Genomic DNA, 55,696 nt, shown 5'->3' with positions numbered 1-55,696 from the left:
CGACATCGCCAAGGACGGCACGCTCCAGGGCCCCAACCTGGAGCTCCTGCGCAACGTCTGCGCGGCGACGGACCGCCCGGTCGTCGCCTCCGGCGGGGTCAGCAGCCTGGACGACCTGCGCGCCATCTCCGAACTCGTGCCGCTCGGCGTCGAGGGCGCGATCGTCGGCAAGGCGCTGTACGCGAAGGCGTTCACGCTGGAGGAAGCGCTGGAGGCCGTGTCCCGATGAGTGGCGTACGACGAGTGCAGAGCGGCAGCCCCTGGGAGGAGGCCTTCGGCTTCGCGCGGGCCGTCGAGGCGGGCGACCGGGTGGTGGTCGGCGGCACCACGTCCTTCAAGGGCGACATCCTGTACGGCGAGGGCGACCCCTACGAGCAGACGCGGGTCGCCATCGCCAACGCGCTGGCGGCGATCGCCGAGTTCGGGCTCGGCCCCGAGTCCGTGACCGCCGTGCGGCTCCTCATCACGCACGCGCGCGACGTCGACGCGGTGGGACGCGCGCACAAGGAGGTCTTCGACTCCGTGCGCCCGGTGATGACCATGGTCGTCGTCTCCGGCTTCGTCGACTCGCGCATCCTGGTCGAAGTGGAACTGGAAGCCTACCGAGGAGCCTCCGCATGACGCTCGCGGTACGTGTGATCCCCTGCCTCGACGTGGACAACGGCCGCGTCGTCAAGGGCGTCAACTTCCAGAACCTGCGCGACGCGGGCGACCCCGTCGAGATGGCCAAGGTGTACGACGCGGAGGGCGCCGACGAGCTGACCTTCCTGGACATCACGGCGTCGTCCGGCAACCGCGAGACGACGTACGACGTGGTCCGCCGCACCGCCGAGCAGGTCTTCATCCCGCTCACGGTGGGCGGCGGCGTGCGCACCGCCGAGGACGTGGACAAGCTCCTTCGCGCGGGCGCGGACAAGGTCGGCGTCAACACGGCGGCGATCGCCCGCCCCGACCTGATCCGCGAGATCGCGGAGCGGTTCGGGCGGCAGGTGCTCGTCCTGTCGGTCGACGCGCGCAGGACCGCGTCGGGCGGTTTCGAGGTCACCACGCACGGCGGCCGCAAGTCCGCGGGCATCGACGCCGTCGAGTGGGCGCACCGGGCGGCCGAGCTGGGCGCGGGCGAGATCCTGCTCAACTCGATGGACGCCGACGGCACGAAGGACGGCTACGACATCGAGATGATCTCGGCGGTCCGCAAGCACGTCACCGTGCCGGTGATCGCCTCCGGCGGCGCGGGCCGCCTGGAGCACTTCCCGCCGGCCATCGAGGCGGGGGCGGACGCGGTGCTCGCGGCTTCGGTCTTCCACTTCGGGGATCTGCGGATCGGTGAGGTCAAGGGGATGTTGCGGGGGGCGGGGCACCCGGTCCGGTAGCTCCGGCCGATAAGAAAGAAAAGTTGCGCAACATTCGTTGTGCAACTTTTCTTTCGCATCTACGGTGGGGTCATGGGCAGACAGCAGAAGCGCCGCGTGACCGACGTCGGCACCTTGAAGGCCTTCGGGCACCCCCTGCGGCTGAAGCTCTACGGGGCGCTGAAGGTCGCCGGTGCCGCCACCGCCTCACAGCTCGCTGACGACGTCGACGAGGCCGTTTCCCTCGTCAGCTACCACCTGCGCAAACTCGCCGAGCACGGCCTGATCGAAGAGGCACCGCAGGCGCAGCGGGGCGACGGGCGCGAACGGTGGTGGACCCCCGCCCAGGAAACGCTCTCCTTCAGCAGCGACGACTTCGAGGACACTCCGGAGAAGGCGGCCGCGCTCGCCGCCACGACACGCGCCCTCCACGAGCAGCACACCCGTCTCTTCGGCGCCTGGCTCGACCACCGCGCGGCCTGGAGTCCCGAGTGGCGCTCCGCCGCCGACAGCTCCGACTTCCTCGGCCGCTACACCCCCGCCGAGCTCACCGCACTCACCGAGGAGCTGCACGCCGTGATCCGCACGCACGAGCAGCGGGCCAGGGCCGCCGAGGAGGCCGGGGACACGGACGGCCGTGAGAACGTGCTGCTGGACTTGAAGGCCTTCCCCTTCCGGTCGCTGTGACCGGCATAGCCGCGGCGCCCGTCACCGCACGCCCCGCCCACCGCGACGCCAACGTCCTGCGCTGGCTCGGTGCCTACACCACGTCGATGGTCGGGGACAGCCTCTACTTCCTCGCGCTGTCCTGGGCCGCCACCCGCAGCGGAAGCCCCGCGCAGGCGGGCCTCGTGCTCGCCGTCGGGGCCGTCCCGCGCGCCGCGCTCATGCTGGGCGGGGGAGTCGTCGCCGACCGCTTCGGGCCGCGCCGCGTCGTCATCGGCAGCGACGCCGTGCGGTGCGCGGTGATCCTCGCGGTGACGGTGCTGCTCCTGGTGTCCACACCGGGGATCTGGCTCCTGGCGGCCCTCGCCCTCGTCTTCGGCGCGGTCGACGCGCTCTTCCTGCCGAGCGTGGGCGCCCTGCCACCGCGCCTCACCTCGCCGGACCAGCTGGGCCGCGTGCAGGGCATGCGGGGGCTCGCGCAGCGCGTCGCCACGGTGGCCGGGGCGCCGCTGGGCGGCCTCGCGGTGGCGGCCGGCGGGCCGGTGGCGGGGTTCGGTGCGGCGGGCGCGCTGTTCGCCGTGTCGCTCGTGCTGCTCCTCGCGGTACGCGTCCGTGACCTCGCCCCGGACGAGGCGGCGGGGCGGGCGGAGCCGGCCGGGCGGCAACTCCTCGGCGGCCTGCGGTACATCCGCGGGCACCGCGTCCTCGCCCCGCTGGTCGTCACCGCCGCGGTCACGGAGCTGGGCTTCGCCGGGCCCGCCAACATCGGGCTCGTCCTGCTCGCCGAGGAGCGCGGCTGGGGCGCCTCGGGCCAGGGCTGGATCCTCGCCGGCTTCGGCGTCGGCGCCGGGTGCGCCGCGCTCCTCATCGCCGTCCGCGGCCGCGTCCCGCACGCCGGGCTCGTCCTGTCCTGGGCGGTGATCGGCGGCTCGGTCGCCCTCGGCGCGATCGCCTACGTCCCCTCCGTCGTGACCGCGACGGCGGCCGGGCTCTGCGTGGGCCTGCTCACCGGCCTCGGCGGCGCCGTCATCGCCACCCTGGCCCAGACGGTGACGGACCCCGCCTATCTGGGCCGCGTCACGTCCGTGGTCACGTTCTTCACCGTGGGCGTCGCCCCGCTCGGCTACCCCGTCGCGGGCGCGGCGATCGGCGCCTGGGGCGCCGGGCCCGTCTTCGCCGCGAGCGCGGCGCTCAGCGCGGCCGGAGGCGTCGTCGGCCTCTGCGCACGCTCCCTGCGCCGCGCCGAACTCCCGCGCTGAGCAAGCCGGTTCAGGTGGCCGAGCCCGTTCAGAGGCCCAGCTGCTTCGTCTCGTGCAGCGTGGCGATCGCCTCCTTGTCGCCGTCGAGAGAGACGTCGGCGACCTCCTGCCTGCCGAACGCGAACAGCAGCAGCTCGGCCGGCTCACCGGTCACCGTCACCACCGGAGTGCCCCGGTGCGCCACCGCCGTCCGGCCGTCCGGGCGACGCAGGACCAGGCCCACCGGTGACTTGCGGCCCACCAGCCGGGCCGTGCGTTCAAGACGGGACCACAGGGCGTCCGAGAAGACCGGGTCGAGCTCGCGCGGCGTCCAGTCGGGCTGCGCGCGGCGCACGTCCTCGGTGTGGATGTAGAACTCGACGGCGTTCGACGCCTCGTCCACCTGCTTCAGGGCGAAGGGCGAGAAACGCGGCGGCCCCGTCCGGATGAGCTGGATCAGCTCCTCGTACGGCTTCGCGGCGAACTCGGCCTGCACCCGCTCCAGGCGCCCCGCGAGCTGCTTGATCAGCAGCCCGCCCGCCGCGTCGGCGCGCCGCTCGCGCACCACCACGTGGGCCGCGAGGTCACGGGTCTTCCAGCCCTCGCACAGAGTGGCCGCCTCGGGCCCCTCCGCCTCCAACAGGTCGGCGAGAAGAAGTCGTTCACGCTTCGCATGGGTCGACATACCAGCCAGCCTACGACCGGCCGCGCGGTCCGCACAGTGGACGGCGCGGGGCGCGGCCCGCGCGGGGCGGCACAATGGGCCCATGACCAGCGTGCCCCCGCCCAGCAGCAACCTCGACCCGGAGATCGCCGCGCGCCTCAGGCGCAGTGCCGACGGGCTCGTCCCCGCCATCGCCCAGCAGTACGACACCGGTGAGGTGCTGATGCTCGGCTGGATGGACGACGAGGCGCTGCACCGCACCCTCACCACCGGGCGCTGCACCTACTGGTCGCGCAGCCGTCAGGAGTACTGGGTCAAGGGCGACACGTCCGGCCACTTCCAGTACGTCAAGGAGGTCGCCCTCGACTGCGACGCGGACACCGTCCTCGTCCAGGTCGACCAGGTCGGCGCGGCCTGCCACACCGGCACCCGCACCTGCTTCGACACCGACGTGCTGCCCGTGCTTCCCGTGCCCGGCGCGCCCGCGTCCGGTCAGTAGGGTCCTGCCATGGACCTCGAGACCTTCCGCAAGCTCGCGACCGACCGCCGCGTCATCCCCGTCAGCCGCAAGCTCCTCGCGGACGGCGACACCCCCGTCGGCCTCTACCGCAAGCTCGCCGCCGAACGCCCCGGCACGTTCCTCCTGGAGTCGGCGGAGAACGGCCGGTCGTGGTCCCGGTACTCCTTCGTCGGCGTCCGCAGCGCCGCCGCCCTCACCGTCCGCGACGGCGAGGCCCACTGGCTCGGCACCCCGCCCGTCGGCGTGCCCACCTCCGGCGACCCGCTCGCCGCGCTGCGCGCCACCATCGGCATACTGCACACCCCGCGCGACGTGGTCAGCGCCGACGGCCTGCCGCCCTTCACCGGCGGCATGGTCGGCTATCTCGGCTACGACATCGTGCGCCGCCTGGAGAAGATCGGCTCCGGCGACCGCGACGACCTGCGCCTGCCCGAGCTGACCATGCTCCTCACCAGCGACCTCGCCGTCCTCGACCACTGGGACGGCTCGGTCCTGCTGATCGCCAACGCGATCAACCACAACGACCTGGAGACAGGGGTCGACGAGGCCTACGCCGACGCGGTCGCCCGCCTCGACGCCATGGAGGCCGACCTCTCCCGGCCCGTCTCCCAGCCCCCGGCCGCCCTGCCGCCCTCCGAGCTCCCCGCGTACACCGCCCTGTGGGGCGGCGAGCAGTACCAGGAAGCCGTCGAGGACATCAAGGAGCGCATCCGGGCCGGCGAGGCCTTCCAGGTCGTGCCCTCGCAGCGCTTCGAGACCCCCTGCACCGCGACGGCGCTGGACGTCTACCGCGTGCTGCGCGCCACCAACCCGTCGCCGTACATGTACCTCTTCCGGTTCCCCCACGGGGACGGGGAGGCGTTCGACGTCGTCGGCTCCTCGCCCGAGGCCCTCGTCAAGGTCGAGGACGGGCGCGCCATGGTCCACCCCATCGCGGGCACCCGGCACCGCGGCGCCACCCCGCGGGAGGACCAGGCCCTCGCCGACGAACTGCTCGCCGACCCCAAGGAGCGCGCCGAGCACCTGATGCTCGTCGACCTCGGCCGCAACGACCTCGGCAGGGTCTGCGAGCCGGGCTCCGTCGAGGTCGTCGACTTCATGTCCATCGAGAAGTACTCCCACGTCATGCACATCGTGTCGACGGTCACCGGACAGGTCGCCCAGGGCCGCACCGCCTTCGACGTCCTCACCGCCTGCTTCCCCGCGGGCACCCTCTCCGGCGCCCCCAAGCCGCGCGCCATGCAGATCATCGACGAGCTCGAACCCTCCCGGCGCGGCCTGTACGGCGGCTGCGTCGGCTACCTCGACTTCGCGGGCGACTCCGACACCGCCATCGCCATCCGCACCGCCCTCCTCCGCGACGGCACGGCATACGTACAGGCCGGAGCCGGAGTCGTCGCCGACTCCGACCCCGTCGCCGAGGACACCGAGTGCCGGAACAAGGCCGCCGCCGTGCTGCGCGCCATCCACACGGCGAACCGGCTGCACGACCGTTCGAGCCGTGAGGGATAGTGGACGGGTGACTTCTGCCGTACCTCCGCCCCGTACCGAGGCCGCGTCCGAGAGCCGCGCCCAGCGCAGCAGCCGGCGCAGCATCGCCGCCGCGCTGCTGCTCGGCGCCGTCGGCGCGGCCCTCGCCCTGCTCGCCTCCCGCCAGGACTGGGCCCACGGCACCGCGTCGGTGGCCGGCGGCGAGCTGCCGCTGACCGCCAAGGGCAGCGACGTCACCGGCGTGCCCGCGGCCCTCGCCATAGTGGGCCTCGCCGCGCTCGTCGCGGTCTTCGCGGTCCGCCGCGCCGGGCGCCTCCTCGTCTCCCTGCTGCTCACGCTGAGCGGCGGGGGCATCGTCGCCGCCGCCCTGCTCGGCGCCGACGACAGCGACGCGCTCGACGAGAAGGCCGCCACGGCCTCCGGCGACGCCGCCGCCACCATCGGCGACCTGAGCCACACCGGCTGGCCGTACGCCGCGGCCGCCGCGGGCGTCCTGATCCTGCTCGCCGGGCTCCTCGCTCTCACGTACGGCCGTTCCTGGCCCGCGATGTCGGGACGGTACGAACGCGACGGCGCGCCGAGCCCCCGCAAGGCGCGCCGCGCCCCGGACCCGGAGCGGCCCGAGGAGCTGTGGAAGGCCCTCGACCGCGGCGAGGATCCGACGCACGGAACATGACCCCCGCGCTCACCGCATACGCGCGAGTACGGGACAATGCCAGCGAGCGTCCGCAGCACGGCGGGCTCCCCAGCGACCGCCGCACACAGCAACAAGGAGCACTTTCATGGCGCACAGCCACGGACACACCCCGGCTGCCTGGACCGGTGTCATCATCGCCTTCGTCGGTTTCTGCGTCGCGGGCGCCTTCATGGTGATGGCCAACGTGCCCGGCTTCTGGGCCGGTATGGCCATCGTCGTCCTCGGTGGCCTCGTGGGCGGCGTCATGCGCCTCATGGGCATGGGCCAGGAGAAGCGTCCGCACCGTCAGGCCGCGGGCGCCAAGAGCTGACCTCGCCGTACGGGACATACGAGCTGTACGAGCCGTACGAGCTGTGCGACAAGAGGCGGTCCGGCAGGTGCCGGGGCCGCCTCTTCCGCATAATGCACGGGTGACCGCCGAACCGGAGAGCGCCGCCCCCGCCGTCCTGACCCGCTTGCTCGTGCCGGCCGGTGTGCTCGCCTCGGTCGCCGGTGCCTTCGCGTACGTCGGCGCCGTCGACCCGAACGAACCCGGCCACTACCCCGCCTGCCCGCTGCTGCGCCTCACCGGCATCTACTGCCCGGGCTGCGGCGGCCTGCGCAGCGCGCACGCCTTCGTCCACGGCGATCTCGCGGCGGCCCTCGGCGCCAACGCGCTCGCCGTCGCCGGATACGCCGTCTTCGCCGTGGTGTGGACCGCGTGGGTGATCAGGATCCTGCGCGGGCGGCCGGTGCGGATCGAGTGGGGGCCGCTCCAGCTGTGGGGCGTGGGCGTCCTGGTCGCGCTCTTCACCGTCGTGCGCAATCTGCCGTTCGGGTCCTGGCTGCATCCCTGAACGTGCAGGCCGGACGGGTGGTGAATGTCCAGGTCGTGGGACGGCTGTCAACCGGATGCGAGGCCTTCGCCCTCCTGCGGATACCATCGCAGTGACCAGCTTGAACGTCAGCTCAACCGTCAGGGAAGGGGGCCGCTCGCGTGAGTGTGCTCGACGAGATCATCGACGGAGTCCGTGCCGACCTCGCGGAGCGGCAGGCACGCGTCAGCCTCGACGAGCTCAAGGAGCGTGCGGCCAAGGCTCCCGCGGCCAAGGACGGCGCGGCGGCCCTGCGCGGCGACGGCGTCAAGGTCATCTGCGAGGTGAAGCGCTCCAGCCCCTCCAAGGGCGCGCTCGCCGCGATCGCCGACCCGGCGGGCCTCGCCGCCGACTACGAGGCGGGCGGCGCGGCCGTCATCTCCGTGCTCACCGAGGAGCGCCGCTTCGGCGGCTCGCTCGCCGACCTGGAGGCCGTCCGCGCCAAGGTCGACATCCCGGTGCTCCGCAAGGACTTCATCGTCACCTCGTACCAGCTGTGGGAGGCCCGGGCGTACGGCGCCGACCTCGCGCTCCTGATCGTGGCCGCCCTGGAGCAGCCCGCCCTGGAGTCCCTGATCGAGCGTGCCGAATCGATCGGCCTCACGCCGATCGTCGAGGTGCACGACGAGGACGAGGCGGAGCGCGCCGTCGACGCGGGCGCCCGCGTCATCGGGGTCAACAACCGCGACCTCAAGACCCTCAAGGTCGACCGCTCCACCTTCGAGCGGGTCGCCCCCGAGCTGCCGGACGGCGTCGTCAAGATCGCCGAGTCCGGTGTGCGCGGACCGCACGACCTGATCGCCTTCGCCAACGCGGGCGCCGACGCGGTGCTGGTCGGCGAGTCCCTGGTGACCGGCCGCGACCCCAAGGGCGCCGTCTCCGACCTGGTCGCCGCGGGCACGCACCCGGCGCTCCGGCACGGACGGAGCTGACCCTCCCCATGTCGATCTCCGCCCGCCTCGCACCCGGCTGCCGCCCCCGCGGCTGCCGGGCGCCCGCGCGGCGCGTGCGGGGCAGGCGGGTGCGGTACCACATCGGCTCGGAGCCGGGCCAGATCCCCGGCATGCGATGGCGACGGCGCCCTGTGCGCCGACCGAGCTGAGGGCGCCCCTTCAGGGGCGCGGGGAACTGCGCGACCAGCCCACGCCGGGCGATGGTCGCGACGGAACCTGTTCCAGCTACGGCGACTGGGCGATCTCATGCCACACGCCAACGTCAGCCATTGCGAGGTTTCCGCATGTCCAGCGAGTACTTCATCCCCGACCCGGAGGGTCACGTCCCCAGCGCCGAAGGGTACTTCGGCGCCTTCGGCGGAAAGTTCATCCCGGAGGCCCTCGTCGCCGCCGTGGACGAGGTCGCCGTCGAGTACGACAAGGCGAAGAGCGACCCGGAGTTCGCCCGCGAGCTCGACGACCTGCTCGTCCACTACACGGGCAGGCCCAGCAGCCTCACGGAGGTGCCCCGCTTCGCGGAACACGCCGGCGGCGCCCGCGTCTTCCTCAAGCGCGAGGACCTGAACCACACCGGCTCGCACAAGATCAACAATGTGCTCGGGCAGGCCCTGCTCACCAAGCGCATGGGCAAGACGCGCGTCATCGCCGAGACCGGCGCGGGACAGCACGGCGTCGCCACGGCCACCGCCTGCGCGCTCTTCGGCCTCGAATGCACCATCTACATGGGCGAGATCGACACCGAGCGCCAGGCCCTGAACGTGGCCCGCATGCGGATGCTCGGCGCCGAGGTCGTCGCCGTGAAGTCCGGCAGCCGCACCCTGAAGGACGCCATCAACGAGGCGTTCCGCGACTGGGTGGCGAACGTGGACAGGACCCACTACCTCTTCGGGACCGTCGCGGGACCGCACCCCTTCCCCGCCATGGTCCGCGACTTCCACCGCGTCATCGGCGTCGAGGCCCGCCGCCAGCTCCTGGAGCGCGCCGGGCGGCTGCCCGACGCCGCCGTCGCCTGCGTCGGCGGCGGCTCCAACGCCATCGGCCTCTTCCACGCCTTCATCCCGGACACGGACGTGCGCCTCATCGGTTGCGAGCCCGCGGGACACGGCGTCGAGACCGGCGAGCACGCAGCCACCCTGACCGCGGGCGAGCCGGGCATCCTGCACGGCTCGCGCTCCTACGTCCTCCAGGACGAGGAGGGCCAGATCACCGAGCCCTACTCGATCTCGGCGGGCCTCGACTACCCCGGCATCGGCCCCGAGCACGCCTACCTCAAGGACAGCGGCCGCGGCGAGTACCGCGCGGTCACCGACGACGCGGCCATGCAGGCCCTGCGGCTGCTCTCCAGGACCGAGGGCATCATCCCGGCCATCGAGAGCGCCCACGCGCTCGCCGGGGCGCTCGAAGTCGGCAAGGAGCTCGGCGGGGACGGGCTGATCGTCGTCAACCTCTCGGGGCGCGGCGACAAGGACATGGACACGGCCGCGCGTTACTTCGGCCTGTACGACACGGACGCCACCGTCGAGGCCGACGAGCCCGGCACCGGCGCGGAGATCGAGGGGGACGCCAAGTGAGCGGCAACGTAAGACTGCTGGACGAGACCCTCGCGGCCGCGAAGGCCGAGGGCCGCTCCGCCCTCATCGCCTACCTGCCCGCGGGCTTCCCCACCGTCGACGGCGGCATCGCGGCCGTCAAGGCCGTCTTCGAGGGCGGCGCGGACGTCGTCGAGGTCGGCCTGCCGCACTCCGACCCGGTGCTCGACGGCCCGGTCATCCAGACCGCCGACGACATCGCGCTGCGCGGCGGCCTCAAGATCCGCGACGTCCTGCGCACCGTCCGCGAGGCCCACGAGGCGACCGGCAAGCCGGTGCTCGTCATGACGTACTGGAACCCGATCGACCGCTACGGCGTGGAGCGCTTCACCGCCGAGCTCGCCGAGGCGGGCGGCGCCGGCTGCATCCTGCCCGACCTGCCCGTCCAGGAGTCGGCGCTGTGGCGGGAGCACGCCGCCAAGCACGACCTGGCGACGGTCTTCGTCGTCGCGCCGAGCAGCAAGGACGAGCGGCTCGCCACAATCACCGCGGCGGGCTCCGGCTTCGTCTACGCGGCCTCCCTGATGGGCGTCACCGGCACCCGCGAGTCCGTCGGCGAGCAGGCGCAGGACCTGGTGCGGCGCACCAAGGCCACCACCGGCCTGCCGGTCTGCGTCGGCCTCGGCGTCTCCAACGCCCGGCAGGCCGCCGAGGTCGCGGGCTTCGCCGACGGAGTGATCGTCGGCTCCGCCTTCGTGCAGCGGCTCCTCGACGCGCCCGACGAGGCCGCGGGCCTGGCCGCCGTGCGCGCCCTCGCCGGTGAGCTCGCCGACGGGGTCCGCGGCACGGCGTAACTCGTACGGGTGGACCTGGACCGGGGAGGCGCGCTCGCGCCTCCCCGGTTCGTTTGGCGGGGTGTGAGCGAGAAGAACCGTGAGGAAAAGCGATCGGCCCGCGAGCGGATGGCGGCAGAGCGAGAGCGGCAGAAGGCCCGCGACAAGCGGCGCAGAGCGCTGATCGTGAGCGCCGCGGTGGTCGGTGTCCTCGGCCTCGCCGCCGTGGTGGGCCTGCTCGCCGCCCAGGCGGGCGACGACAAGAGCGACGCGGCGGGCCCGGTGGTCGCGCCCAAGGGGGCGGGCGACAAGGACGGCCCGATGATCCCCGTCGGCAAGGACAGCGCCAAGTCGACCCTCACCATCTGGGAGGACTTCCGCTGCCCGGCCTGCAAGCAGTTCGAGGACGGCTTCCGCTCGACGATCCACGAGCTCGCCGAGAAGGGACAGCTCAAGGCCGAGTACCACCTGGCCACCCTCATCGACGGGAACATGGGCGGCAGCGGCTCCCGCCGCTCGGCGAACGCCGCGGCGTGCGCCCAGGACGCCGGCAAGTTCACGCCGTACCACGACGTGCTCTTCAAGAACCAGCCCCCGGAGCCCGACGACGCGTTCGGCAAGAACAGCCGACTGATCGAGCTCGCCGGCGAGGTCGACGGACTGGTCACCGACTCCTTCAAGAAGTGCGTCGAGGACGGCACGCACGACAGCTGGGTCGACAAGTCCAACAAGGCCTTCCAGGACGCGAAGCTGCGCGGCACGCCCACCGTGCGGCTCAACGGCAAGGACATCGTCGGGGACCCGCAGAAGCCCCTGACGCCCCGGAAGCTGAAGCAGCTCGTGGCGGAGGCGAACCGCTCGTGACGGCCGGGGGCGGCGGCGCTCCTGTTATGCACCCGTAGCCGGACCGGTTGCCGCCCCCGACGCCCGGCACGGTAGCGTCGGTCGTGTCATGGACCTTGCCTTCATTCCCAGTCCGTCGCGCGGTGTGGTCGAACTAGGACCCATCCCGTTGCGCGGCTACGCGTTCTGCATCATCATCGGCGTCTTCGTAGCCGTCTGGCTCGGCAACAAGCGGTGGATCGCTCGCGGGGGCCGGTCAGGCACCGTGGCCGACATCGCCGTGTGGGCCGTGCCGTTCGGCCTCGTCGGCGGGCGTCTGTACCACGTGATCACGGACTACCAGCTGTACTTCAGCGACGGCCGTGACTGGGTGGACGCCTTCAAGATCTGGGAGGGCGGACTCGGCATCTGGGGCGCGATCGCGCTCGGTGCCGTCGGCGCCTGGATCGGCTGCCGCCGCCGGGGCATTCCGCTGCCGGCCTGGGCCGACGCGCTGGCCCCCGGCATCGCCCTCGCGCAGGCCATCGGCCGCTGGGGCAACTGGTTCAACCAGGAGCTGTACGGCAAGTCCACGGACGTGCCCTGGGCGCTGAAGATCACCTCCGCCGAGGACGGCCGGGTCCCCGGCACCTACCACCCCACCTTCCTGTACGAGTCGCTGTGGTGCATCGGCGTCGCCGTCCTGGTCATCTGGGCCGACCGCCGCTTCAAGCTCGGCCACGGCCGGGCCTTCGCGCTGTACGTCGCCTCGTACTGCGCCGGGCGCGGCTGGATCGAGTACATGCGGGTCGACGACGCGCACCACGTGCTCGGCCTCCGGCTGAACGTGTGGACCGCCATCGTGGTCTTCCTCCTGGCGGTCGCCTACCTCGTGGTGTCGGCGAAGACCCGCCCCGGACGCGAGGAGGTCGTCGAGCCGGGCGCCGCCGACGAGGTCGAGGGTGCCGGTGCCGGTGACGCCGCGAAGCTCACCAAGGGTGCGGACACCAAGGACTCCAAGGACGGCTCCAAGGACTCCGCGGACACCAAGGACGCCAAGGCTGCCGAGGACACCGACGGGGCGAAGTCCTCGGCCGAGCCGAAGAGCTGACACTCCTCCTGCGCGTGGGCGGTCACGTCCGGTGGGCCAGCGCCAGGACGCGCCGCGCGCCCTCCACCACCGCCTTGTCCACGAAGCGGCCGTCCGGCAGCGCGAGGGCGCCCTCGTCCGTGGCGGCCGCCTTGGTGATCTCCTCCGCCCGCTCGATCTCCTCCCGGGTGGGAAGGTAGGCCCGCTCGATGACCGGGAGCTGGCGGGGGTGGATCGCCGCGCGGCCGAGGAAGCCGAGGGCGCGGCCCCGGGCGCAGGAGGCGGCGAGCCCTTCCAGGTCACGGATGTCCGGGTGGACCGACTGGGCGGGCGGGGCCAGACCCGCCGCCCGCGCCGCCACCACCACCCGGGAGCGCGCCCAGTCGAGGCCCGTCTCCTCGCGCACCCCGAGGTCCGCGCGCAGGTCGGCCTCGCCGAGGGAGATGCCGCGCAGGGCCGGGTGTGCGGTGGCGATGGAGTAGGCGTGCTCCAGGCCGAGCGCCGACTCGACGAGCGCATGCAGGGCGAGCGCGCCGCCGTCGGCGGGCACCGCCCGCTCGGCGACGCGGATGACCTCGGCGCGCGACGTGACCTTGGGCAGGCGCAGGCCCGCCAGGCCGGGCAGCGGGGCGAGGGCGCGGAGGTCGGCCTCGGCGAGCGGGCCGTCCAGGGCGTTCACGCGGACGTGGACGGGGACGGGGGAGGGCCGGGGCTCGGCGAGCAGTTCGGCCGTCGCCGCTCTCGCGTACTCCTTGCGGTCGGGGGCGACCGCGTCCTCCAGGTCGACGATCACCGCGTCGGCGCCCGCGTGAAGGGCCTTGGCGACCACCTCGGGCCGGTCCCCGGGAACGTACAGCCAGGTCAGTGGCGAGTGGACGGTCACAGCGCGCCCTCCTTGCGCAGGGTGGTGATCTCGCGTTCGGTCAGGCCGAGTTCGGTGAGGACCGCGTCCGTGTCGGCGCCGTGCGGGCGGCCCGCCCAGTGGATCGCGCCGGGGGTCGCGGAGAGCCGGAAGAGGATGTTCTGCATGCGCAGCGGGCCGAGCTCCGGGTCGTCGACCGTGGTGAGCGTGGAGAGGGCCGCGTACTGGGGGTCGGTCATGACGTCGCGTACGTCCTGGACGGGGGCGACCGCGGCCTGCGCCTTCTCGAACGCCTCGATCACCTCGGCGCGGGTGTGCCGGGCGATCCAGCCGCCGACCGCCTCGTCGAGGACATCGGCGTGGCGTGCCCGGTCCGCGCCGGTGGCGAACCACGGCTCCGCGATCAGGTCGGGGCGGCCGACCAGGCGCATCAGGCGCTCCGCGACCGACTGGGCGGAGGTGGAGACGGCGACCCAGCCGCCGTCCGCCGTGCGGTAGGTGTTGCGCGGCGCGTTGTTGGTGGAGCGGTTGCCGGTGCGGGGCTGTACGTGGCCCAGCTGGTCGTACCAGAGCGGCTGGGGGCCGAGGACCGTGAGGATCGGTTCGATGATCGCCATGTCGACGACCTGGCCCTCGCCCGTGCGGTCGCGGGCCGCGAGCGCCGTCAGTACCGCGTACGCCGTCGCCAGGCCCGCGATGGAGTCGGCGAGGCCGAACGGCGGCAGGGTCGGCGGTCCGTCCGGCTCCCCGGTCATCGCGGCGAAGCCGCTCATCGCCTCGGCGAGGGTGCCGAAGCCGGGGCGGCGGGAGTACGGTCCGAACTGGCCGAAGCCGGTGACGCGGGTCAGGACCAGGCGGGGATTGGCGGCGTGCAGCTCCGGCCAGCCCAGGTCCCACTTCTCCAGGGTGCCGGGGCGGAAGTTCTCGACGATCACGTCGGCGGTGGCGGCGAGGCGCAGCAGGGTCTCGCGCCCGCCCGGCGTCGACAGGTCGAGGGTCATCGTGCGCTTGTTGCGGCCGAGCAGCTTCCACCACAGGCCGACCCCGTCCTTCGAGGGGCCGTGGCCGCGGGACGGGTCGGGGCGCGAGGGGTGCTCGACCTTGATGACCTCGGCGCCGAAGTCGCCGAGCATCGTGGCGGCGAGGGGGCCCGCGAAGAGGGTGGCGAGGTCGAGGACGCGCAGGCCGGTGAGGGGAGCGGTCATGACGCGGCGCCCGCCTGTCCGGCGGCGCTGTCGATCTCCTTGCGGTACGGCATGGATGTCGAAGCTCCCGGGCGCTGCACGGCGAGCGCCGCCGCGGACGACGCCCAACGCAGCGCGTCCGGCACGGAGTTGCCCTCGGCGAGCGCCACGGTGAGGGCGCCCGCGAAGGTGTCGCCCGCGCCGGTGGTGTCGACCGCCGTGACCTGTTGGGCGGGGACCGTGACCGGTTCGGTGCCGCGGGCCGCGTACAGGCTGCCGCGCGAGCCGAGGGTGATGACGACCTCGGGCACCTGGGAGAGCAGGGACTTTGCGGCGGCCGGCGGGTCGTCGGCGATGCCGGTGAGGGCGGCGGCCTCGTGTTCGTTGGGCAGCAACAGGTCGGTGGCGGCGAGGAGTTCGGGAGGCAGGGGCTGGGCGGGGGCGGGGGTGAGGACGGTGCGGACCCCGTGGCGCCGGGCGGCCCGCGCGCCGGCGAGCACCCCTTCCAGGGGTACCTCCAGCTGGAGCAGCAGGGCGTCGGCGGAGGCGATCAGGCTCTCGTCGCCGGGGCCGAGCGCGGTGACGGTGCCGTTGGCGCCGGGGATCACGACGATGGCGTTGCCGCCCTCGTCGTCGACGACGATGTGCGCGGTGCCGGTGGGCGTCTCGACGGTGCGCAGGAGGTCCGTGTCGACGCCGGAGTGCTCCAGGCAGGAGCGGATCGCGCTGCCGTGGGCGTCGGTGCCGACCGCGCCGATCAGGGAGACGGTGGCGCCCGCGCGGGCCGCCGCGACGGCCTGGTTGGCGCCCTTGCCGCCGGGCGCGGTGCGGAACTCGCGGCCGGTCACGGTCTCGCCGCGCCGCGGCGCCTCGGCGACGTACGCGACGAGGTCCATGTTGGCGCTGCCGAGGACGACGATGTGGGGCGTGGGACTCATGGGCGGGGTGCCTCCCGGGCGGTGAGTGCGGTGGTGAGGTCTGCGAGGGTGTCGAAGCCGGTGCCGTCGAAGTCGCCCACGGAGGTGGCGAGCCGGTTCTTGAGGGGCGCCGTCCAGCGGTCGGGCAGCGCGTCGGGGTGGCCGGCGAGCAGGCCCGCGACCGATCCGGCGGTGGCACCGTTGGAGTCGGTGTCCCAGCCGCCGGAGACGGCGCGGGTGATGGAGCCGGTGAAGTCGCCGTCGGCATGGGTGAGGGCGGCGGCGAGGAGGGCGGCGTTGGGGATGACGTGGACCCAGTGGTGGGTGGCGTACCGCGCGTGGAGGTGGTCGACGACCTCGTCGAAGTCCCGTGTGCTGTGCGCCAGTTGAATCGCGGCCCGGACCGCGGCGGCCAGCCGCGAAGCTTCCGGCACGGCGGACAGGCCGGCCCGCAGACAGGTGTGGACGTCGGCGGTGCCGCCCGCCGCCGCGGCGATGGTGGCCGCAGCGAACTCGGCGCCGTGCACGCCGTTCGCCGTATGGGTCAGGGCCGCGTCCCTGCGGGCCTGTTCGGCGGCCGCGTCGGGGTCCCCGGGGTTGGTCCAGCCGTGCACGTCGGCGCGGATCAGGGCGCCGATCCACTCGCGGAACGGGTTGCGGTGGGTGGCGGTGTGCGGGGGTTCGATGCCCTGGAGGAGGTTGCGGTAGGCGACGCGCTCGGCGGTGAAGGTGCGGCCCGCGGGGAGCTCGTCGAGCCAGAGCCGTGCCACGTCCTCGGTGGTGAAGTCCTTGCCGTGGCGCTGGAGGAGGAGCAGGTTCAGGAGGGGGTAGTTGAGGTCGTCGTCCTCGGGCATGCCGTCGATGTTCTCGGCGAGGGAGGTCGGCGCGGAACGCTTGTTCCAGGGGTACGTGGCCCTGAGTCCGGGCGGGACGCCTCGTTCGGTGAACCAGGTGTGCAGGGGCCAGTTGCCCGCTGCCCGGGCGAGGCTCCGGATGCCGTCCAGGGGGAGCTTCTCCACCGGTTTGCCGAGGAGGCAGCCCGCGGCGCGGCCCAGCCAGGCGGCGTGGAGGCGGTGGCGCAGCTCCGGCGGGGCAGGCGCCTCGGTGCATGCCACCCGGCACCGGGGGCGCGACGGGAGCGGCGCCGACGTGCCGGTCAGTTCGTCCAGGAGCTGTTCCGCCAGGGCGCGCAGGTGGGGCGGGGCCGGGGAGGGGGACGCGCCCGCGCGGGGCGGGGCCAGGTGGCCGCCCGACGCGAGCCAGCGGTCGCGTACCGCCGTAACGTCGCGGCCCTCCTCTTCCGCCTGGCGGAGCTCGTGGCCGATCAGGTCCTCCGGCTGGACCCACGTCAGGCGGATCACCGGTCGGCCGTCAGGGCCGCGAACGCGGACTCGTGGGCGCGGCGGCGCCGGACGTCCCGGGCGAAGACCTCCTCGGCCACCGCCGTGAGCGCCGCCGCAGGGGCGTGCAGGTCGAGGCGGCTGGCCTCGGCGACCCGCTTGGCCCAGTCGGCGGGGACCGCCTCCTCGCCGCGCAGCGCGCCCACGATCGCGCCGCTCATCGTCGCGATGGAGTCGCAGTCGCGGCCGTAGTTGACCGAACCGAGCACGGTGCGGCGGTAGTCGGCCTCGCCGACCAGGAGCATGCCGAGGGCGACGGGGAGCTCCTCGACGGAGTGCAGGCGGGAGGGGCGGCGGGCGCCGAGGGAGGGGGTGCGGTAGTCGGGGCCGACCGTGTCGAAGGGGGCGACGGCGGCCCGGATCGGGGCCAGGGCCGACTCGAAGTCCCGGTGGCGCGCGGCGACTTCGGCCACCGCCTCGATCGCCGCGCGCGTCCCGTCCTTCGCCAGGGACAGACACGCTCCGACGACGGAGTCCGCCGTGGCGCCGGGTGCGCAGGCCGCCGCCACGGCCGCCGCGAAGACCCCCGCCGCCTCCCTGCCGTACGAGGACTGGTGGGCGCCCGCGATGTCGAGGGCCTCGGCGTACGCGGCCCGCGGGTCGGCCGCGTTGACCAGGCCGACCGGCGCCATGTACATCGCCGCGCCGCAGTTCACGATGTTCCCGGCGCCGGCCTCGCGCGGGTCGACGTGGCCGTAGTGGAGGCGGGTGACGAGCCACTTCTCGGCGAGGAAGATCCGGTGCAGGGGGAGGGCTTCGGCCTCCAGCTCGGGGATCCAGCGCGGGGTGGTCATCAGGTCGGGGACCAGGTGGTCGGCGACGGCGTACGCGTCGAGGTGGTCGCGGACCGTCGCGTAGACGCGGACGAGCGCGTGGGTCATGAGGGTGTCGTCGGTGACGTGCCCGTCGCCCTTGTGGTACGGCGCGACGGGGCGGGCCGTGCGCCAGTCGTCGCCGTGCCAGGGGCCGACGATGCCGGATACGCGACCCCCGTGCCGCTCGGTGATCTGTTCGGGCGCGTACCCCTCGACGGGCCCGCCGAGCGCGTCGCCGACCGCGGCTCCGACGAGGCTCCCCGCGATGCGGTCGGACAGGGACAGCTCGGTTCGTGGCGTCTCAGGGCGTGGCGTCATGGTCGTCATGTCGGAATTGTCCACCTGGAGTGGCCAGTTCCGTGTCTGCCAGGTGACCGGCGAGTTCCACCAGGTCGGTGCCCGCGAGGCGGGGCAGCGCGCAGCCCGAGAGGGTGCGGCAGGTGTCCCGCCAGGCCGCGGGGATCGCGGCCGCCGTGCCGAGGACGCCGGTCAGCGCCCCGGCGAGCGCCGGTGCCGAGTCCGCGACGCGCGACAGGCACGCCGCGGCGGGCACCGCCTCCGCGATGCGGCCGCGGGCGGCGGTGGCCAGGGCGAGGGCGACGGGCACGGTCTCGGCCGCGGCGATGCCGTAGCTGTAGACGTGGTCGACGATCTGGTGCTCCAGGAGCGGTACGAGGGCGAAGGCGCCGTCGTCCGCCTGGGCGCGGGCCGTCTTCACGGCGTGCCGGGCGTTCCGGCCGATCTCCGTGTGCTCCGGGAGCTGGTCGAGCGCGCACTCCACCGCGGTGTCGACGGCGGCCCCCGCGAGCGCGGCGGAGACCGCGGCGGCCATCGCGCGGGCGCCGTGCGTGCCGTCGCCGTCCTGGGTGTAGCGGGCGTCGAACTCCGCGAGGGCGGCGGCCCGTTCGGGGTCGCCGGGGTGGATCAGGGCGAGCACGCAGGCGCGTACGCAGGCCGCGTCGTCGAAGTAGTGCGGGTTGTCGTGGCCGGTGGCGGGCGGGCGCAGGCCCGCGGCGAGGTTGCCGAGGCCCGCGCGGACGGAGATGCGGGCGCGCAGCGGGAGGACGGCGGACTCGACCTCGGGGGCGCGGGCCGCCGCGGCGGCGATCTCGGCGGCGAGGGTGTTCCAGGAGAGGTCGAGCGCCGCGCGCACGCGGCGGTCCGGGCTCAGGTCGGCGCTGAGGGTGCCGTCCGCGGCGCGGAGCAGGGACTCCGCGGTGAAGGCCGCCCATTCGGCGTCGTCCGAGGGGCCGAGGCGCAGGGGTTCCGGGGACTGGTTCAGGGCGATGGGGACGGGGAGGGTGGTCGTGGCGTTCTGCTCGGCGAAGGTGTCCAGTTCGCGGGTGAGGCGTCGTGTCCACTCGGGCATGCGGGCGGCGCGGTGTCTTGCGGCAGGCCAGCCTGCGGCGTCGCCTGCCGCGAGGCCCAGCAGGAGCGCTTCGGCGGGGGGTGCCTTGCTTCGGTTGGCGCCTCCGTTGTGCTTGCCCGGCCCCGGGGGCTGTGCCCACCCGTGCCGCCCTGCGGCACGATTGCCCACAGTGGTCATGACCCGGCCACCCCATCATCCGCAGTCAGCAGGTCTGCCACGTCCAGTACGTGGTGGCCCCGGATCGAGGGGAGGCACGTGCCGCGGGCCGGGCCGATTGCTGTGGACCATGGGTGGGGGATCGCCGCGGCGCCGCACGTCGCGCCCGCGAGGGCGCCCGCGACCGCCGCCGTCGTGTCGGCGTCACGGCCCATGTTCACCGCCGAGAGCACCGCGCAGCGGAAGTCGCCGCGGGCCGCCGCGTACGCGCCGAAGGCCAGGCCCACCGCCTCCGGCGCGAGGTCCGTCCAGGGGTAGCCGCCGATGACCACCGCCGAGCGGACCGCCCGCTCGCCGCGGTGCGCGGCCGCCACCGCGCGGCGCAGGGAGCGGGCCGTCCAGCTGTCGTCCGGGATGACGGAGAGCGCCGCCGTCACGACGGCGTCCACGCGCGCTCCCGCCATGGCCGCCGCGACGCCCGCCGCCACCGCGCGGCCGCCGTGGATGCCCTCGCCGTCGTGGCTGACGGAGCCGTCGATCGCGACGAGGCGGGCCGCCTCGTCCGGGCGGCCCGCCGCGAAGACGCCGAAGGGCGCGGCCCGCATCGCGAGGCCGTCGCTCCACGCGTGCCGGTGCTGGGCGGAGATGGGGGCGGCGAGGCCCCTGCGCAGGTTCTCCAGGGTGCCGCGCTCGCTGAAGCCCGCGCCCCGGAACGGGCCCTCGTCGAGGTCGGCGATCCACTGGTGCCAGGCCGTCTCGACGTGGGCGACCGTCAGCGCGGAGCCGTGCCGGGCGAGCAGGAGCCCGGAGAAGATCGCGTACTCGGTGTCGTCGGTGCCGGCCGGGTGTTCGGCGACGTATCCCGTGATGCGGCCCCAGCGGCGGCGGATCTCGGACGGTTTCATGTTCTCGGCGGGGGCGCCGAGCGCGTCGCCGACCGCGAGGCCGAGCAGGGCGCCGCGCGCCCGCTCGCGGAGGTCGTCGGCGTCGCCGGGCGCCGGGACCGAGGGAACGCATGCGGTGGACGCCATGCCGTGCCTCCCTTGTGCGGACCGTCGGCTGCGCGCGGACCACGGACGGAGCGTGAACCGCTGGATGCGGTTGCTTGGTGCATCTCTGCCACGCGGGGTGCTCACACGAGCATGTGCGGGCTCAGATCACTCCTTCGCCGCCTTCCCGGAGGGGCATTCGAAGAGCGCGTTTTCGCAGGTAAGTACGGCCTTCCTTGCTGGCGGGAGACATTTTTCGCGCGTACTTTCGAGATCGTCCAAGCACGTACGAGGGGGCTCCACACCATGGCGATCATCGAGACCGAAGCGACTCTGCACGAGGCGCACCGCGACAACCACACCCACCGCGACGTGAACGGTGGCTGGCTGCGTCCGGCGGTCTTCGGAGCGATGGACGGACTCGTCTCCAACCTCGCCCTGATGACCGGTGTCGCGGGCGGCGCCGTCTCGCGGGAGACCATCGTCATCACCGGCCTGGCGGGGCTCGCCGCCGGCGCCTTCTCCATGGCGGCCGGTGAGTACACCTCCGTGGCCTCCCAGCGCGAGCTGGTGGAGGCCGAGCTGGACGTCGAGCGGCGCGAGCTGCGCAAGCACCCGGCGGACGAGGAGAAGGAGCTCGCCGAGCTGTACGCGTCGCGCGGCGTCGAGCCCGAGCTGGCCCGCGAGGTCGCCCGGCAGCTGTCCAAGGACCCCGAGCAGGCCCTGGAGATCCACGCCCGCGAGGAGCTCGGCATCGACCCGGGCGACCTGCCCTCGCCGACCGTCGCCGCGGTCTCGTCCTTCGGCTCCTTCGCGCTGGGCGCCCTGCTCCCCGTACTGCCGTATCTGCTCGGCGCCACCGTGCTGTGGCCCGCCCTGCTGCTCGCGCTCGTCGGGCTCTTCGCCTGTGGCGCGGTGGTGGCCAAGGTGACCGCGAGGTCCTGGTGGTTCAGCGGTCTGCGGCAGCTCGCGCTCGGTGGAGCGGCGGCCGGTGTGACGTACGCCCTGGGCAGCTTGTTCGGTACCGCCGTAGGATGAGCCGTTGCAGGTCTATGCAGGACCCTGCATAAGTAGCCGTTACTCGGCGGTTTCGACCCCGTGACCACTGGGCATGAGCCGTAAGCGCTGCGGGCAATGAGGCCTGTGTCGTTACGGACCTTGGGTCATGGATCTGTCCGCAAAGGTCCCGAGGGTCCCCTCCGAACCGAGCGGGTACCCCTCCGAACCGCTCCACACCTCCGCGAGCGGTGTCCACATGGTGGAATGAGCTATCCGCTTTCCGAGAAGCGTTCCATCATGTAATCTGCACGAAATTTTGCCAGGGCCAACGTCGTCCCTCGCCACATGTAGTTGCCTCGACGACGACGGGAGTGCCGATGCGTACCCACGCCTGGTCGCCCATGGACGGTCGCCCCGCCCCCCAGGGGATGTACGACCCCCGCAACGAACACGACGCCTGCGGCGTCGGTTTCGTGGCCACCCTCACCGGTGTGGCCAGCCATGAACTGGTCGAACAGGCGCTGACCGTACTGCGCAATCTCGAGCACCGCGGCGCCACCGGCTCCGAGCCGGACTCGGGTGACGGTGCGGGCATCCTGCTCCAGGTCCCGGACGCCTTCCTCCGCGAAGTGACCGGATTCGAGCTGCCCGCCGCCGGTGCCTACGCCGTCGGCATCGCCTTCCTGCCGGTCGACACCGCGGGCACCACGGACGGCGCCGTCTCACAGATCGAGACGATCGCCTCCGAAGAGGGGCTGACCGTCCTCGGCTGGCGCGACGTCCCCGTCGCCCCCGAGCTGCTCGGCGCCACCGCCCGCTCGACCATGCCCGTCTTCCGGCAGATCTTCGTCACCGACGGCGACACCACGGGACTGGAGCTGGACCGCAAGGCGTTCCTGCTCCGCAAGCGCGCCGAGCGCGAGGCCGGGACGTACTTCCCCTCGCTCTCGTCCCGCACCATCGTCTACAAGGGCATGCTGACCACCGGCCAGCTGGAGCCCTTCTTCCCCGACCTGTCCGACCGCCGCTTCGCCACGGCCGTCGCGCTCGTCCACTCCCGCTTCTCGACGAACACGTTCCCGAGCTGGCCGCTCGCGCACCCCTACCGCTTCGTCGCGCACAACGGCGAGATCAACACGGTCCGGGGCAACCGCAACTGGATGCGCGCCCGCGAGTCGCAGCTGGCCTCGGAGCTCTTCGGGAGCCAGGAGAAGCTGGACCGGATCTTCCCCATCTGTACGCCGGACGCCTCCGACTCCGCCTCCTTCGACGAGGTGCTCGAACTCCTGCACCTCGGCGGGCGCTCCCTGCCGCACTCCGTGCTGATGATGATCCCGGAGGCCTGGGAGAACCACGCCTCCATGGACCCGGCACGCCGCGCCTTCTACCAGTACCACTCCACGATGATGGAGCCCTGGGACGGCCCGGCCTGCGTCACCTTCACCGACGGCACCCAGGTCGGCGCCGTCCTCGACCGCAACGGCCTGCGCCCCGGCCGCTACTGGGTCACCGACGACGGCCTCGTCGTCCTCGGCTCCGAGGTCGGCGTCCTCGACATCGACCCCGCCAAGGTCGTCCGCAAGGGCCGCCTCCAGCCGGGCCGGATGTTCCTCGTCGACACCGCCGAGCACCGCATCGTCGAGGACGACGAGATCAAGGCCGCCCTCGCCGCCGAGAAGCCGTACCAGGAGTGGCTGGAGGCCGGCGAGATCGAGCTGTCCGACCTGCCCGAGCGCGAGCACATCGTGCACACGCACGCCTCCGTCACGCGCCGCCAGCAGACCTTCGGCTACACCGAGGAAGAGCTGCGGATCATCCTCGCGCCGATGGCCAAGACCGGCGGCGAGCCGCTCGGCTCCATGGGCACCGACACCCCCATCGCGGCCCTCTCCGAGCGCCCGCGCCTCATCTTCGACTACTTCACGCAGCTGTTCGCGCAGGTCACCAACCCGCCCCTTGACGCCATCCGCGAAGAGCTCGTCACCTCGCTGCACAGCTCGCTCGGCCCGCAGGGCAACCTGCTCGACCCGACCGCCGCCTCCTGCCGCAGCGTCACGCTGCCCTTCCCGGTGATCGACAACGACGAGCTGGCCAAGCTCATCCACATCAACGCCGACGGCGACATGCCCGGCATGAAGGCCGCCACGCTCTCCGGCCTCTACCGCGTCGGCGGCGGCGGCACCGCGCTCGCCGCCCGCATCGACGAGATCTGCGCCGAGGCCGACGCCGCCATCGAGGCCGGCGCCCGCCTGATCGTGCTCTCCGACCGGCACTCCGACGCCGAGCACGCGCCGATCCCCTCGCTGCTGCTCACCTCGGCCGTCCACCACCACCTCATCCGCACCAAGCAGCGCACCCAGGTGGGCCTGCTGGTCGAGGCGGGCGACGTCCGCGAGGTCCACCACGTGGCCCTCCTCATCGGCTACGGCGCCGCGGCCGTCAACCCCTACCTCGCGATGGAGTCCGTCGAGGACCTCGTCCGCGCGGGAACGTTCCTGCCCGGCATCGAGTCCGAGCAGGCCATCCGCAACCTGATCTACGCGCTCGGCAAGGGCGTCCTGAAGGTCATGTCCAAGATGGGCATCTCCACCGTCGCCTCCTACCGCGGCGCCCAGGTCTTCGAGGCCATCGGTCTCGACCAGGCTTTCGTGGAGCGGTACTTCAGCGGGACGACCACGAAGATCGGCGGCGCAGGCCTCGACGTCATCGCGCAGGAGGTCGCCGCCCGGCACGCCAAGGCCTACCCGGCCTCCGGCATCCCTTCGGCGCACCGCGCCCTCGACATCGGCGGCGAGTACCAGTGGCGCCGCGAGGGCGAGCCGCACCTGTTCGATCCCGACACGGTCTTCCGCCTCCAGCACTCCACGCGCAGCCGCCGCTACGACATCTTCAAGCAGTACACGGGCCGCGTGAACGAGCAGTCCGAGCGCCTGATGACGCTGCGCGGCCTCTTCGGCTTCAAGAGCGGCCGGCAGCCGGTCCCCATCGACGAGGTCGAGCCCGCCTCCGAGATCGTCAAGCGCTTCTCCACCGGCGCCATGTCGTACGGCTCCATCTCCAAGGAGGCGCACGAAACCCTCGCCATCGCCATGAACCAGCTGGGCGGCAAGTCCAACACCGGTGAGGGCGGCGAGGACCCGGAGCGCCTGTACGACCCGGCGCGCCGCTCCTCCATCAAGCAGGTCGCCTCCGGCCGCTTCGGCGTGACCAGCGAGTACCTCGTCAACGCCGACGACATCCAGATCAAGATGGCGCAGGGCGCCAAGCCCGGCGAGGGCGGCCAGCTGCCCGGCCACAAGGTGTACCCGTGGGTGGCCAAGACCCGGCACTCGACGCCGGGCGTCGGCCTCATCTCGCCGCCGCCGCACCACGACATCTACTCCATCGAGGACCTGGCTCAGCTGATCCACGACCTCAAGAACGCCAACCCGCAGGCCCGCATCCACGTGAAGTTGGTCTCCGAGGTCGGCGTCGGGACCGTGGCCGCGGGTGTGTCGAAGGCCCACGCGGACGTCGTGCTCATCTCCGGCCACGACGGCGGTACGGGTGCTTCGCCTCTCACGAGCCTGAAGCACGCGGGCGGCCCCTGGGAGCTCGGTCTCGCCGAGACCCAGCAGACCCTGCTCCTCAACGGCCTGCGCGACCGCATCGTCGTGCAGACCGACGGCCAGCTGAAGACCGGCCGCGACGTCGTCATCGCCGCGCTGCTCGGCGCCGAGGAGTTCGGTTTCGCGACCGCGCCGCTCGTCGTCTCCGGCTGCGTCATGATGCGCGTCTGCCACCTGGACACCTGCCCGGTCGGCATCGCCACGCAGAACCCGGCGCTGCGCGAGCGCTTCTCCGGCAAGGCCGAGTACGTCGTCAACTTCTTCGAGTTCATCGCCGAAGAGGTCCGTGAGCTCCTCGCCGAGCTCGGCTTCCGCTCCATCGAGGAGGCCGTCGGCCACGCCGAGCTCCTCGACACTGAGAAGGCCGTCAGCCACTGGAAGGCGCAGGGCCTCGACCTGGAGCCGCTGTTCCACGTGCCGGCGCTGCCCGCGGGCGCCGTCCGGCACCAGATCACGGTCCAGGACCACGGCCTGGAGAAGGCGCTCGACAACGAGCTGATCAAGCTCGCCGCCGACGCGCTCGCCGCGTCCAGCGCCACGGACGCCCACCCGGTCCGCGCGCAGGTCGCCATCCGCAACATCAACCGCACGGTCGGCACCATGCTCGGCCACGAGGTGACGAAGAAGTTCGGCGGCGCGGGCCTGCCCGACGACACCATCGACATCACCTTCACCGGATCGGCGGGCCAGTCCTTCGGCGCGTTCGTGCCGCGCGGTGTGACGCTGCGCCTGGAGGGCGACGCCAACGACTACGTCGGCAAGGGCCTCTCCGGCGGCCGGATCATCGTCCGCCCGGACCGCGGCGCCGACCACCTCGCCGAGTACTCGACCATCGCGGGCAACACCATCGCGTACGGCGCGACCGGCGGCGAGCTGTTCCTGCGCGGCCGCACCGGCGAACGCTTCTGCGTCCGCAACTCCGGCGCGACGGTGGTCTCCGAGGGCGTGGGCGACCACGGCTGCGAGTACATGACCGGCGGCCACGCGGTCGTCCTCGGCGAGACGGGCCGCAACTTCGCGGCCGGCATGTCCGGCGGCATCGCGTACGTGATCGACCTCGACCGCGACAACGTCAACGCCGGGAACCTCGCGGCCGTCGAACCCCTCGACGACACCGACAAGCAGTGGCTGCACGACGTCGTGCGCCGCCACCACGAGGAGACGGGCTCGACCGTCGCCGAGAAGCTGCTCGCGGAGTGGGACACCGCCGTGGAGCGCTTCAGCAGGATCATCCCCACGACGTACAAGGCAGTGCTCGCCGCCAAGGACGCCGCCGAGCGAGCGGGTCTCTCCGAGACCGAGATCACCGAGAAGATGATGGAGGCGGCGACCAATGGCTGATCCCAAGGGCTTTCTGAACCACGGCCGCGAGGTCGCACGGACCCGCCCGGTCGAGGAGCGCGTCCGCGACTGGAACGAGGTCTACGTTCCCGGCTCCCTCCTGCCGATCATCTCCAAGCAGGCGTCGCGCTGCATGGACTGCGGCATCCCGTTCTGCCACAACGGCTGCCCGCTCGGGAACCTGATCCCGGAGTGGAACGACTACGCCTACCGCGAGGACTGGTCGGCCGCGCAGGAGCGGCTGCACGCCACCAACAACTTCCCGGAGTTCACGGGCCGCCTGTGCCCGGCCCCGTGCGAGTCGGCGTGCGTGCTCGGCATCAACCAGCCGGCCGTCACCATCAAGAACGTCGAGGTCTCGATCATCGACCAGGCCTGGGACCGCGGCGACGTCGCGCCCCAGGCCCCGGAGCGCCTCTCCGGCAAGACCGTCGCGGTCATCGGCTCGGGCCCGGCGGGCCTGGCCGCCGCCCAGCAGCTGACCCGGGCCGGCCACACCGTCGCCGTCTACGAGCGCGCCGACCGCATCGGCGGCCTGCTCCGCTACGGCATCCCCGAGTTCAAGATGGAGAAGCGGCACATCAACCGCCGCATCGAGCAGATGCGCGCGGAGGGCACCAAGTTCCGCACGGGCGTGGAGATCGGCCGCGACATCGACGCGGCGAAGCTGCGCAGGCGCTACGACGCCGTCGTCATCGCCGCGGGCGCCACCACCGCCCGCGACCTGCCCGTCCCCGGCCGCGAGCTCAAGGGGATCTACCAGGCGATGGAGTACCTGCCCCTGGCCAACAAGGTCCAGGAGGGCGACTACGTCACCACGCCCGTCTCCGCCGAGGGCAAGCACGTCGTCGTCATCGGCGGCGGCGACACCGGCGCGGACTGCGTGGGCACCGCCCACCGCCAGGGCGCGGCCTCCGTGACCCAGTTGGAGATCATGCCGAGGCCCGGCGAGGACCGCGCCCCGCACCAGCCGTGGCCGACCTTCCCGATGCTGTACAAGGTCACCTCCGCGCACGAGGAGGGCGGCGAGCGGGTCTACTCCGTCTCGACCACGCACTTCGAGGGCGACGAGGACGGCAATGTCCAGTTCCTGCACCTCGTCGAGGTGGAGTTCGTCGACGGCAAGCTGACGCAGAAGCCGGGCACCGAGCGGAAGATCCCCGCCCAGCTCGTCACCCTCGCGATGGGCTTCACCGGCACGGACCGTGAGAACGGCCTGGTGGACCAGTTCGCCCTGGAGCTCGACGAGCGCGGCAACGTCGCGCGCGACGCCGACTTCCAGACCAACGTCCCCGGCGTCTTCGTCGCCGGTGACGCGGGCCGCGGCCAGTCGCTCATCGTGTGGGCGATCGCCGAGGGCCGCTCGGCCGCCCGCGGTGTGGACCGCTTCCTCACCGGCGCCAGCGACCTGCCGGCCCCCATCCGCCCCACGGACCGTTCCCTGACGGTCTAGTCCGTACGACCCTCAGAGGTCGTACGACCCCTCATACGTCCCGTACAACGGCGTACGGAACTGAGCGGCGCCCGCCCCGTCCCCGACCGGACCTGGGCGGGCGTCGTTGCGTCGCGCCCCGTCAGCCGCGGGACGGGCCAGGCCCCGGCGTGCCGACGGGCTCGGGCTCCGGGAGCCCCGCCGCCGTCTCCGCCCGGTGGAGCCTGTCCAGCCCCAAGGACGTGTGCAGCCGCCGCAGCGGACCCGGCGCCCACCAGTTCCAGGAGCCCATCAGCGCCATCAGCGACGGCACGAGCACGGTCCTGATCAGCGCCGCGTCGAGGAACACGGCGAAGGCGGTGCCGAGGCCCAGCTCCTTGATCAGCACGACGCGGGAGAGAGCGAGCGCCGCGACGGGGATGCAGAACAGCACCGCCGCCGACGTGACGATGCGCCCGGACCGGGAGAGCCCGGCGACGACCGCCTCCCGCTCCGAGGCGCCCCCGGCGCGCGCCTCCATGATCCGGCCGAGCAGGAAGACCCCGTAGTCGGTGGAGAGCCCGAACGCCAGCACCGCCAGCAGCAACGGGCCCGTCGACTCCAGGGCGCCCTGCGACGTGAAGCCGAGCACCCCCTCGAACGCGTGCCCTTGGAAGAGCAGCACGAGGATGCCCACCGCGGCGGCCGTGCTCAACACGTTCATCAACAGCGTCTTCAGGGGCAGCACCACCGACCCCGTGAACGCGAACAGCAGCAGGAACGTCGTGACGCCGAGCAGCGTCAGCGCGAGCGGCAACCGGTCGCCGATGCTGCGCTGCTGGTCGCGGAAGTCGGCCGCGCCCCCGGTGAAGGAGACGGGGAACGGCGCCTCGGCCGCCTCCAGATCCCCGACGACCCGCTGCGCCCGCTCACCCAGCGGGGCGCCCTCCACGGTGATGTCCCACTGCCAGTGCGCGGCGTCGATCCGGCGCGGCTCGCCGACCGAGGCCACCCCGTCGACGGCCGCGAGCCGCTTCCCGTACGCGACGACCCGCTCCCGCTCGGCCGGGCCGGCCCGCACCAGCGCCACCACCGGCTGCGCCGACACGCGCGGATAGTGCTCCTTCATCGACGCGGCGACCCGGCCCGAGGAGACCGAGTCCGGCAGCGACGTCCCGTCGACCCCGGTGAACCGGACCCCGAGAGCGGGCGAGGCGAGCGCCACCAGGAGGACGACCGCGCCCAGGCCGAACAGGGCGGGGCGGCGCACGACGGCCTGCGTACGCCGCCGCCAGCGGCGCACCGACGCCTCCTCGGCCGCCGCCTCGCCCCGGGACCTGCGCAGGGGCAGCGCGTTGATCCGGGTGCCCAGGGCGGCGAGCAGTCCGGGCAGCACCAGCAGGGCGAACAGCGCGGCCGCCACCGTGGTGAGGATGCCGGCCAGGCCCATCGACCGCAGATAGGGCTGCGGGAAGACGAGCAGCGCCGCGAGCGCCGCCGTGACCGTGAGCGCGCTGAACAGCACGGTGCGCCCCGCGGTGCCCAGACACACCCGCAACGCGTCGGCGGGACCGAGCCCGCGGGCGAGCTCCTCGCGGAACCGCGTCACCAGCAGCAGGCCGAAGTCGATGGACAGGCCGAGCCCGAGCGCCGTGGCCAGGTTCATCGCCCCGGCGGCCACCGTCATGCCGCGGACCGCCACCGCGAGCCCGCCGAAGGTGAGCAGCAGCGTGAAGACGGCGCCCACCAGAGGGAGCAGCGCCGCCACCACGCCCCGGAAGACGAGCACCAGGACCAGGAGCATCACCGGCAGCGCGAACAGCTCGGCGCGCGCCAGGTCCGAGAACGACAACTCGCCGACCTGGTGCCGGGCGGCCGTCGGTCCGCCGAGCAACGCGCTGTCGCCGAGCGCCGGTTCGCCGTCGATGGCCTTCTGGACCGCTTCGGTGCCGTCCTTGGCCTGCTTCTCGGAGAGCGGCCCGAGAGCGGCCACGACGAGGGTGCCGCGGCCGTCGTCGGAGATGAGGGCGTGCCCCCGGTCCGTGTAGTCGGCGACCGACACGGTCTCCGGCCGCGCCCGCAGCACCGAGCGTGCCTTCGCCACGGCGTCCGGCACCGGATCGCCGGGGGCAAGGCGCCGCTCGGTGCGGACCTCGATGACGTACCCCTGCGAGGGGTCGACGCCGGTCGCCTCACGGATGGTGTGGCGCGCCGTCACGCTCGGGCGCGAGGCGTCCTCGTAGATGGTCGTCGAGTTCGACATCCGCGAGGTCACATCGGCCGAGAAGGCCCCGGCCAGCGCGGCGACGACCAGCGCGAGCAGGAGCACCACGCGCCGACGTCGCAGGTGCAGCCCCGCGATTGCGGAAAACATCCCAACGGCCCCTTAATTCAGCGAGGTTGACGCGGTCTGTGCGGTCCGTGCGGTCTCCGATTCTGGCGGAGACGGTGGCGGCGGGGACGCCGAAGATCCGAACCGGACGGAATCTCACCCCCCGGCACGCAGATACGACCGGCACGCCGCCAGCGCCTGCCGCACACTCGCGCCGACCGCGTCGAACAGGATGCCCTCGCCCCCGACCCAGTCGCCCGCGACGAACACCCCGGGCACCGAGGTCACCGGCCCCGGCCTGCCCCGCAGCCCGCCCCGCGACGGGTGCGGCAGCGCCCCCATCGTCCGCATCCGGGGCATGAAGCGCTCCTCGACGAGATGGCGCCGCCAGCCCGGCTGCGCCACGTCGAGCAGCTGCTCCAGCTCCTTGCGGTCGTCCGCCGCGCTGCGCCGCGTGCCGTCGTCGTAGCGGGCCAGGTGCAGGACCGCGCCCCGCGGGTGGGCGGTCCGCGCCCCGGCCGGCTCCGCGCCCAGGTACACCGGGGTCTCCACGCCGTACACCAGCGACACCTCGGGCACCGGGAGCCGGTCCAGGACCACGTCGAGGCAGGCCGTGGAGAGCCCCGGCCCGGTGCCGGGCTCCGGCTCGCCGAGCAGCCGCGCCACGGCCGAGGGGGCCGGGCCCGCGAGGAACGCGGCGTCCCACGTCTCCTCGCGCTCCTCGCCGCCCTCGGCCCAGCGCACCCGCGGCCCCCGGTCCGCGGCCGTCACCGCGACGGCCCGGGCCCCGGTGCGGACGTCCACACCGAGCCGGCGGGCCAGCAGGAGCAGGGCGTTGACCACCGACTGCCAGCCGCCGTCCACGTAGAGCACGCCGCTGCGGGCGGCGGCCACCCGGCCCGCGAGGGCGTCCGCGCTCAACTGGGCGGGGGAGCCCACGTACGCCATCATCCGCATCAGGGCGAACACCGTCTCCGCAGCCCTGGCGCTCGGCAGCCGGTGCTCCAGCCACTCCTCGCCGGTGACCGCGGCGAGGCCCGGCGCGGGCCGGGCCAGGCCAAGGAGCCCGACCACCGCGGGCCGCTCCCGCACCGGGAGCAGCGGAGTCGTCAACAACCCCTGAGGGGTGGCGTAGCCGGGGACGAGGTCGCCCTGCCGCAGCGCGAGCGCCGCACCCATCGCCGGGGTCACACCGCGGGGCCGCACCCCGAGGCGGCGCAGCATCCGCCACCCCGAGCTCTTGTACAGGGCGCGCGGCCCCAGGGTGACGGGGTGCGACCCGAGGGCCGGGCCCCTGGCCCGGCCCCCGGGGTGCCGCGACGACTCCAGGACGGTGACCCGCCACCCGGCGCGGGCGGCGGCGCACGCCGTCATGAGACCGGCCGTGCCGCCGCCCACCACCACGACCCGCCGCACCGCGGTGCCGGACCGGGCGGTCACACCGGGTCCAGCTGGCCGGACGCCGCGAGCGCGGTGATCCGCACCCGCTGAAGCTTGCCGCTCGGTGTCTTGGGCAGCTTGCCGCGCGGGAGCAGGTGGACCCGGTCGGGCCGCAGCCCGGTGCGGGCGGCGATCACGCGCTCGACGTCGGCGGCCAGCGCCCGGCTGCGGTCCGGGTCGTGGGCCGCGGCGCTCTCCGCCACCACCAGGAGGGTCTCCGTCCCTCGCTCCGGATGCGGCACGCCGACCGCGGCCACGCCGCCCCGGCGGATGCCGGGCACCTCCGCGGCGGCGGCCTCCAGGGAGTACGGCAGGTAGTTCCGGCCGCCGATGATGATGAGGTCCTTGACGCGGCCCGTCACGAACAGGTCGCCGTCGGCGTAGAAGCCGAGGTCGCCGATGTCGCAGCCGTCCGGGCGCAGCGACGGATCGCCCGCGCCGTCCGCGGTCAGGTACCGCTCGGTGAGCGAGGGGCCGCTGATGATCAGCCGGCCCTGGCGCCGCTCGGGCAGTTCGTTGCCGTCGGAGTCCTCCACCCGCACGCCGTAGCCGGGCAGCGGCCGCCCCACGGCGGTGACCTCCTGGGCGTCCGGGTCGCCGGGCTCCGCGGCCACCACGGCGCCCGTTCCGGCCAGCGTGCTGCGGCTGATGTGCAGCACGCGGGGCGGCCGCCCCGGCTCGGACAGGGTGACGGCGATGCCGATCTCGGCCATGCCGTAGCAGGGCTGCATGGCCTCGGCGGCGAAGCCGAGCGGCCCCATCCGCCGCTGCCAGAGGTCGAGGGTGGCGGAGCTGACGGCCTCCGCGCCGTTGAAGGCCACCCGCCAGGAGCTCAGGTCGAGCCCGGCGAGCCCCTCGTCCTTGGCGCGCGCCGCGCAGAGGTGGAACGCGAAGTTCGGCGCCGGGGACAGCGTGCCCCGGAACCGGCTGATCGCCTGCGGCCACAGCTCGGGCCGGAAGGCGAACGCGAGCGGCGGCATCAGGACGACGGGGATCTGGTGCAGGAACGTCGAGAAGACCGTGCCGACCAGGCCCATGTCGTGGTGCAGGGGCAGCCAGCCGACCATCACGTCGCTCTGCCGGTAGGGCACGTGCCGCGCGATGGCGGCGACATTGGCGTACAGCTGCCGGTGGGTGATCACCACGGCCTTGGCGTCGCCCGTGGTGCCCGAGGTGAACTGGAGGTACGCGGGGGCGTCCGCGCTGACGGGGGCGGGCCGCCGTACTGCCGGGCTCCCTCCGGCGGCGCCGTACGGCGGCTCCAGGACCGGCACCTTCAGGTCGGCGCAGACGTCCCGCACCGTGGGCGAGAGCTCCGGCCCGGACACCAGCGCCCGCGGCGTGGCCACCGCGGCCATGTGCCGGAACCGCTCGCCCCACACGGCGCCCCGCGCCTCGTTGAGCGGGGGCTCCACGACGAACGGCACCGCGCCCACCACCATGGCGCCGAACAGCGCGGTGATCAGGTCCGGGCCGGTGTCCGCGCACAGCGCGACGGTGTCCCCGGCGCCGACCCCCACGGCCCGGAGGCCGTCGGCCGCCGCGCGGGCCCGGTCCCACAGCTCGTCCGCCGTCAGCCGGGTGAGCACTCCGGAGCGGTCGTGGACGTAGGTGACGACGCTGTCGGGCGCCCGCTCGCGGCGGCCCGCGAGGGCGGCGCCGACCGTGTCCTCGGGGACGATCCGGGCGAGCGGGCCGCCCGGCCGCCAGTCCGCTCTGTCGGGGTGCACCGGCCGCGTGGTCAGCGGTGGACTTGCCATCAGTGTCTCCGTTCTCGGCGCGTACGCGCGGTGAGGTCGGTCCGGCGGGGCGGAACCCGTCAGGCCGGCAGGACGAAGGGGAAGCCGTGCTTCTTCAGCTCCAGGGCGCTGTCGACGACCGCCGAGCAGACCGCGTCGATGTCCTCGTCGCTGTGCGCGTCACCGGTGAACAGCATCGGCAGGCTGAGCGTGTAGACGCCCCGCCGGCGCAGCATCAGGGTCAGCAGGAAGAGGCCGATGGGGTTGACCGCGGCCGTGAAGTCCCGGTAGTCCCGGTAGCTCTCCCGCTCCAGGAAGGCGAACGAGCCGATGAAGTCGCCGAAGCCGAGGAGCCGCAGCGGGATGCCTTCCGCCGAGCGCAGATCGGCCAGCCGGTCGCGGATCACGCCGACCTTGCCGCGGGTGCGGGCGTAGTAGGCGTCGCCCTTGTCGCGCAGCAGGCTGAGCGAGGCGTACGAGGCGCACAGCGAGAGGTAGTTGCCGGCGTGGGTGGTCTGGACGCTGCTCTTGCGGCCGAGGTCGGTCAGGGCCATGCCGCTCGACTGCACCGTCTCCAGGAGGTCGGCCCGGCCGCCCACCGCGGAGAGCGGCAGGCCGAGACCGGAGATGACCTTCCCGTAGCAGTACAGGTCCGCCTCGATGCCGTACGCCTTCGCCGCGCCGCCCGGCCCCACCCGGAAGCCCGTCAGGACCTCGTCGAGGATGAACGGGACACCGAGCCTGCGGGCCTCCTGCGCCGTGCCCTTGATCAGCGGGACGGTGTACTCCTCGAAGGGGAACGACGAGGAGACGGCCTCGCCGAGTACGCACGCCAGGTCGTCCCGGTGGCGGTGCAGCAGCCGCGTGGCGGCCTCCAGGTCGTTGGGGAGCACCAGCAGGTCGCGCGGGTCGGCCGGGTGGACGCCCGCGAGCGCGGACTGCCGCTCCACGCCGTCCGGACCGACCTCGGGCAGCGGGTTCGTGGGGTGGCCGTGGTACCAGAAGGCCGTGTTGTGCGCGGCGAGGTCGTGCACGCCGTGCAGGGAGCCCTCGAACTTCGCCACCATGCGCTTGCCCGTCCGCGCCCTGGCCATCCGGATCGCGGCCGCGGTGGCGTCGGTGCCGGAGTTGAGGAAGGCGTACTTCTCGATGTGCGGCATGAACGAGCCGAGCAGCTCGATGAGTTCGAGCTCGATGGCCTGGAAGTAGCCGTTGCCCGTGCCGGTGCCCATCCGTTCGCGGACGAACTCCACCACCGAAGGCGGATTGTGGCCGTGCAGCGCCTGCGCGCCGAAGCCGAGGTGGGTGTCGATGTAGGTGTTGCCGTCCGCGTCGGTGACCCGGGAGCCCCGCGCCTCCCGCATGGACACCGGCATCGGCGGCGCGTGGAAGGGCCAGAACGCGTGGTTGGTCACGTCGCGCGCGCGGAGCCGCTCGACCAGCCGGGTCGACTCCGCCTGCCGCTCGCTCAGCTCCGTGAAGAGCTCCACGACCCAGGACTGGGTGAGCAGATCGGCGACCAGGTCCTGCACGCTGGGGGTGGCGGAGGCGCTCATGCCAGGTCCTTCCGGGACGCGACGGTGTCATCGGCGGGGCGGGTGGCGGTGAAGACGCCGTAGCGCATGACCCCGCGGTCGTACGCCTGGCGCATCAGCGGCACCGAGTTGAGGAAGCGGAAGACGTCGACGCCCTTGGCGCGGACCAGCTTCCACACGTACGAGGGGTCGCGCACCACGGGCTTGACGATGTCGGTCGACAGCTTCCAGGTGTCGCGCACCTCGGCGGTCCAGTCCGCGGTGGTGACGCCGGTGAGGCCCACCTCGTCGCAGAGCTGCTCGTAGCGCCGCAGCGGCAGGACGTGCGAGACGGCGAAGTCGCGGTAGATGCGGTGCAGGAGCCGGACCTCGGCGGGCTTGAGTGACTCGTCCCTGGCGCACCAGGTGGCGACCACGAGGCGCCCGCCGGGCTTGAGGACCCGCTTGCACTCCTGTAGGAACTCCTTCTTGTCATACATGAGTTCGCAGCTCTCGAGCGCCCAGACGACATCGAACGTGCCGTCCTCGTACTCGGTCTTCATGGCGTCCATGCAGCGCAGCGTGACCCGGTCGCCGATGCCGGCCTCCGCGGCCTTCTCGGTGCCCCTGCGGACCTGCTCGGCGCTGAGCGTGATGGCGTCGACGCGGCAGTCGAGCTGTTTGGCGAGCCGGATCGCGGAGGCCCCGACGCCGCAGCCGGCGTCCAGGACCCGGGCGCCGCGGGGGATTCCGGCGAGGGCGACCAGTTCGTCGGCGAGCCGGTTCTGCGCCGCGTGGCGGCCCGGGTCGGGCTCACCCTTGGCCCAGTACCCGTGGTGGATGTGCTCCCCCCACAGGTCCTCGTACAGCTCGATCAGGCCGTCGTAGTGGTCCTTGATGGCGTGGTGCAGGGCGGGCAGGTCGCGGGTCGGTTCGAGACCCGCGGGTGTGCTGGATGCGTGCGTTGTCATCAGTACGGCTCCGTAAGGGGGTGAGTCAGAAGCGCACCAGGGCCGACTCCATGGTCAGACCCGGGCCGAACGCCATCAGGACGCCGAACTCGCCGGGGCGGGGCACCGCGTCGTGGGTCCCGGCCAGCAGCTGTTCGAGGATGAGCAGGATGGTCGACGACGAGCAGTTGCCACGGCTCGCCAGGATGTGCCGGGACGCGGCGAGCTGGGCGTCGGTGAGTGCGAGGCGCGCCCCGACCAGGTCGATGATCTTGGGGCCGCCGGGGTGGACGCCCCAGTGCCGCACGTCCCGCCGGCCCAGCCCCACCGGCTCCAGCAGGTTCTCCACGAAGGACTCCACGGCCCCCGACAGGATCGCCGGGACGTAGGGGGACAGCGTCATCCGGAAGGCGTCGTCCTGCACCCGCCACGTCATGGCCTCGGAGGTCGCGTAGTGCGTCTCGGTGTGGGTGCGCAGGATCGCCGGCCCCTGGCCGTCGTCCGGCCCGAGCAGCACCGCGGCGGCGCCGTCGGCGAACAGGCCGTGCACCACGACCTGTTCCTTCGTCATCTCCGGCCGGACGTGCAGCGAGCAGATCTCGCAGCAGCTCACCACCGCGAGCTCGTCGGGGCGCGCCGTCACCGAGTCAAGGCCCACCTTCAGGGCGTTGAACGCCGCGTAGCAGCCCATGTGCCCGACGAAGGTGCGCCGCAGGTGGACCGGCAGGCCGAACTCCTTGGCGAGGAGCATCTCCGGGGTGGGGCCCGCGTAGCCGGTGCAGCTGGCCATGGTGAAGGAGCCGACGTCGGCGGTGTCGACCCCCTTGAGGACCGAGCCCACCGTCTCCGCGCCCAGCGCCAGGACGTTCTCCTCCCAGCCCCGCATGCGCTCCGACATGCTCGGCGCGGTGCGGCCCGCGAAGTGCTCGCGGGGGTCCCAGGCCATGTGCCGGGTCCGGACCTGGGTGGCCTTGAAGATCTCCTCGGCGTTCGGCACGTCGCGGTAGAAGTCGGCGTAGAAGGTCTCGTACAGCTCGTCCTGGGGGAGGGGCAGGCCGGGGTGGGCGGTGCTCAGGCCCAGGATGCGGGCGCCCGCGGTGGGGGACATCACACGTCCTCCGGCCCGTTCCAGGATTCCGCGTGCCGCTTCAGCGCCGCCAGGAACCCCTCCGTCACCTCGTCCATGGAGGACTGGGCGAACGGCTCCACGAGGACGGCCATGACCGCCGCCACCGGCACGTCGATCTCACTGCGCGTCTCGATCTCCAGGTGGGCCTCACCGTCCACGCCGGCCGAGGTGCGGAAGGCGCCCCACGACTTGAAGGAGTGCTCCCCGTACGGCTCCCAGCTGATCCGCGCCGGATCGGAGGCGTCGAAGCGGACCTGGTAGCGGGGGGCGAGGCTGACGGCGCCGTTGTCGAACTCCTCCAGCTCGTAGCGGAAGACGCCCTCGCCCTCGTCCTCGAGCCCGACGACGCTGGGCATCAGCGGCCCCGAGGCGCCGACGTCGGCGAGGAAGGCCCGCAGCCGGTCGAGGTCCGCGCGGACCGTGTCGCCGTGCTTGCTCGCTGCGCGTATCCAGACCATCAGTGTCCTCCCGTGGTGGTGCGGTTCTCGTGGAGCGGGCGCCCCTTGACGGCGTGCCCGATGTAGCTGTTGGACAGGTCGCCCGCGATGGCGAAGCCGCCGAGCCCGCGGCCGCGCAGCAGCGAGAGCAGCACGCCGGGCAGCGGCCGGGCCGGCACCATGCCCGCGAGCGAGGCGGGCCGCAGCCCGGCGGCCTCGAACTTGCGGCGCAGCGTCGCGGGCCGGATGAACATCCGCCAGACGTGCGTGCCGGGGTGAACCACCTTCAGCAGGCGCTGGGCCAGCAGGATCGACACCAGGTAGCTGCGCGCCGTGCGGTTGATGGTGTCGAAGAGCACCGTGCCGCCCGGCTTCAGCACCCGGTGGATCTCGGCGAGCGCCTGCTCCAGGTCGTCGAGGTGCTCGAAGATGTCGGAGGCGGTGACCGCGTCGAAGGAGGCGTCGGGGCAGGGCAGTTCGTACGCGGAACCGCTGCGGTACTCCACCTCCACGCCGTGTCCGGCCGCGTGGGCCCGGGCCACCGCGAGGGAGTTCTCGGAGATGTCGACACCGGTCACGCGGTAGCCCCGGCGGGCGAGGCCCTCGCTGAGGAGCCCGCCGCCGCAGCCGAGGTCCAGCACGCGCAGGTCCCGCGGCGCCCGGTCCGGGTAGTGGCGTTGCAGCGTCTCGTGGAAGTGGCCGAGCCGGACCGGGTTCATCTCGTGCAGGGCGCGGAAGGGCCCCTCACTGTCCCACCAGGCCTCGCCGACCTCGTCGTAGTACTCGTTGTCGATGGCGGGTGCGGTCGTGACGGCGCCCATTCACACCCACCTCGGCGTGGCCAGCGGGTCGATGCCGAGGGCGGTCTTGCCGATGTACTCGCGGCACAGGTCGTTGGTGAGCGGCAGCAGCGGCCCCGCCTTGATGTCCCGCCAGATCTGCCCGATCCGGCCGCCCTTGCGGATGCCGCTGCCGCCGATGACCTCGAAGGCGGTGGCGACGACGTGCTCGGCCTCGTTGGTGATGAAGTACTTCGGCACGCAGGTGTCGGCGACGAACGCGGGCAGGTCGTCCCCGGGGTCGACGTGCTCGGTGGCGTACTCGTAGAGCAGCGCCTCCATGGTGGCGAGCGAGGAGCGCATCCTGGCGACGGCGAACTGGATGCCGGGCAGCTTCGCCAGGTCGCCCACCGCGTTGTTGGAGCGCCCGACGGTGGTCTGCACGGCGATCTCGTACGCCCGCTGGGCCAGGCCCAGGAAGACCGCGGTGAAGCAGTAACTGCCCCACTGCTGGCGGGACATGACGTAGAGCGGCGTGAGGCCCTCGGGCAGCAGCATGTCGTCCTGCGAGACCCGCACCCCTTCGATGGCGAGCGAGTGCGAGCCCGTCATCGGCATCGCGAAGCCGGTCCACGGATGCTTGACGGTGATCTTGTCGGTGTCGCCCGTGGGCACCAGGAAGGCGGCCAGGTTGAACGGCGGCTCCAGGTGGTCGTCGTCGAGTCCCGCGGTGATCACCATGTGGGTGGCCGCCTCGCACCCCGTCGAGAAGTGCTTGATCCCGTCGATGACGAATTCGTCGGCGTCCCGCTTGGCCGTCGTCGAGGGCAGCACCCAGTTGCTGCCGGAGTTCTCGTCGGTGAACGGGCCCACCACGAACGCGCCGTCCAGGAGGGCGGTGCTGAGCCGGGCGCTGACGTCCGAGTCGACCTCGCCGCGCAGCGAACCGGTGAGCACCGCGTGGATGGAGAGCGTGAACGCGGTCGAACCGCAGCCCTTCGCGATGGTTCTGAGGATCTCCACGTTCTCGGCGAGCGTGCCCTCGAAGCCCCCGTGCTTGGCGGGGACGTTCATGGCGGTGATGCCGGACGCCACCAGGTCCTTGATGTTGTCGGCCACGAACGAGCCGCTCTCGTACTGCGCGAGGCTGCGCTCCTCGAAGGTGACGGCCAGCTCCCGGGCGGCCGTGCGCAGCCGCTCCCACTCGGTTTCGCGCGACTGATCAGTCATCGGTGCTGTTGCCTTTCTCTGTGGACGTGAGCACGTCCTCGGCGGCTGTGAGCTCGCGCAGCCGGCGCTTGAGGACCTTGCCGGTGACGCCGACGGGGATCTGTTCGAGGGCGACCACGCGTACCGCGGTCAGGCCCGGTCGTTCTCCCGTGCCGCCCGCCAGGGCGAGCAGTTCCTTCTCCAGGACGAGCCGGTCCGACTCGTCGAGGGCGGCCAGGTCGGCACGGGTGAGCGCGCCCTTGGGCGCCACCCAGGCCTCGGCACGCCCGATTCCGGTACGCGGGTCGGTGGCCGCGGAGAACACCGCCGCCTCCAGGACGCGGGGGTGGCTCAGCAGCCGCTCCTCCACGGGCAGGCTGTACAGCACCCCCGCGTCGGTGCGGACCGAGTCCGCCTCGCGGTCGAGGAAGACCAGCCGGCCCCTGCCGTCGAGGCGGCCGACGTCGCCGCCCCACCACCAGCCGTCGATCCGGGACTCGGCCCAGCGGGTGTGGTCGTCCCAGTACCCGTCGAAGTGCGAGGTGCTGCGCACGAGGATGCGTCCCGGGGCGCCGTCCGGTACCGGCCGCCACCGCTCGTCGACGATGCGCACGCCGAACTGCGTGGGCATGGGCTTGCCCTGGACGCACGGCTCGGGCACGTCGCCGGGGAGCCAGACCTGCATGATGCCGCCCGCGCCGATCTCCGTGGAGCCGTACGAGTCGAGGAAGACCGAGCCGCGCGGCCGGCCGGGCACCCGCAGCGAACCGTGCCGGATGAGCGCGGCGATGTGGGCGGCGTGCGCCTTGTCGGCGCCGACCGCCCACACCTTCATGGAGCTGAGGTCGTAGGCGTCCAGATCCTCGCCGGCCATCCGCATGTAGAGGTGCGGGAAGGCCATGACGCAGGTGATCCGCTCCTCCTCGATCCTGCGCAGCGCCGCGCGCGGGTCGTACAGCGAGGCCGTGCTCATCCGGGCACCGCACAGCAGCACGGCCGTGCCCAGGGCGAACGCGATCTGGTGCGAGAAGGGCACCCCGAGCATGGCCCGGGACCCGCTGCCCACCGGCAGGACCGGCATCATCGGCTTCCAGATGCGGTACGTGTTGCGGCGGCTCCAGATGCAGAGCTTGGGCGACCCGGTGGTCCCCGAGGTGTGGAACAGGGCGAGCGGTGTGTCCTTGCCGATCCGCCGCCGGGGCGGGGCCGTCGTGGGGGCCGCGGTGACGGCGCCGACGAAGTCGACGACGCCCTCGCGCCCGGCCCACCAGGCGTCGTCGGACGGCGCGTTGACGGTGAGCAGGGTGGCGCCCTCGTCGAGCATGCGGCCCACGTGCTCGGCGCCGCCCGGTGCCCCGAGCGTCTCGGCGTCGGAGATCAAGAAGCGCGCCCCGGCCCGCTCCGCCACGGCCTTCGCGTACGCCCAGCCGGTGCCGGGGTTGACGCTGACCGGCACGGCGCCCGCCGCGATCGCCGAGTAGAGGTAGAGCAGGTAGTCCGGGTGGTCCCGCTTGACGATGACCACGCGGGTGTTGGTGGTGACCCCCGCCGACCGCAGCGCGTTGGCGATCCGGTGGCCCAGGTCCCGCAGTTGACGCCCCGTCAGTTCGGTGGTGCCGTACCCCGGATACTCCAGCGGGGTGGGCGGGACGAGCAGCGGCCGGTCGCCGTGGTCGGCGGCGAGCGTCTCGTAGAGCCGCGTGATGTCGAAGGTGACCAGGTTGCGCAGCCGGGCGAGCGGCGTCGGCAGGGCGCGTCGCACCGCGGTGCGACGCGCCGACGGGCTCATCCGCCCCACCGGGGCTCGTCGAGGACCGGCACACCGAGGGACTGCTTGCCCGACCACTCCGCGGTCAGGTCCGAGTTGGGCGGCACCAGGAGCCCGGCCACCACGTCGCGGTACATGCGTTGCAGCGGGTTCTTCGAGCTCAGCGCGGAGCCGCCCTGCACTTGCAGCGCCAGCGTGACGACCTCGTGGGCGAGCTTGCAGACCGCGTTCTTCATCACGCTCATCTCGATGTAGTGGCCCAGCGGGTCCACGTCCACCGAGTGGTCGGCCCGGACGGCCGCGTACAGGTGCGCGCGGGCCGCCGCGAGCTTCGTCGCCATGTCCGCCACGCGGAACTGCACGCCCGGCAGGTGGGCGATGGTGCGGTCGAGGACCGCGAGCCTGCGCTCCCGCTGGGCGGCGGCGACGTAGTCGAGCGCCGCCTGGGCGGTGCCGAGGAAGACGGAGGCGAAGCTGCACCACGCCCAGTGCACGCCGCGCATGAACATCAGCGGCAGCTGCCCCGCCTCACCGATGAGGTAACGGCTGTCGGCGTACAGGTCCTTCAGCTCCAGCGCGTGGCTGCCGGTGGCCCGCATGCCCGCCGCGTCCCACTCGGCGGTGACCTCCACGCCCTCCTCGGGGCGCGGCAGGAGGAAGCCGAGCGGCTTCGGACGGCCCCGGTCGTCCGTGTCGGCCGCCGAGACGAAGAGCAGCGTGGCGGCGGGGAAACCGGTGAAGAAGCCCTTGCGGCCGTTGAGCAGGTAGCCGCCGTCGACCGGCGTGGCGGCGGTCGTCGGATGCCACCAGTTGCCCCCGATGCCCGGCTCGCTGAAGCCACCGGCGATGACGGCGCCGTCCTGGACCACGGCCCGGTACGCCCAGGCGTGCCGGTCCTCCTGGTCCATCGCGGCGATCATGGCGAGGCCGTGGATGTGCATGTTCACGGCGAAGGCGGTGGAGGAGCACGCGCCGGCCAGGATCTCCTGGGCCCGGCACAGCTCTTCCAGGGTGATGCCCCCGCCACCGTGTTCCTTGGGCACGGTCAGGGCGGTGTAACCGCTGGAGACCAGCTTGTCGAAGTTCTCGTGCGGGAAGCTGCTTTCGCGGTCGTGCTCCGCGGCGCGGTCGGCCAGTGACGGCGCGAGCTCGCGTGCGATGTCGACGGCGCTGGAACGGACGTGTCCGGCGGTCATGGCTCTCACACCTGCTTCGCATCGGGTCGGGACTCGGATTGCCTCTCCAGGGCCGCGACGAGCGAGCCCAGGGAGTCCATGCCGGGGGCGCTCGCGTCGAACAGCCACGCGTTCAGGTCGAAGGCGGGGTGGTCGGCGGCTATGCGCGCGGCGAGTTCCACGAGATCCATCGAGTCCAGGCCGAGATCGGCGGCGAGGGAGGCGGCCGGGATGATCGCGTCGCGTCGCAACGTCGGTCTGATCGCCTCGATGTGTCCGGTCACGCTCCGCAACACTTCGTCTTTGGCTGACACACGTCCTCCAGGGCTCCGTGTCTCCGTGGGATGTGCCGATGCTGCACCACGCACATCCAAGGCGGCTGAAGGGTGGTTGTGCGTTCACTGAAGGATCGCTTGAGCAACGCCCGGGGCGGCTCCGCGGGCCGTCCCGGGACCGCGCCTTCGCTGGTGAGCAGGGGTGCGGGGGCATGCTCACGGAACGCCGAGGAGGCGCGCACAGCGTGTCATGACGGCTCGTCACGGGCGGTGCGGAGCGCCGTTTCCCGCCCTGGCACGGCCCTATGGGCCGGAGTCTGGAGTTTCGCTCGTGCCTGCGTGGACTCGGCTGAAACCAGTGACACGAACCTGGGAGCATCCGGCGGAGGTTGGCTACTGTGAAGCAAATCGAAGGGTCGGCGTCCCGTGCACGCCGAGGCCGCCGGGGTCGTCAAGGGCCACGACCCGGACCCGGCCGGCAGCCGCCCGGGGGAGGGCCGCTCAGGGTGCGGTGCCGCTCCCCGCGCTTCACGTCATCGAAGTCAAGGAGTAAGACATGCGCGTTCTGGTCGCCGGTGCCACTGGTGTCATCGGCCGGCAGCTGACCGGTCTGCTGGCGGACAACGGACACGAGGTGATCGCTCTCGCCCGCAACCCGGAGCGCGCCGCCGCGTCGGGCAGCGGGGTGCGGGCGGTCCGCGCCGACGCCCTGGACGCGGCCGGGCTGTCCGCCGCGGTCGCGCGGGCCGAGCCGGAGGCGGTCGTGAACCTCCTCACCGCGATCCCCAAGAAGGTCGACTCCCGCCGTCTCGACCGGGACTTCGCCGCGACGAACCTGCTGCGCACCCGGGGCACCCGCAACCTCGTCGAGGCGGCCAAGGCGGCGGGCGTCCGGCGCATGGTGGGCGAGAGCGTCGCCTTCGGGTACCGGCCGGCCCCCGAGGGCGGCCTGCGGGACGAGACGTCCCCCCTGTGGACGACGGGACCGGAGCAGTTCCGGCCCGTCGTCGGGGCGTTGCGGGAGCTGGAGGAGCGCACGACCGGCGAGGGCGGCACCGTCCTGCGCTTCGGCCACCTGTACGGGCCCGGTTCCGCCTTCGACCACGACGGGAACTTCACCCGGCAGGTCCGCAAGCGGATGCTGCCGCTGGTCGGCGAGGGCAACGCCGTCTTCTCCTTCCTCCACGCCCAGGACGCGGCGGTCGCCGTCCTCAAGGCCCTGGAGGGCGAGGAGGACGTGGTGCGCGGCGCCACGTACAACATCGTCGACGACGACCCGGCGCCGGTCTCGGTCTGGCTGCCGGAGCTCGCGCGCGTGCTCGGCGCGAAGGCCCCGATGCGCGTCCCCGTCTGGCTGGTGCGTCCGATGATCGGGCCCTACGGCGTGGCCTTCATGAACGAACTCCAGGGCGCGGACAACGGCCTGGCCGCCCGCCGGCTCGGCTGGCGGCCGTCCCGCGCGAGCTGGCGCGAGGGGTTCGCCGCCGAACTCGGCGCGAGCACACCGAACCGTTAGAAAGGACGGCCGATGCTGGAGAAGCATCCTTTCCGCGACATACTCGGGCGGTTCGCCACGGGAGTGGTGCTGCTCACTCTGCAACCGCCGGGCGGTGTTCCCATGGGCATGGCCGTGAATTCCTTCACCTCGGTCTCGCTCGAACCTCCGCTCATTTCTCTCTGCGTCCGCACGGGATCGCCGACCCTGACCGCGCTCCTGCGGTCCGACGCATTCGCGGTCTCGATCCTCGGGGAAGAGCACGAGGAGCTCTGCCGGTCGTTCAGCACCCCCGGCGCGGAGCGCTTCTCCGGGCGGGAGTGGGCCCGCACCCCCGCCGGCCATCCGGTGCCCGGCGACGCGCTCGCCTGGCTGGACTGCCGTGTCTCGGCCGTACACCCGGCCGGGGACCACGAACTCGTCATCGCCGAGACGGTGGACGGGGGCGCGGCGGAGCGGAATGCTCCGCTCGTATTTCACCGCGGACGTTTCACGAAACTCATATGTGAAAGTCCTGTCGGGAATTGACCCGCTGCTTCTGATTTCTGTCAGAATTCAGAGGCAAGGGTCCCGCCCCCGGGGGATGTGGGCGGGCCTGATGAAGGGTGTGTTGACTATGCAGTTCCAGGTTCTCGGATCGCTGGAAATGAATGACGGGGGTAAGTCATACATTCCTACGGCACCAAAACAACGTCAGTTGCTCGCCCTGCTCCTGCTCAATTCCAACCGGGTGGTACCCATCCAGACCTGCGTCACCGAGCTCTGGGGCGAGGACCCGCCGGACGCCGCCCGCGCCACGCTCCAGTCCCACATACTCCAGCTCCGGCACGCCCTCAAGAGCGTGCCGGGGGTGGGCAGCCTGCCGGCCGCACGGAACATATTGGAGACCCGGGACGGCGGATATCTGTTCGTCACCCGTCCCGGTGATCTGGACACCGAGAAGTTCACCGGACTCCTGCGCACCGGCAAGGAACTCCTCAAGACGGACGACCGCAAGGCCTCCGACCTGCTGGCCGAGGCCCTGAACCTGTGGCGGGGACCCGCGCTCGCGGATGTGCGGCACGGCCCGGTGCTGCGCCCGCACGTCGTCCATCTGGAGGAGGAGCGGGTCACCGCCCAGGAGCACCGGATCGACGCCGACCTGCGGCTGGGCCGCCACCGTGAACTCATCGGGGAGCTCAGCGCCCTGGCGGTCGAGCACCCGACGCGCGAGCACCTGCACGCCAAGCTGACCCTCGCCCTCTACCGCTCCGGGCGGCGGGTGCAGGCGCTGGACGTCCTTCAGAAACTGCACCGCGCCCTGCGGCGGGACCTCGGCCTGGAGACCTCGCCGTGGGTCCACAACCTCCACCAGGCCGTCCTGGCCTCCAGTACGTCGATCGACATGCCGTAGCCGGACGGACCCGTCGAAAACGGCGCCCCACGCAACGGATGCGTTGCGTGGGGCGCAATGGTATGAGCGTATGTTGCGTCACCCGCAACCCTCATCACGGTTCGGCCGCTTATCCCAACGGGTCTGGACCACCTCCACCGTGTGTGACCACAATCGCTCCCACCAATCGGAATATGGAGGGGCCGGCATGAATCGACGTGTCATCGCCGCTGGTTGTATCGCCATGAGTCTCGGACTGACCGCCACGGCATGCGGCGGCGATGACGGCGACGAGGGCGGCAACGCCACCGACGGCAAGGGCAAGACCCTCACCGTATGGATCATGGAGGGGACCAACCCCGACGCGCGGCCGTTCTTCAAGGAGGCCGGCGACGCCTTCGAGAAGAAGACCGGCGCCAAGATCAAGGTCGAGTACCAGCAGTGGGCCACCGCGCAGAAGAAGTTCACGACCGCCATCGAGGGCGGCGAGGACCAGGTGCCCGACGTCGCCGAGGTCGGCACCACCTGGGTGCCGCAGTTCGCCAAGACGGACGCGCTCATCGACGTCACCGACGAGGTCAAGAAGTCGGGCCTCGGCGACGACCTCGTCGAGGGCCTCAAGGACGCCGGCACGCTCGACGGCAAGCAGTACGGCATGCCCTGGTACGCGGGCGTGCGCTCGATCGTCTACCGCAAGGACATCTTCGAGAAGCACGGCCTGAAGGCCCCGACCACCTGGCAGGAGCTCCGGGCGACCGCCAAGACGCTCAAGGAGAAGGAGCCGAAGCTCGTCTCCTTCCCGGTGGCGGGCGGCGCGGAGATGTTCGCGGCCCCCTTCGTCTGGGGCGCGGGCGGTGAGCTCGCCACCGAGTCCGGCGGCAAGTGGAAGTCCGGCATCAACTCGCCCGAGGCGATCAAGGGCATCGAGTTCTACACCGGCCTCGCCACCAAGGACAAGGTCTCCCCGGCCAAGGTCAACACCTGGACCGAGAAGGAGGTCGGCGACGCCTGGAACAAGGGCGAGGTCGCCATGGCCATCGGCGGCAACTGGACCCCGAAGGCCATCGTCGACAACAACCCCGACCTCAAGGGCAAGCTCGCCGCGGTCCCGATCCCCGGCCGGAACGGCGGCATGAGCAAGTCCTTCCTCGGCGGCTCCTACCTCTCCACGTTCAAGACCGACAAGCAGGCCCTCGCCTGGGAGTTCGTGAAGCTGGTGACCACCGGCGAGTTCGCCGCCAAGTGGGCCGAGCAGACCAACTACTTCCCCGGCCAGAACTCCGAGCTGAAGAAGATCGAGGCGAAGAAGGACCCGCTGGTCGAGCCGTTCGCCAAGCAGATGCTGGAGGCCGGCGCCACCGTCCCCAAGACCGAGGCGTACGGCGAGATCCAGGCCTCCAAGGTCATCCCCGGCATGGTCCAGTCGATCCTCACCGGCAAGGCGTCCGTCAAGGAAGCGGCGGACAAGGCCGCCAAGGACATGGACGCCATCTTCGCCAAGGACGAGTAGGCAACGGCGAGTAGGCAAGGCGAGTTCGGCACTGTGAAGGACTTACCGTGAAAGACACGCTCGTCAGCGACGGACCGGAGACCCCGGTCCGCCGCGCCCCCCGGCGGCCGGACGGCACGGCCGAGGCGGCGCTCCGTCGCAAGAAACTGATCAACCTCACCCGTCCCTGGCTCCTCCTCGCCCCCTCCCTCGTGGTCCTCGCGGGCCTGCTGCTCTGGCCGCTGATCCAGGTCGGCAAGCTCTCCCTCCAGGACTACGAGGTCAAGTTCGGCGGCGGCACCGGGACGTTCACCGGCTTCGACCACTACACCGACCTGCTCTCCAGCAGCCTGCTGTGGAAGACGGTCCTGCCCAACACCGTCTTCTTCGCCTTCGCCTGCGTCGGCCTCACCGTCGCACTCGGCACCCTCGTCGCGCTGCTCCTCAACCGGCTCGGCAGCACCTGGCGGATGATCTGCTCCATCGCGATCCTCGCCGCCTGGGCCATGCCCGCGGTGACGGGGACGTACGTCTGGATCTGGCTCTTCCAGCCGCAGGAGGGCATGGTCAGCCAGATCGCGGGCTCGGTCGGCCTCATCGACCCCGAGACCACCAACTGGTTCACCGAGCGCGGCCCGTTCTACGCCATCGCCACGCTCAACGTCATCCACCACGGCTTCCCGTTCGTCGCCATCACCGTCCTCGCGGGACTCCTGACGATCCCCAAGGAGCTCTACGAAGCGGGCGAGCTGGACGGCGCCAACGCCTGGCAGCGGTTCTGGAACATCACCGTGCCGACCATCAAGCCGGTCTTCCTCGTGGTGACCATCCTCTCCACCATCTGGGACTTCAAGGTCTTCACCCAGGTCTATCTGCAACCCGGCGGCGACGGCTCCAACGAGGACGTCTACAACCTCGGCGTCTTCTCCTACATCCAGGCCTTCGCCAAGAACGACTACGGCACCGGCGCCGCGGCCGCGGTCCTGCTCACCGTGCTGCTCCTCGTCATCACCGTCGTCTACATCCGCACGCTGTTCCGGCAGGGGGAGGAGGACCTGTGAAAACGACTGTGAAAACGACCCGCCGCACCACGCTCGCCTCGCGCATCGGCCTGCCGGCCGCGGTCGTCGGGCTCCTCCTGTTCACCCTGTTCCCCGTCTACTGGATGATCTCGACGGCGCTCGACCCGAAGGCGTCGCTGCGCGGCTCGGACGTCCTGCCCAGCGGCGTCAGCCTCGAACACTTCGAGTTCGTCTTCGACAAGGGCAACTTCGGCACGTACCTGCTGAACTCGGCGCTCGTCGGCCTCGCCACGATCGTCGCGGCCGCGCTGCTCTCGCTCTTCGCCGCCATCGCGGTGGCCCGCTTCAAGTTCCGCTTCCGCACCTCCGTGCTGATCATGATCCTGATCGTGCAGATGGTGCCGCTGGAGGCCCTGGTCATCCCGCTCTTCATCCAGATGCGGGACTACGACATGCTCAACTCCCTGCTCGGCCTGAGCATCGTCTACATCGCCCTCTCGCTGCCCTTCGCCATCTGGACGCTGCGCGGCTTCGTCGCCACCGTCCCCAAGGAGGTCGAGGAGGCCGCCTACATCGACGGGGCCTCCTGGCCGCGGATGTTCTGGTCGGTGCTGCTCCCGCTGGTCGCACCGGGCCTCGTCGCCACCTCGATCTTCGCCTTCATCACGGCGTGGAACGAGTTCGTCTTCGCGTACACCTTCATGAAGGGCAGCGACAAGTACACGGCGGCCGTGGGCATCTACCAGTTCTTCGGTGAGAACTCCACGGCGTGGGGCCCGGTCATGGCCAGCTCCACGCTGGTCACCGTGCCGGTGATGATCTTCTTCGTGATCGTGCACAGGAAGCTGGGCTCGGGCCTGGCGGCGGGAGCCGTCAAGGGCTGACGACCGACGGCTGACGCCTGACAACCGCGCGCGCGGAAGGTGTACGGGGACCCCCGTACACCTTCCGCTTTTTTGAGGGGCATGAAATTCGGCACCTTGCAAATTCCCGGTAGGGCACAGGATGAATCGGCACGCAAATTTGGCGGCGTCGTCGATTTTGCTTATGGTCCAGTCGTTCCAGAGCCTGCCGGTCGATATCCCGAGGGAATTCATGACCATGCCTCCGACGCTGCCCAAATCCAGGCAGCGGTTGATTCTTGCCGCTCTCATGGTGTGTTCACTGCTGATCTGGCTGGAGAACACGGTCCTCAGCACCACGCTGGAAACCCTCGCGGACCCGGCCCGCGGACTGGGGGCCGATCCCGGTCAGCTGCAATGGGCGACCGGTGCGTACACCCTGGCCTTCGCCACCTTGATGTTCACCGCGGGCGCGTTGGGCGACCGGTTCGGGCACCGGACCGTGTTCTTCAGCGGGCTCGTGATCTTCGCCGGGGCCTCGCTGTGGGCGGCGTACGCCGGCGACGTGGACCGGCTGATCGCTGCGCGAGCCGCGATGGGCATCGGCAGCGCACTGATCACGCCCGCGATGATGGCCATCCTCATGTGGACCTTCACCGGCCCCGCGCGGGCCGCCGCGATCGGCATCTTCTCGACCTCGGCCGGTGTCGGAATGGCCGCAGGACCGGTCCTCGCCGGGTTCCTGCTCGACCATTTCTGGTGGGGCTCGGTCTTCCTGATCAACGTCCCGGTCGCGGTACTGGCGCTGGTCGCGCTCGCCGTACTGGTGCCGAATTTCCGCAGCCCCACTCCGCGGCCGCTCGACCCCGCCGGAATGCTGCTGTCGATCAGCGGACTCATCGCGCTGGCCTACGGTCTGATCCGGGCGGGGCAGGTGGCGGCGTGGAGCCGCACCGACGTCTGGGTGCCGATCGCCGCCGGACTCGTTCTGCTGGCCGTATTCATCCTCGTGGAACTGCGGGTCAAGGTGCCCAGCTTCGACCCGCGACTGCTCGCACACCGCACGTTCGGTGGCGGCAATGTGGCGCTCGGACTGCTGCTGTTCGGTGTGGCCGCCATTACGTTCTACAACGCCTTCTATCTGCAAGGTGCGCTGGGTTTCTCGCCGATGAAGGCGGGTCTTTCCAATATTCCGACCGCGGTCGGCGCGCTCGCGGCGGCGCCCCTCGCCTCGCGCCTGGTCCGCCGCCTCTCGCTGCGCCCCGTCGCCGTGCCGGCGATGACCGTGGCCGCGCTGACCATGGGCGGTTACGGGTTCCTCGGACTGCACACCCCCCTCCTCTGGATCGAGCTCCTGCTGTTGGTGCAGGGCCTCGCGATCGGCATGGTGATCGGTCCCGTGACGGCCGCACTGCTCGGCAACCTGCCGCTGGAGCAGGCCGGCGCGGGATCGGCCGTCACCAACACCGTGCGGCAGACCGGCAGCGTGATCGGCATCGCGGTCGGCGGCACGATCATGTCGATCATCTACCGGCGTGCGATCGAACCGTCGCTGGCGGACGCGCCCGGGCCGGTGCGGGAACAGGCCCGGGTCTCCGCCGAACAGGCCCGCCACGTCGCCGCAGCAGTCGACCGGCCCGCTCTCGCGCGGGCCGCCGATGACGCGTTCCTCCACGCCATGCACGTCGGCGCGGGCTGGATCGCGGGCATCGCGCTCCTCGGAGCGGTGGTCCTGCTGATCGCCCTGCCCGCCGCCGGAGCGAAGCAGGGCCCGGCACCGGAGCCGGACCCCGAGGAGACCCGCACCCCCGCCCGTATTGACTAAAAGTCAATTCGGCGCCACTCTCGGGACCCGGATGCAGCCGAGGGACCGTCCCCGGGAGGCGACATGGGCACCGAAGCACGGCAGCAACGCGAACGGCTCGCCACCGAGCTGCGCGACGAACCACCGCGATCCTTCGACCGCCTGACGCCGCAGCAGCTGGCGGCCCTGGCCGACGCGCTGGAGCGACAGCGCGAGAGCCGGGCCGCCGGCCTCGACGAAGCCGCGGAGGACGCGCTGAAATTCGTACCCGCCCTGGCCCGCGGCCCCGTCCGCCGGATCCTCTTCCGCTAGCCACGCAAGCCGACAGGAGCGAGGAGCCGGCCATGGACAAGCTGCGCGGCAGAGCCGAGACCCGCAAGATCGCCCACCTGCTCGACGTCGCACCCGAGACGCTCACCTTCCTCCAGGACCTGCCCGCCGACGACGTACGCCACTTCCGCGCCCAGACCGTCGCGGCCCTCTTCGACCGGTCGCCCGACATGCTCGACCGGATCGCCGCCGCGACGAGACTGGTACCCGCGGGCGTCGCCGCCGCCATCTCCCAGAAAGCACTCGGCCCGCGCCTGGCCGCCGCCGTCGCCGGACGCCTCGAACCCGGGCGCGCCGCCGACATCATCGAGAAACTGCCGGTCTCCTTCACCGCCCGGTCGTGCGCACACCTCGACCCGCGCCGGATCAAGGGCATCGTCGACCGGCTCGACGAGGACCTCGTCGTACGCATCGCCCTCGCGCTCGCCGAGCGCGGCGACCACCTCACGATGGGCCGCTTCGTCGGCCACCTGTCCGACTCCGCGCTGCGCCGCATCCTGCCGCAGGTCGACGACGCCACCGTCCTCGGCACGGGCTTCGCCGTCGACGTGCCCGAACGGCTCGGCCACATCGTCGACCTGATGGGCGCGGACCGGCTCGCGTCGGTCATCGGTACGGCGTCCGCCGACGGCCTGTGGCCCGAGGCGCTGGCCGTCGCCGGCATGGTGACCGGCGAACAGCGGAGCCGCATCGCCTCACTCGCCGCCGGACAGCCGCAGGACCGGCTCGACACGCTCGTCGGGACGGTGACGGAGCAGGACCTGTGGGAGTCCCTGCTGCCCCTGGTCGCGCTGCTGAGCGAGGCGGAGCGCCGCACGGTGGCCGGACTGCCGTCCCTGCGCGGCGCGGACGTACTCTCCGCCGCCGTGCGCGCGGTCGTCGCCACCGGTCTGTGGGCCGATTTCCTGCCGCTCGTGGACGCCCTCCCCGCCGACTCCCGCAAGACCGTCGCCGACACCGCGGGAGCCCTGCCCGGACCCGACCTGGACGCGCTCGCCAGGGAGGTCGACGAGCGGGACCTGTGGGAGTCGGTCCTGCCGCTCGTCGAGCTGATGGACGACGGGGCGAAGACGCGGATCCTCGCGCTGCCGGCGTTCCAGGAGCAGACCGGTCACCAACCCTGACGGGTACGCCACACGGCGGACGCGGCACCGGTGTGGCGGCCCCGCGCGGGTGACACCCCGCATGAACGGGGCGCGGACCGGGGAAGGCGCAGCCGGACCCGTCAACTCCCGTACGGGTCCGGTCACCCCTCCAAGCCGCCGGGCCCGCGCCCGGCGCCCGTACGGAAAAAGGTCATATGCGCCCTCGCCACACCGTCGCCGCCCTCCTCGGCGCGCTCGCCCTCACCGTCACCCTGCCGACCTCCGCGAGCGCCACCGGCGGCGCCTTCCACTACAAGTTCGTCGACGGCGGCAAGGTCCGGTACGCCACCCTCCACCACCCGTCGAGCCCCGCCTGCATCACCCTCCCCGAGGTCGTGGACGAGGACACCTCCAAGCCCGCGTTCGCCCCGTACAACGACACCGACGCCTGGGCGAAGGTGTTCGAGGACCCGGGCTGCGGCGGCGACTCCTGGACCCTGAAGCCGCACGGGAAGCCCGCCAAGGACCGCCTCAAGCTCCGCTCGGTCTACTTCTACGACCGCCTCTGGCCCGCGAGCACCCGCGACCTGTAGGACCCGCGGGGCACTCACCCCGTCGTCGAACCGCCGTCCACGGTGAACTCCGCCCCCGTGACGTACGACGACGCGTCCGACGCCAGGAACAGCACCACCTCGCCGACCTCCTCCGGGCGGCCCATCCTGCCCAGCGGCAGATGCGACCAGTCCCGCCCGGCGGAGGCCGCGGAGATCATCGGGGTGTCGACCGCCCCCGGATGCACGGAGTTGACCCGCACCCGGTACTTCGCCAGGTCCAGCGCCGCCGAGCGGGTCAGCCCCCGCAGTCCGAACTTCGTCGAGCCGTACGCCGCGTGACCCGGGATGCCGACCAGGCCCGCCGTCGACGACACGTTCACCACCGAGCCGCCGCCCGCCTCCTTCAGCGCGGGCAGCACCGCCTGGATGCCCAGGAACGGCCCGAGGAGATTCACCCGGAGCAAGGCCTCGAAGTTCTCGTACGTCTCGTCCTCCACGGACGCCGTCCGCCACAGCGCGGCGTTGTTCACCAGGACGTCGAGCCGCCCGAAGGCGCCGAGCCCGCCGGCCACCGCCGCCGCCCAGCTCTCCGCATCGGCGATGTCATGGCGTACGAACAGCCCCTGGCACCCCAGCGAACGGGCCACCTCGCGGCCCTCCTCCTCCCGCACGTCCGTGACCACGACCCGCGCCCCGGCCGCCGCGAAGAGCCGCGCCTCCGCGGCGCCCTGCCCGCGCCCGGCCCCGGTGATGAGGACGACCTTGCCTGCCAGGCCGTGGTTCATGCCATCCTCCGTACGTCCGTACGTGCCGAATCGGCATGTGTCTAGCAGTCATATGTGCAAGGTGGAAGGGCGGGGCGGGACATGGGATCCGCGATCGGTCTGCGCAAGGTGGAGGACTCGGCGCCGGCCCTGGTCAGCCTGTACAAGAGCGCCGGGGCCACGCTGCGCAGACACGGTCTGGACGGGGAGCGGGCGGCCGTCTACCTCGTCGTGGACTACTCCGGTTCCATGAAGCCGTACTACAAGGACGGCAGCGTCCAGGCGCTCGCCGACCGGGTCCTCGGCCTCTCCGCGCACCTGGACGACGACGGGGTCGTGCCCACCGTCTTCTTCTCCACCGACGTCGACGCGGTGACGGACATCGCGCTGGAGAGCCACCGCGGGCGGGTCGACGAGATCGTCGCGGGCCTCGGGCACATGGGCAGGACCAGTTACCACCTGGCGATGGACGCCGTCATCGACCACTACCTCGACAGGGCCGACAGCGGTTCCACCGCGCCCGCTCTCGTCGTCTTCCAGACCGACGGAGGTCCCGTCAACAAGCTCGCCGCCGAGCGCTATCTGTGCAAGGCGGCGAGGCTTCCCCTGTTCTGGCAGTTCATCGGGTTCGGCGACCCGGACAGCAAGCAGTTCGACTACCTGCGCAAGCTCGACGAACTCGCCGTCCCCGCCAAGCGCCCGGTCGACAACGCGGGCTTCTTCCACGCGGGCGAGGACCCGCTCGCGGTGCCGGACGACGAGCTGTACGACCGGCTCGTGGGGGAGTTCCCCGCGTGGCTCGCGGCGGCGCGGGCGGCCGGGATCGTGGGCCGGGCCGTGTCGTGACAGTGGGCTAGCCGACCATGCGGTCGCGCAGCTTCAGGACGGTGCGGGCGTCCAGGCCGAGCCCCTTGGTCAGATAGCCCTGGAACCCGCCGTACCGCTGCGTCGCCTCGTCGAGTGCCGTGTCGAGGTACTCGGTGCGGACCTCCTGGAGCGGGATGATCAGGTCCGGGTTCTGCATCAGGCCGCCCTGCTTGAGCTGCTCGCGCAGTTTCGCGTCGTGCGCGGCCCGGTAGGTGTTGGAGGCCAGGTAGTCGGCGACGGCGCTCTGCCCGGGGACGCCGACCAGGCGCAGCAGGAGGTACGTCGTCCAGCCGGTACGGTCCTTGCCCGCCGTGCAGTGGTAGAGCAGCGGCGAGCGGCTGTCGGCGATGTCGCGCAGGGTGGCCGCGAACTGGGCGCGGTTGGCGGCGTCGCTGACGAACGTGCGGTAGACGCCGCGCATGAACGCGGCCGCCTTTCCGTTGCCCAGCATCTCCTCCTGCCGGACCGGGTCCCGGGAGCCGATCGCGGTGATGAGCTGGGTGAACAGGCCGTTGTCGGTGATCGGCCGTGCGGTGGGGGCCAGCCCGGCGGGCAGCCGGTCGGGGCCGTCGTACCGCACTTCGGCGGGCACCCGGAAGTCGATGACCTTCGTCAGGCCGAGCCCGGCGACCCTGTCGAGGTCGGCGTCGGTGAGGTCGCTGAGGGCGTCGGCGCGGAAGACCCGGCCGTGGCGGACCCGCTCGCCGTCGTAGGTCCGGTGGCCGCCGACGTCCCGTACGTTGACCGCGCCCTGGAGCGGGATGTGGCGGACGGTGTCGGAGGCGTACCGGGGTGCGGCGGGGGCCGCGAGCGCCGTCGGCACTGTGGGCACGATGGGGGCGGCGGGGGCCGCCCAGGCGGGCAGGGTGCCCAGGGCGAGCGCGGAGACCGCCAGTCCGGTCGCGGTACGGGTACGGGAGATGCGCATCGGTCCGCCTTCCCACCGGCAGGGTGCCGGCCGCTCATCGGCTCAACCAAGCGATTGTTTGGTAGAAGGTAGCGAGGGCCCCTCGAAGGGGGAAGGGGCGTGCGTCACCCCCATGCGGCGCGGGTCGCGGGGGTGCGCGACGTACGTCTCACCGGGCCGGGAACAACGGGACCCGCGGGCGTGTTAAAGTTATGTGTTGCAGTTTTGGTACCCATGAACTTTATGTACGCCTGACGGGAATGCTCCGAGGGCGCATTATTGTTTTATTCCGGTTCTCTCCGGATGGGGTTCATTGCAGCGCTGGAGAATCGCAATACGGCGGTTCCCCATTCACTGCCCCTGTTGAGGAGATTGACATGGCAACCGGCACCGTTAAGTGGTTCAACTCGGAAAAGGGCTTCGGCTTCATCGAGCAGGACGGCGGCGGCCCCGACGTCTTCGCCCACTACTCGAACATCGCGTCCTCCGGCTTCCGCGAGCTCCTCGAGGGCCAGAAGGTCTCCTTCGAGGTGACGCAGGGCCAGAAGGGCCTCCAGGCCGAGAACATCGTTCCTGCCTGATCGTCGCAGCGCGCGAACCTCACAGCCGAGGCCCGCACCGGAAGGTGCGGGCCTCGGCTTGCGCTGTCATCGGGCCC

Annotated in this window: 53 protein-coding genes (1 of these 53 running past the window's edge); 31 read left to right on the top strand and 22 right to left on the bottom strand. The window is 72.2% G+C overall.

The annotated features are described in order from the left end of the window. From priA to ACZ4Z4_RS18980, 5 genes are all read left to right on the top strand, one after another. A protein-coding gene (gene priA / locus ACZ4Z4_RS19000; RefSeq protein WP_468328258.1) for a bifunctional 1-(5-phosphoribosyl)-5-((5-phosphoribosylamino)methylideneamino)imidazole-4-carboxamide isomerase/phosphoribosylanthranilate isomerase PriA crosses the window boundary here: on the top strand, positions 1-229 show its 3' portion. It extends 497 nt beyond the left edge of the window; 229 of the gene's 726 nt are visible here — the last part of the coding sequence; its start codon lies off the left edge, out of view; it ends in the stop codon at positions 227-229. After that, the gene (locus ACZ4Z4_RS18995; RefSeq protein WP_468328256.1) at positions 226-621 is read left to right on the top strand and encodes a Rid family hydrolase; all 396 of its coding nucleotides are present in this window, start codon (positions 226-228) and stop codon (positions 619-621) included. The genes priA and ACZ4Z4_RS18995 overlap by 4 nt, the downstream gene beginning before the upstream one ends. Then, on the top strand, positions 618-1,373 hold the full coding sequence (gene hisF / locus ACZ4Z4_RS18990) for an imidazole glycerol phosphate synthase subunit HisF (protein ID WP_468328254.1): 756 nt from the start codon (positions 618-620) through the stop codon (positions 1,371-1,373). Before ACZ4Z4_RS18995 ends, hisF begins: the two co-directional genes overlap by 4 nt. A gap of 72 nt (positions 1,374-1,445) precedes the next feature. Continuing rightward, positions 1,446-2,039 (top strand): ArsR/SmtB family transcription factor, encoded by a 594-nt coding sequence (locus ACZ4Z4_RS18985; protein ID WP_468328252.1) that lies wholly within the window; start codon positions 1,446-1,448, stop codon positions 2,037-2,039. Beyond that, positions 2,036-3,277 (top strand): MFS transporter, encoded by a 1,242-nt coding sequence (locus ACZ4Z4_RS18980; protein ID WP_468328250.1) that lies wholly within the window; start codon positions 2,036-2,038, stop codon positions 3,275-3,277. The genes ACZ4Z4_RS18985 and ACZ4Z4_RS18980 overlap by 4 nt, the downstream gene beginning before the upstream one ends. Before the next feature lie 28 nt (positions 3,278-3,305). Here the strand turns inward: ACZ4Z4_RS18980 and ACZ4Z4_RS18975 are convergent, their stop codons facing one another. Further along, complete coding sequence (locus ACZ4Z4_RS18975; protein WP_468328248.1) at positions 3,306-3,941, bottom strand: TIGR03085 family metal-binding protein; 636 nt, start codon at positions 3,939-3,941, stop codon at positions 3,306-3,308. A gap of 82 nt (positions 3,942-4,023) precedes the next feature. Between ACZ4Z4_RS18975 and hisI the strand changes: the two genes are divergently transcribed. From hisI to lgt, 11 genes are all read left to right on the top strand, one after another. Then, positions 4,024-4,419: a phosphoribosyl-AMP cyclohydrolase gene (gene hisI, locus ACZ4Z4_RS18970; RefSeq protein ID WP_468328246.1), complete on the top strand. Its 396-nt coding sequence runs from the start codon at positions 4,024-4,026 to the stop codon at positions 4,417-4,419. Positions 4,420-4,428: 9 nt separating this feature from the next. Continuing rightward, positions 4,429-5,952 carry an anthranilate synthase component I gene (locus ACZ4Z4_RS18965; RefSeq protein WP_468328244.1) on the top strand — a complete coding sequence of 508 codons (1,524 nt, stop codon included), beginning with the start codon at positions 4,429-4,431 and terminating at the stop codon, positions 5,950-5,952. A 7-nt stretch (positions 5,953-5,959) separates the two neighbouring features. Further along, positions 5,960-6,607 (top strand): TIGR02234 family membrane protein, encoded by a 648-nt coding sequence (locus tag ACZ4Z4_RS18960; protein WP_468328242.1) that lies wholly within the window; start codon positions 5,960-5,962, stop codon positions 6,605-6,607. Between the two features lie 106 nt (positions 6,608-6,713). Further along, complete coding sequence (locus tag ACZ4Z4_RS18955) at positions 6,714-6,938, top strand: HGxxPAAW family protein (RefSeq protein ID WP_468328240.1); 225 nt, start codon at positions 6,714-6,716, stop codon at positions 6,936-6,938. 100 nt (positions 6,939-7,038) lie between these two features. After that, positions 7,039-7,464, top strand: a complete 426-nt coding sequence (locus ACZ4Z4_RS18950; RefSeq protein WP_468328238.1) for a DUF2752 domain-containing protein — start codon at positions 7,039-7,041, stop codon at positions 7,462-7,464. A 140-nt stretch (positions 7,465-7,604) separates the two neighbouring features. After that, on the top strand, positions 7,605-8,414 hold the full coding sequence (gene trpC / locus ACZ4Z4_RS18945; protein ID WP_385936228.1) for an indole-3-glycerol phosphate synthase TrpC: 810 nt from the start codon (positions 7,605-7,607) through the stop codon (positions 8,412-8,414). A gap of 8 nt (positions 8,415-8,422) precedes the next feature. Then, positions 8,423-8,584: a tryptophan biosynthesis modulator TrpM gene (trpM, locus tag ACZ4Z4_RS18940; RefSeq protein WP_468328236.1), complete on the top strand. Its 162-nt coding sequence runs from the start codon at positions 8,423-8,425 to the stop codon at positions 8,582-8,584. Positions 8,585-8,719: 135 nt separating this feature from the next. Further along, positions 8,720-10,006 (top strand): tryptophan synthase subunit beta, encoded by a 1,287-nt coding sequence (gene trpB / locus ACZ4Z4_RS18935; RefSeq protein ID WP_468328234.1) that lies wholly within the window; start codon positions 8,720-8,722, stop codon positions 10,004-10,006. Continuing rightward, complete coding sequence (trpA, locus tag ACZ4Z4_RS18930; RefSeq protein WP_468328232.1) at positions 10,003-10,818, top strand: tryptophan synthase subunit alpha; 816 nt, start codon at positions 10,003-10,005, stop codon at positions 10,816-10,818. The genes trpB and trpA overlap by 4 nt, the downstream gene beginning before the upstream one ends. A 63-nt stretch (positions 10,819-10,881) precedes the next feature. Continuing rightward, the gene (locus tag ACZ4Z4_RS18925) at positions 10,882-11,661 is read left to right on the top strand and encodes a DsbA family protein (RefSeq protein ID WP_468328230.1); all 780 of its coding nucleotides are present in this window, start codon (positions 10,882-10,884) and stop codon (positions 11,659-11,661) included. Positions 11,662-11,749: 88 nt separating this feature from the next. Continuing rightward, positions 11,750-12,730, top strand: a complete 981-nt coding sequence (lgt, locus tag ACZ4Z4_RS18920) for a prolipoprotein diacylglyceryl transferase (protein ID WP_468328228.1) — start codon at positions 11,750-11,752, stop codon at positions 12,728-12,730. A gap of 22 nt (positions 12,731-12,752) precedes the next feature. Here the strand turns inward: lgt and ACZ4Z4_RS18915 are convergent, their stop codons facing one another. The 7 genes from ACZ4Z4_RS18915 to ACZ4Z4_RS18885 are packed head-to-tail and all read right to left on the bottom strand — an operon-like array spanning position 12,753 to position 20,443. Continuing rightward, entirely contained in the window at positions 12,753-13,592 is an 840-nt protein-coding gene (locus ACZ4Z4_RS18915) for an HpcH/HpaI aldolase/citrate lyase family protein (RefSeq protein WP_468328226.1), read from the bottom strand. Beyond that, positions 13,589-14,776 carry a CaiB/BaiF CoA transferase family protein gene (locus ACZ4Z4_RS18910; protein WP_468328224.1) on the bottom strand — a complete coding sequence of 396 codons (1,188 nt, stop codon included), beginning with the start codon at positions 14,774-14,776 and terminating at the stop codon, positions 13,589-13,591. Before ACZ4Z4_RS18910 ends, ACZ4Z4_RS18915 begins: the two co-directional genes overlap by 4 nt. Beyond that, a complete protein-coding gene (gene rbsK / locus ACZ4Z4_RS18905; protein WP_468328222.1) occupies positions 14,773-15,693 on the bottom strand; it encodes a ribokinase in 921 nt (306 codons plus the stop codon). Before rbsK ends, ACZ4Z4_RS18910 begins: the two co-directional genes overlap by 4 nt. Beyond that, positions 15,690-17,033: an ADP-ribosylglycohydrolase family protein gene (locus ACZ4Z4_RS18900; protein WP_468328220.1), complete on the bottom strand. Its 1,344-nt coding sequence runs from the start codon at positions 17,031-17,033 to the stop codon at positions 15,690-15,692. Before ACZ4Z4_RS18900 ends, rbsK begins: the two co-directional genes overlap by 4 nt. Beyond that, entirely contained in the window at positions 17,030-18,205 is a 1,176-nt protein-coding gene (locus ACZ4Z4_RS18895; protein ID WP_468328481.1) for an ADP-ribosylglycohydrolase family protein, read from the bottom strand. The genes ACZ4Z4_RS18900 and ACZ4Z4_RS18895 overlap by 4 nt, the downstream gene beginning before the upstream one ends. Beyond that, on the bottom strand, positions 18,189-19,433 hold the full coding sequence (locus tag ACZ4Z4_RS18890) for an ADP-ribosylglycohydrolase family protein (protein ID WP_468328218.1): 1,245 nt from the start codon (positions 19,431-19,433) through the stop codon (positions 18,189-18,191). Before ACZ4Z4_RS18890 ends, ACZ4Z4_RS18895 begins: the two co-directional genes overlap by 17 nt. Beyond that, entirely contained in the window at positions 19,430-20,443 is a 1,014-nt protein-coding gene (locus tag ACZ4Z4_RS18885; RefSeq protein ID WP_468328216.1) for an ADP-ribosylglycohydrolase family protein, read from the bottom strand. The genes ACZ4Z4_RS18890 and ACZ4Z4_RS18885 overlap by 4 nt, the downstream gene beginning before the upstream one ends. A 264-nt stretch (positions 20,444-20,707) precedes the next feature. Here ACZ4Z4_RS18885 and ACZ4Z4_RS18880 point away from each other — a divergent pair, with 264 nt between their 5' ends. The 3 genes from ACZ4Z4_RS18880 to ACZ4Z4_RS18870 all read left to right on the top strand — a co-directional run bounded on the left by ACZ4Z4_RS18880 (position 20,708) and on the right by ACZ4Z4_RS18870 (position 27,802). Further along, the gene (locus ACZ4Z4_RS18880) at positions 20,708-21,439 is read left to right on the top strand and encodes a VIT1/CCC1 transporter family protein (protein WP_468328214.1); all 732 of its coding nucleotides are present in this window, start codon (positions 20,708-20,710) and stop codon (positions 21,437-21,439) included. 389 nt (positions 21,440-21,828) lie between these two features. Beyond that, positions 21,829-26,349 carry a glutamate synthase large subunit gene (gene gltB, locus ACZ4Z4_RS18875; protein ID WP_468328479.1) on the top strand — a complete coding sequence of 1,507 codons (4,521 nt, stop codon included), beginning with the start codon at positions 21,829-21,831 and terminating at the stop codon, positions 26,347-26,349. Next, positions 26,342-27,802 (top strand): glutamate synthase subunit beta, encoded by a 1,461-nt coding sequence (locus ACZ4Z4_RS18870; RefSeq protein WP_398307309.1) that lies wholly within the window; start codon positions 26,342-26,344, stop codon positions 27,800-27,802. Before gltB ends, ACZ4Z4_RS18870 begins: the two co-directional genes overlap by 8 nt. Positions 27,803-27,923: 121 nt before the next feature. On the opposite strand, the gene ACZ4Z4_RS18865 is transcribed toward ACZ4Z4_RS18870, so the two are convergent. The 12 genes from ACZ4Z4_RS18865 to ACZ4Z4_RS18810 all read right to left on the bottom strand — a co-directional run bounded on the left by ACZ4Z4_RS18865 (position 27,924) and on the right by ACZ4Z4_RS18810 (position 42,516). Further along, a complete protein-coding gene (locus ACZ4Z4_RS18865) occupies positions 27,924-30,134 on the bottom strand; it encodes an MMPL family transporter (RefSeq protein ID WP_468328212.1) in 2,211 nt (736 codons plus the stop codon). Between the two features lie 114 nt (positions 30,135-30,248). Beyond that, complete coding sequence (locus ACZ4Z4_RS18860; RefSeq protein ID WP_468328210.1) at positions 30,249-31,532, bottom strand: FAD-dependent oxidoreductase; 1,284 nt, start codon at positions 31,530-31,532, stop codon at positions 30,249-30,251. Continuing rightward, positions 31,529-33,292: an AMP-binding protein gene (locus ACZ4Z4_RS18855; protein ID WP_468328208.1), complete on the bottom strand. Its 1,764-nt coding sequence runs from the start codon at positions 33,290-33,292 to the stop codon at positions 31,529-31,531. Before ACZ4Z4_RS18855 ends, ACZ4Z4_RS18860 begins: the two co-directional genes overlap by 4 nt. Positions 33,293-33,351: 59 nt before the next feature. Beyond that, complete coding sequence (locus ACZ4Z4_RS18850; protein WP_468328206.1) at positions 33,352-34,827, bottom strand: aminotransferase class III-fold pyridoxal phosphate-dependent enzyme; 1,476 nt, start codon at positions 34,825-34,827, stop codon at positions 33,352-33,354. Then, positions 34,824-35,756 (bottom strand): methyltransferase domain-containing protein, encoded by a 933-nt coding sequence (locus ACZ4Z4_RS18845; RefSeq protein ID WP_468328204.1) that lies wholly within the window; start codon positions 35,754-35,756, stop codon positions 34,824-34,826. Before ACZ4Z4_RS18845 ends, ACZ4Z4_RS18850 begins: the two co-directional genes overlap by 4 nt. 25 nt (positions 35,757-35,781) lie before the next feature. Continuing rightward, positions 35,782-36,843, bottom strand: coding sequence for a type III polyketide synthase (locus ACZ4Z4_RS18840; RefSeq protein ID WP_468328202.1), 1,062 nt, complete (start codon positions 36,841-36,843; stop codon positions 35,782-35,784). Continuing rightward, positions 36,843-37,322 (bottom strand): SRPBCC family protein, encoded by a 480-nt coding sequence (locus ACZ4Z4_RS18835; protein ID WP_468328200.1) that lies wholly within the window; start codon positions 37,320-37,322, stop codon positions 36,843-36,845. Before ACZ4Z4_RS18835 ends, ACZ4Z4_RS18840 begins: the two co-directional genes overlap by 1 nt. Continuing rightward, positions 37,322-38,122 carry a bifunctional 2-polyprenyl-6-hydroxyphenol methylase/3-demethylubiquinol 3-O-methyltransferase UbiG gene (gene ubiG, locus ACZ4Z4_RS18830; protein ID WP_468328198.1) on the bottom strand — a complete coding sequence of 267 codons (801 nt, stop codon included), beginning with the start codon at positions 38,120-38,122 and terminating at the stop codon, positions 37,322-37,324. The genes ACZ4Z4_RS18835 and ubiG overlap by 1 nt, the downstream gene beginning before the upstream one ends. Further along, the gene (locus tag ACZ4Z4_RS18825) at positions 38,123-39,310 is read right to left on the bottom strand and encodes an acyl-CoA dehydrogenase family protein (RefSeq protein ID WP_468328196.1); all 1,188 of its coding nucleotides are present in this window, start codon (positions 39,308-39,310) and stop codon (positions 38,123-38,125) included. Then, the gene (locus ACZ4Z4_RS18820; protein ID WP_468328194.1) at positions 39,303-41,078 is read right to left on the bottom strand and encodes a class I adenylate-forming enzyme family protein; all 1,776 of its coding nucleotides are present in this window, start codon (positions 41,076-41,078) and stop codon (positions 39,303-39,305) included. Before ACZ4Z4_RS18820 ends, ACZ4Z4_RS18825 begins: the two co-directional genes overlap by 8 nt. After that, positions 41,075-42,253 (bottom strand): acyl-CoA dehydrogenase family protein, encoded by a 1,179-nt coding sequence (locus ACZ4Z4_RS18815; RefSeq protein WP_468328192.1) that lies wholly within the window; start codon positions 42,251-42,253, stop codon positions 41,075-41,077. The genes ACZ4Z4_RS18820 and ACZ4Z4_RS18815 overlap by 4 nt, the downstream gene beginning before the upstream one ends. A 5-nt stretch (positions 42,254-42,258) precedes the next feature. Beyond that, entirely contained in the window at positions 42,259-42,516 is a 258-nt protein-coding gene (locus ACZ4Z4_RS18810; protein ID WP_468328190.1) for an acyl carrier protein, read from the bottom strand. Between the two features lie 547 nt (positions 42,517-43,063). Here ACZ4Z4_RS18810 and ACZ4Z4_RS18805 point away from each other — a divergent pair. The 10 genes from ACZ4Z4_RS18805 (at position 43,064) to ACZ4Z4_RS18760 (ending at position 52,539) form a co-directional block, all read left to right on the top strand. Next, a complete protein-coding gene (locus ACZ4Z4_RS18805) occupies positions 43,064-44,023 on the top strand; it encodes an NAD-dependent epimerase/dehydratase family protein (RefSeq protein WP_468328188.1) in 960 nt (319 codons plus the stop codon). 12 nt (positions 44,024-44,035) lie between these two features. Then, on the top strand, positions 44,036-44,530 hold the full coding sequence (locus ACZ4Z4_RS18800; RefSeq protein ID WP_468328186.1) for a flavin reductase family protein: 495 nt from the start codon (positions 44,036-44,038) through the stop codon (positions 44,528-44,530). Positions 44,531-44,585: 55 nt separating this feature from the next. Beyond that, positions 44,586-45,395 carry an AfsR/SARP family transcriptional regulator gene (locus ACZ4Z4_RS18795; protein ID WP_468328184.1) on the top strand — a complete coding sequence of 270 codons (810 nt, stop codon included), beginning with the start codon at positions 44,586-44,588 and terminating at the stop codon, positions 45,393-45,395. A gap of 187 nt (positions 45,396-45,582) precedes the next feature. Beyond that, a complete protein-coding gene (locus ACZ4Z4_RS18790; protein ID WP_468328182.1) occupies positions 45,583-46,884 on the top strand; it encodes a sugar ABC transporter substrate-binding protein in 1,302 nt (433 codons plus the stop codon). A 47-nt stretch (positions 46,885-46,931) separates the two neighbouring features. After that, on the top strand, positions 46,932-47,924 hold the full coding sequence (locus ACZ4Z4_RS18785) for a carbohydrate ABC transporter permease (protein WP_468328180.1): 993 nt from the start codon (positions 46,932-46,934) through the stop codon (positions 47,922-47,924). Further along, the gene (locus ACZ4Z4_RS18780) at positions 47,921-48,769 is read left to right on the top strand and encodes a carbohydrate ABC transporter permease (protein WP_468328178.1); all 849 of its coding nucleotides are present in this window, start codon (positions 47,921-47,923) and stop codon (positions 48,767-48,769) included. Before ACZ4Z4_RS18785 ends, ACZ4Z4_RS18780 begins: the two co-directional genes overlap by 4 nt. Positions 48,770-48,980: 211 nt before the next feature. Next, positions 48,981-50,552: an MFS transporter gene (locus ACZ4Z4_RS18775; RefSeq protein WP_468328176.1), complete on the top strand. Its 1,572-nt coding sequence runs from the start codon at positions 48,981-48,983 to the stop codon at positions 50,550-50,552. Positions 50,553-50,615: 63 nt separating this feature from the next. Beyond that, on the top strand, positions 50,616-50,843 hold the full coding sequence (locus ACZ4Z4_RS18770) for a hypothetical protein (protein WP_468328174.1): 228 nt from the start codon (positions 50,616-50,618) through the stop codon (positions 50,841-50,843). Between the two features lie 32 nt (positions 50,844-50,875). Beyond that, on the top strand, positions 50,876-51,985 hold the full coding sequence (locus ACZ4Z4_RS18765; protein WP_468328173.1) for a hypothetical protein: 1,110 nt from the start codon (positions 50,876-50,878) through the stop codon (positions 51,983-51,985). Positions 51,986-52,161: 176 nt separating this feature from the next. Further along, positions 52,162-52,539, top strand: coding sequence for a hypothetical protein (locus ACZ4Z4_RS18760; protein WP_468328171.1), 378 nt, complete (start codon positions 52,162-52,164; stop codon positions 52,537-52,539). Positions 52,540-52,553: 14 nt separating this feature from the next. Here the strand turns inward: ACZ4Z4_RS18760 and ACZ4Z4_RS18755 are convergent, their stop codons facing one another. Continuing rightward, positions 52,554-53,285 carry an SDR family NAD(P)-dependent oxidoreductase gene (locus ACZ4Z4_RS18755; RefSeq protein ID WP_468328170.1) on the bottom strand — a complete coding sequence of 244 codons (732 nt, stop codon included), beginning with the start codon at positions 53,283-53,285 and terminating at the stop codon, positions 52,554-52,556. An 81-nt stretch (positions 53,286-53,366) separates the two neighbouring features. On the opposite strand from ACZ4Z4_RS18755, the gene ACZ4Z4_RS18750 reads away from it, so the two are divergent. Further along, positions 53,367-54,110, top strand: coding sequence for a VWA domain-containing protein (locus ACZ4Z4_RS18750; protein ID WP_468328168.1), 744 nt, complete (start codon positions 53,367-53,369; stop codon positions 54,108-54,110). Between the two features lie 7 nt (positions 54,111-54,117). Here the strand turns inward: ACZ4Z4_RS18750 and ACZ4Z4_RS18745 are convergent, their stop codons facing one another. Next, a complete protein-coding gene (locus ACZ4Z4_RS18745; RefSeq protein ID WP_468328166.1) occupies positions 54,118-55,059 on the bottom strand; it encodes a tyrosine-protein phosphatase in 942 nt (313 codons plus the stop codon). A gap of 356 nt (positions 55,060-55,415) precedes the next feature. Here ACZ4Z4_RS18745 and ACZ4Z4_RS18740 point away from each other — a divergent pair, with 356 nt between their 5' ends. Beyond that, positions 55,416-55,619, top strand: coding sequence for a cold-shock protein (locus ACZ4Z4_RS18740; RefSeq protein ID WP_030362889.1), 204 nt, complete (start codon positions 55,416-55,418; stop codon positions 55,617-55,619). Positions 55,620-55,696 lie beyond the last annotated feature (77 nt).

The sequence above is a fragment of the Streptomyces sp. NPDC030245 genome, from assembly GCF_055572995.1.
This window is presented reverse-complemented; position numbering and strand designations above follow the sequence as displayed.

Coding starts and splice junctions, on each gene's coding strand:
- ACZ4Z4_RS18995 (WP_468328256.1), top strand. CDS start 226: ATGAGTGGCGTACGACGAGTGCAGAGCGGCAGCCCCTGGGAGGAGGCC.
- hisF (WP_468328254.1), top strand. CDS start 618: ATGACGCTCGCGGTACGTGTGATCCCCTGCCTCGACGTGGACAACGGC.
- ACZ4Z4_RS18985 (WP_468328252.1), top strand. CDS start 1,446: ATGGGCAGACAGCAGAAGCGCCGCGTGACCGACGTCGGCACCTTGAAG.
- ACZ4Z4_RS18975 (WP_468328248.1), bottom strand. CDS start 3,941: ATGTCGACCCATGCGAAGCGTGAACGACTTCTTCTCGCCGACCTGTTG.
- hisI (WP_468328246.1), top strand. CDS start 4,024: ATGACCAGCGTGCCCCCGCCCAGCAGCAACCTCGACCCGGAGATCGCC.
- ACZ4Z4_RS18965 (WP_468328244.1), top strand. CDS start 4,429: ATGGACCTCGAGACCTTCCGCAAGCTCGCGACCGACCGCCGCGTCATC.
- ACZ4Z4_RS18955 (WP_468328240.1), top strand. CDS start 6,714: ATGGCGCACAGCCACGGACACACCCCGGCTGCCTGGACCGGTGTCATC.
- trpM (WP_468328236.1), top strand. CDS start 8,423: ATGTCGATCTCCGCCCGCCTCGCACCCGGCTGCCGCCCCCGCGGCTGC.
- trpB (WP_468328234.1), top strand. CDS start 8,720: ATGTCCAGCGAGTACTTCATCCCCGACCCGGAGGGTCACGTCCCCAGC.
- lgt (WP_468328228.1), top strand. CDS start 11,750: ATGGACCTTGCCTTCATTCCCAGTCCGTCGCGCGGTGTGGTCGAACTA.
- ACZ4Z4_RS18910 (WP_468328224.1), bottom strand. CDS start 14,776: ATGACCGCTCCCCTCACCGGCCTGCGCGTCCTCGACCTCGCCACCCTC.
- rbsK (WP_468328222.1), bottom strand. CDS start 15,693: ATGAGTCCCACGCCCCACATCGTCGTCCTCGGCAGCGCCAACATGGAC.
- ACZ4Z4_RS18895 (WP_468328481.1), bottom strand. CDS start 18,205: ATGACGCCACGCCCTGAGACGCCACGAACCGAGCTGTCCCTGTCCGAC.
- ACZ4Z4_RS18890 (WP_468328218.1), bottom strand. CDS start 19,433: ATGACCACTGTGGGCAATCGTGCCGCAGGGCGGCACGGGTGGGCACAG.
- ACZ4Z4_RS18885 (WP_468328216.1), bottom strand. CDS start 20,443: ATGGCGTCCACCGCATGCGTTCCCTCGGTCCCGGCGCCCGGCGACGCC.
- ACZ4Z4_RS18880 (WP_468328214.1), top strand. CDS start 20,708: ATGGCGATCATCGAGACCGAAGCGACTCTGCACGAGGCGCACCGCGAC.
- gltB (WP_468328479.1), top strand. CDS start 21,829: ATGTACGACCCCCGCAACGAACACGACGCCTGCGGCGTCGGTTTCGTG.
- ACZ4Z4_RS18870 (WP_398307309.1), top strand. CDS start 26,342: ATGGCTGATCCCAAGGGCTTTCTGAACCACGGCCGCGAGGTCGCACGG.
- ACZ4Z4_RS18865 (WP_468328212.1), bottom strand. CDS start 30,134: ATGTTTTCCGCAATCGCGGGGCTGCACCTGCGACGTCGGCGCGTGGTG.
- ACZ4Z4_RS18855 (WP_468328208.1), bottom strand. CDS start 33,292: ATGGCAAGTCCACCGCTGACCACGCGGCCGGTGCACCCCGACAGAGCG.
- ACZ4Z4_RS18850 (WP_468328206.1), bottom strand. CDS start 34,827: ATGAGCGCCTCCGCCACCCCCAGCGTGCAGGACCTGGTCGCCGATCTG.
- ACZ4Z4_RS18845 (WP_468328204.1), bottom strand. CDS start 35,756: ATGACAACGCACGCATCCAGCACACCCGCGGGTCTCGAACCGACCCGC.
- ACZ4Z4_RS18840 (WP_468328202.1), bottom strand. CDS start 36,843: ATGTCCCCCACCGCGGGCGCCCGCATCCTGGGCCTGAGCACCGCCCAC.
- ACZ4Z4_RS18835 (WP_468328200.1), bottom strand. CDS start 37,322: ATGGTCTGGATACGCGCAGCGAGCAAGCACGGCGACACGGTCCGCGCG.
- ubiG (WP_468328198.1), bottom strand. CDS start 38,122: ATGGGCGCCGTCACGACCGCACCCGCCATCGACAACGAGTACTACGAC.
- ACZ4Z4_RS18825 (WP_468328196.1), bottom strand. CDS start 39,310: ATGACTGATCAGTCGCGCGAAACCGAGTGGGAGCGGCTGCGCACGGCC.
- ACZ4Z4_RS18820 (WP_468328194.1), bottom strand. CDS start 41,078: ATGAGCCCGTCGGCGCGTCGCACCGCGGTGCGACGCGCCCTGCCGACG.
- ACZ4Z4_RS18815 (WP_468328192.1), bottom strand. CDS start 42,253: ATGACCGCCGGACACGTCCGTTCCAGCGCCGTCGACATCGCACGCGAG.
- ACZ4Z4_RS18805 (WP_468328188.1), top strand. CDS start 43,064: ATGCGCGTTCTGGTCGCCGGTGCCACTGGTGTCATCGGCCGGCAGCTG.
- ACZ4Z4_RS18800 (WP_468328186.1), top strand. CDS start 44,036: ATGCTGGAGAAGCATCCTTTCCGCGACATACTCGGGCGGTTCGCCACG.
- ACZ4Z4_RS18795 (WP_468328184.1), top strand. CDS start 44,586: ATGTGGGCGGGCCTGATGAAGGGTGTGTTGACTATGCAGTTCCAGGTT.
- ACZ4Z4_RS18790 (WP_468328182.1), top strand. CDS start 45,583: ATGAATCGACGTGTCATCGCCGCTGGTTGTATCGCCATGAGTCTCGGA.
- ACZ4Z4_RS18775 (WP_468328176.1), top strand. CDS start 48,981: ATGACCATGCCTCCGACGCTGCCCAAATCCAGGCAGCGGTTGATTCTT.
- ACZ4Z4_RS18770 (WP_468328174.1), top strand. CDS start 50,616: ATGGGCACCGAAGCACGGCAGCAACGCGAACGGCTCGCCACCGAGCTG.
- ACZ4Z4_RS18765 (WP_468328173.1), top strand. CDS start 50,876: ATGGACAAGCTGCGCGGCAGAGCCGAGACCCGCAAGATCGCCCACCTG.
- ACZ4Z4_RS18760 (WP_468328171.1), top strand. CDS start 52,162: ATGCGCCCTCGCCACACCGTCGCCGCCCTCCTCGGCGCGCTCGCCCTC.
- ACZ4Z4_RS18755 (WP_468328170.1), bottom strand. CDS start 53,285: ATGAACCACGGCCTGGCAGGCAAGGTCGTCCTCATCACCGGGGCCGGG.
- ACZ4Z4_RS18750 (WP_468328168.1), top strand. CDS start 53,367: ATGGGATCCGCGATCGGTCTGCGCAAGGTGGAGGACTCGGCGCCGGCC.
- ACZ4Z4_RS18745 (WP_468328166.1), bottom strand. CDS start 55,059: ATGCGCATCTCCCGTACCCGTACCGCGACCGGACTGGCGGTCTCCGCG.
- ACZ4Z4_RS18740 (WP_030362889.1), top strand. CDS start 55,416: ATGGCAACCGGCACCGTTAAGTGGTTCAACTCGGAAAAGGGCTTCGGC.